We start from the raw sequence: 53,571 nt of genomic DNA on the forward strand, positions 1-53,571 counted from the left end.
CAGCCCTTAGCCGCGATAATTTGCGCCGCTATCGTCTCATCATCCGCAGGCGCAGACCGCAGTGCGTTGATGACTGTTAGCTTTAACTCATTGCGCCCGAATAGCTGCTTGTACTTCCCACGAGGCGCTATGCCCTTGGGGTCGTCCTCGTAGCCACACAGCACCAGTGCGCGGTCTATGGCGTCCAGATCGGCCTTGAGGTCATCAGCGGCCTTTAGGGCAACCTTGTGCTGGCCTGCTATTTCGCCACGTTTTTTGATCAGTCCGAATATCGTGTGTTCCATGCGAGGAATCTAGCTGATATTATTGAGTAAATCTTGGTGCGTTTGATACATAAGGCCGGACAAAGCAGCCGTTCGGGCCTTCTCGTCCAATGTCTTCTTGGAAAACCAAGGGGGTGTTTGGAGGTGCTGAGTTTAGCTGCACTCGAAGTACGATTTAATCCCATCCCAGTTTTGAGCAGCCAGATCGTCGGGGGATATCCAAACCTGAATGTGACCGCCGGAAAGTTCGAGCCCAATCACGCTATCATCCACAATTTGAAGGAGTAGATGGTCGGCTTCATGAAAAGCAGGACCGTCTTGAATCCAACTTGGGGGGCCAAACATCTGATGTGGTAAACGAGACGTTAGATGATCTTTATCCGTCGCCTGTTGGATCGGCTCGGGCAACAGTCGAAACACTTCATCAGGGCCACGAACCATTTCCTTGAGTGTTGCATCAGCCAACTTCGTTAAAAAACCGAAACTTCCAGGCATGCTATGATAGATGCGAGCCATTGCTGACTTTTGCCGTCCATCTTCAAACGGGGTGAATTGCTCTTTGAACAGAGCAAGATCAACGGGCGACATCACGTCCCACGGACTATGGGTCGACGCCCATATTGCCATGTCCGCCGCCAGCGTTTCCATGTTTTGCACCAGCTCGTCCCAATCATTGATATCGCCCAAGATCTGCGCGCGGTCGTCGGCAGTCAGGCTTGCGCCACGACGTGCCGCTTTGCTAAGCGAGTCTGCAAAAATCTGGGCGCTGTGCCAATAAGACGGATCTTGGCCGTTGGGAAGATCATCAACAAAGTTAAACGTGCTGACATTCTTACCAGTGCCCAGCGGTCTAATAGCTGAGAGTTCTTGTTTAAGGGTCTTACCATCGTTAGGGGCGATATAACTATCAAGTGTGAGTTGAACCAAATCAACAGTCCAGCGCGGTAGAACTGTGCGTGAGTCCGGGTCAGTCGTATGAATGCTTGGGCCACCAAAACTATGATTGCCGATCGGAATCAATGTCTCGGGTCGGGCTGTTTCACCGCGCGGTTCTTTTACATAAAGCACCTTCGTTTCGAATTTTCTCGAGTCTTCTCCCAGCGCCACAAAAACTGCGATACTGCCCAGCATTGGTAGGCCTCTTACATTCAGGAAAAGCCCTGCATCGCTTAGGTCAATTTGCATAACATGGTGCATTGCTTGCCCGGCCGCGTCATGGGGCCATTGCACATCGCCCAATGCTGGCAAGCCACCCATCCAACTGGTGCCGCCTTTTGTTACATCGCCATCACTGCGCGGCTGTTTATACATAAAGACCGCGTGTTCACGCATTGGAGGGTTATCGGGGTCTGCCTTTGGGAATTCAAAATCATAACTCTCGGAAGGGGCAACAGTCCTTTTGGCGGAACCGATTTTGCTTCCTGCTTGGGCGGCCATCGCGTTCACGCTTTTGCCTTTCCACCAGCAAAAGCCAACAAAAATGACACCAAACGCACCGACGGTGTTTTGAAACCCGATTGTGGATATCAGCGCAACAATAATGATCACGGCGGTCGCGCATATCAAAATGAACGGTAATTGCTTTGTCATGACTGGTTTGCCTCAAGTTGTTCCACCTTAGGGCTGTATGGCTACAAAATAGGGAAGAATTGTGGCTGTAATTTCATCCACTTCCCGAAAGCTGACTTTAGCTGCACAGCAGAAAATCGGTAAAGTGGGCTCGAAGATGACTTTCAAACTGAGGCACTATCGACGGCAACTGTGATAGGTGCGTCAGCCGGGAAAGAAGTGCTCAACGCTTGCGCACAAATTCGGTACGCAACACGAGGCCCTTGATGCTGCTGTGACGACAATCAATTTCGTCCACATTGTTTGTTAGGCGAATGGACTTGATCAGCGTCCCTTGTTTCAAGGTCTGCCCCGCACCTTTAACCTTGAGGTCTTTGATCAAGGTGACTTGGTCCCCGTCGCTCAGCAAGTTGCCTGCACTGTCGCGCACTTGGGGCTGTGCCAATGCGGCCATTTCTGATGCTGGACGCCATTCGCCGCTGGCTTCGTCATAGACATATGAGTCGTCATCGTCGGACATGGTGCGGCCTTTGGCTTGGGGGTAAGGTCGTGGGGATGTAGCTGACCTAGGATGCGGTCACAATGGGTGCGCGGGGGGCACGCGGGCGCTGGTGCTCTTGCAAATTCGAACGTACTTCGCGAATATTGGGTGAATCTGTTGAGAATTGCAGATAAGGGGCCGTCATGGACAATTGGGACGAAATCAAAACTGCTTATCAAGTGGCCCGAATGGGAACGGTGAGCGGCGCGGCCGAAGTACTGGGGGTCCACCATGCTACGGTGATCCGCCATATTGACGCGCTTGAGGGGCGTCTTGCGGTCAAGTTATTTCAACGCCACGCACGCGGATACACCGCGACCGAGGCCGGCGATGATCTGTTTCGGGTTGCTCAGGCTACCGACGACCAATTCAGCCAACTTGTCGGGCGCATCAAAGGCCGCGGCACAGAAGTGTCGGGTGATTTGGTTGTGACATCGCTGGTGAGTATGGCGCCGCGTTTGGCCCCCGTGTTGACGGCGTTTCAACAAGAACACCCTGACGTTGTGGTGCGGTACTTGACGGGTGACCGGCTTTTTCGACTTGAATATGGCGAGGCCCATGTGGCCATCCGGGCAGGCACTGTGCCGAACCAGCCCGACAATGTGGTGCAACCATTTGTGCGTTTGACGGTCGGGCTTTATGCCACCAAAGACTATATCAAAGAATACGGGCACCCCGATCTGTCAGGCGACACCAGCGGGCACCGTTTCGTTTGCCATGATGCCGCCGACAGCCGGGCCCCGTTCAACAAGTGGCTGCGCTCTCATGTGAGCGAAGACCAAATCACGTTCCGCTCGACCGATGTGCGTGCGTTAGAACAGGCGGTAACGGCTGGGGCCGGTGTTGGATTCCTGCCAGTGATCGAAGCACGCGCCAATCCAAACCTCGTCGAAATCATGGATCCAAGCGAAGACTGGTCCTCGCCTTTGTGGTTGGTGACGCATGTGGACCTGCACCGCACAAACAAGGTGCAAGCGTTTCTGAGTTTCCTCAAGGAACGGTCCAAGGACTGGAAAGTCCTGTGATGGTTCGGGCTGGCCAATGACTCCGCGACTGCGTGGCCACGCGGCGATGTTGACCTTTTCGGCGTTGGTGGCGGGGTCGTTCTCGTTGGGATCGTTGGCGGCGAATGAAATTTCGCCAACGGCCTTGAATGCGGCGCGCTTTGTCTTGGCGTCTTGCATCATCGGCGCGGCCGTTCTGGCGACGGGTGGGATGACACGGGCGGCCCTGCGTGCACCGTGGCGCTATCTTTTGCTTGGCGGATTGTTCGTCATCTATTTCGTGCTGATGTTTGAGGGGCTTAAAACAGCAGCGCCGGTCAGCATGGCGGCGGTGTTCACGCTGACCCCGTTAATGTCGGGCCTGTTTGGGTGGCTGCTGTTGCGTCAGATCACGACCCCACACATGGGACTGGCGTTGGCGATTGGCGGGGCAGGTGCCTTGTGGGTGATCTTTCGCGCAGATCTGTCCGCCTTGCTTGCCTTTCAGGTTGGGCATGGGGAGATCCTGTTTTTTGTTGGCTGTGCGGCACACGCATTCTACACACCCTTGGTGCGCAAACTGAACCGGGGCGAGCCTGCGGTGGTGTTCACCTTTGGGATGTTGGTGGCTGGTGCCGTTCTGCTGGTCATCTATGGATGGCGGGACATCGTCGCAACGGATTGGTCCGCATTGCCCCCCATTGTTTGGATCACGTTGGTCTATATTTCGGTGTTTGCGTCGTCGGCGACTTTTGTGCTTTTGCAGTTCGCCACCCTGCACCTGCCAAGCGCCAAGGTCATGGCCTATACCTACCTGACCCCAAGTTGGGTGATCGGATGGGAATTCGTGCTGGGCAACGGTGTGCCGCCTGCGCTGGTGTTTGTTGGAATTGCGATGACGGTGATCGCCCTGGCGATGCTGTTGCGCGATGACGATGTGGCCGCTTAAAGAAAGCCACCCTTTTGCAGCGCGCCGCGCAGCACGTCCATGTCGATGGGGGCAGGTGTGATCTTGGAAAGCGGCCGACGGCGTGCGTCGATTTTCAACGGTGTGACCCCGGCAAAGCCTTCCATCTGTCGCGCAAGATAGTCCAACATTTCGGGCCGGTTGCGGCGCAGATAAATTGCGGCCTGCGCGTCCCGTCGCATGGCAAGTGGCGCAAGGTGAAACGCAGTCCCGTCGGCCCCCACGATTTGACGCGCCGCACGCATCACACCAAGTTGGATATCAAGATGGAAGGCCTGAGGTTCGAAAATGAGGTAACCTGCCTGTTTCATCATCTCGATGATTTCATCTTCGCGGTCGACATGTTTGTCAGCCAAACGCAGCTCGCGGCGCGACAAATAAAGACGTTCCGCGCCATCGACGGAGATATCGGCAAGGCGGTTGCGCATATGATCGTGAAAGGCCTTTGTGCCGTTCAACCATGGCCCGTGCCCAAACCCCGGTGAGGGCAGGATAAGGCGGTCTACGCGCGTGGGTTCTTTGATGATATGAAAGGGCAAATCCCCGCAAAAACGGGCCGCCGCAGGTGCAAGGCGCGGCGGTAGGGGCGGACCCAAACTTAGCCCATGACGCGCGGGCATCAGCAAGCCGTCGGGAACAATGTCACTTGCGCTTAGTGCCCAGACACGTGCCAGGCTTTCCAGAATAAAGTGACCAAAGTGGTGATGCCCGAACCCGGCATAAAGATAGGTGCCGCGCAAGCGGGTGGTTGGTTCGGCATAGGCAGGGACGCCGCTGATCCGATCACGCGATAATCGCGCTTTAGAAAGGGGTAAAAAGTTTGCGCGCGCATCAAAGACGCCATGCGCAAGATCGGGCGTTCCGGTTTCCGGAACGATCACGGCACCTCGGACCACTCGGATGCGCGGTTCAGGCAATGTGTCGGTGAATTTCATCACCGCGCGGTTCCATCGGGCAGTTCGGCGGCCAAAAAACGTTCAAACGCATCCAGATTCACAGGTTCGAATTGCCCAAAACTCTGCATCCACACGCTTGTGGCACGCATCGCGTCGGGTTGCAGCTTGCACCATTTCACGCGCCCACGCTTTTCCTGACTGATCAAACCGGCACGAGTCAGGATTGTTAGGTGTTTTGAAATCGCAGCCAGCGACATTGCGAAAGGCTCGGCCACGTCGGTCACAGCCATATCATCCTCAAGCAACATCGACAGAATGGCCCGACGGGTCGGGTCTGCCAATGCAGAAAAGACGGTATCAATCGGATCAGCCATGCTTACCCATAAGCGGTGTATCGCGTGGTGAAAAGTGGTCAGAGATAGGGATGCTGCGTGCTTTGCGATGGCCAACGGTGCCGCAGCCGTTCCTGATCGCCGGGGCAAAGACCAATATCGCGCGCGATGTGCGGGGTTAAAGGCGGCAAGGCTGTTCCCTTGATCGTAGGTTTACGGCGAAAATATTGCGAAATTTTAGCACAGATATATCGTGCGCGCAAAAGCGCGTTATAGCGTGTTAGTTGCATGACTGCCTCGTAATTCGGGGGGTGTAAGTGCAATTTGCCTGACGTCTGGGAACACCACAAACAGAGTTCTTTGACATCTCTTGTGCGTAAATGGCACAAGTACCCCATGTCCCGCACGTTACCACCACTCAATGCCTTGCGCGCCTTTGAAGCCGCTGCACGCCACGAGAGCTTTAGCCGTGCCGCCGAAGAACTTGGGGTCAGCCATTCGGCAATCAGCCGCCATGTTCGCGGATTAGAGGCGCGGCTGGGTGTGCATCTGTTTCGCGATGCGTCTCGCGGGGTGGCCCTCACAGCCGAAGGCGGGCATTACCTTACGCGCATAACACCCGCTTTGGATGTGATTAGCGAGGCGACCGAGGGATTAACTGACGCACCCGCCGGGCGCGTGGTCGTGAACAGTGAGCCATTATTTGCCGCCAAGATCGTGATCCCGTTGTTGTCAAAGTTTCAGCGCGACCTTCCAGATATTGAATTGCGTCTTGTGGGTTCGAACGAGCTGGCCGACTTGGATCGCTTTGAAGCGGACCTTGCGATCCGTTACGCCAAAACCGGACACTTGGACGAACCGTCCGACTTGTTGAGCAACGCGGCAATATACCCTTTTGCCGCGCCGGGGTACCTCAAGGACGACACACTGCGCCCCGAAGATCTAACGCGCGTGCCTTTGTTTCGTGATCGGGGCAGCAATATCTGGGTCGACTGGGCGGCGCATGCTGGATTTGATGTCGACGTGCCTGACCCACCATGGCGCATGCGGGCGGCCCTTGCGCTCGAAGCCGCAGTGCACGGCGCGGGGGTGTATCTTGGCGCGGCTGACGGCACGCATTTGGATGAGACTGCCGGGCGCTTGGTTCGGGTGTCGCAAGTTGGGTTTCGACAGGGCTCGTTCCATTTGCTTGCCAGTGGGCAAGCTGGTCGACGCAAAGCGGTGCGTTCCGTGAGGGCGTGGTTACTTGAACATACACGAGCGCTGCGTACCCATGAAGATCAACCAAACGGTTGAATAAGCAAATGCGGTCAATCTGGCGCCGCCTTGGGTAATTTGTCGCATGACCCTATCTTCATAGTTCAAATAAATATGCATTAAAACAAAGTCTTATTTGGAAAATGAATGATCCCCAAGATGCGTTGACTCATGTGCCCACCCAACATATCCACCACGTAATCCAAAGGACGGGACAAAGGCACGTGACCGACCCTGATGACAAAGCCAAAATGGAGGCGCTGAATGCGCGTCTGGAAGCTGTCAAAGAGGTCCACGCTCCGAAACCCCGCACGCCGGATCATCATTCTCAGGCCCAGTTGGCGTGGCGTATGGTGATCGAATTGGTGGCCGGTCTAGGGATCGGGTTTGGCATGGGGTACGGGTTGGATGCTTTGTTTGGCACTTCTCCGTGGTTCATGATCGTATTTATATTTCTGGGCTTCGCCGCCGGTGTCAAAACAATGATGCGCAGCGCGACCGAAGTTCAAAGCAAGCAAGCGGCCGAATTGGCTGAACAGGATGACGCCCCACGGGGCTGAGCGACGGAGAGAGCCAAATGGCAGATGAAGCACACGGCGGCGGTCTTGAATTCCACCCGATGGATCAATTCATCGTTAAACCTTGGTTTGGCGAAGTCGGTGATCCGGTGCACTGGTACACAATCACAAACGTCACTGTGTGGCTGGCGATTGCTGTGTTGGCGGTTATGGGCCTGATGGTTCTGGCCACATCCAAACGCGCGGTTGTGCCCGGACGCGGTCAGTCGATCGCAGAACTGTTGTACGGTTTCGTCTACAAGATGGTCGAAGACGTGACAGGCAAGGACGGGATCAAGTACTTCCCCTACATCATGACACTGTTCATGTTCATCCTTTGCGCCAACTTCCTTGGCCTCATCCCAATGGCCTTCACCACCACATCCCACATCGCGGTCACAGCGATCCTTGGTTTTGGTGTGTTCTTTGCCGTCACGATCCTTGGCTTTGTCAAGAACGGCGCTTCTTTCCTTGGGTTGTTCTGGGTGTCCAGCGCGCCACTGCCGCTGCGCCCTGTTTTGGCGATCATCGAAATCATTTCGTACTTCGTGCGCCCTGTCAGCCACTCCATTCGTTTGGCGGGCAACATGATGGCGGGACACGCGGTTCTGAAAGTGTTCGCAGGCTTCGCCCAAGTCACAGCGATTGCCCCAGTGGCAATCCTTGGTGTCATGGCGATCTACGGTCTCGAAATTCTGGTGTCAGCCATTCAGGCTTATGTCTTTACCATTCTGACGTGTGTGTATCTCAAAGATGCATTGCACCCCGCTCACTAACTACGAAATCACGAACGACGGTGCGTGAAATCACGCACCCTACTTATTAACTTCCAATCGTAAGGAGAATACTCATGGAAGGTGAACTCGCACACATCGGCGCAGGCCTCGCAGCAATCGGTTCAGGTGCCGCCGCAATCGGTGTTGGCCACGTGGCTGGCAACTTCCTCGCTGGCGCACTGCGCAACCCATCGGCAGCTGCCGGTCAGACAGCGACATTGTTCATCGGCATCGCCTTTGCAGAAGCTCTGGGGATCTTCTCGTTCCTCGTCGCTCTGCTTTTGATGTTCGCTGTCTAAGTCACTCTGAGCAGCATTCCTTACGCGCGGGCGGTGTGACATGATCACACGGCCCGCAGTCAAGGCTCGCCACTTAGGCCCACGCGATGGGTCAACTCAGGGGAACGACCGACATGGCAACTGATACAAATGCAGCTGCAGAAGTTGCAACAGGCGCGGCGCCCGGTATGCCGCAGCTAGATTTGGGGACGTTCGACAACCAGGTGTTTTGGTTGGCGCTGGCCCTGATCGCCATCTTTTTTGTGCTGTCGCGTGTGGCTTTGCCGCGCATTGCAGCCATCCTTGCCGAACGGCAGGGGACTATCACAAATGACATCGCCGCAGCCGAGGACCTGAAATCCAAAGCCGAAGCCGCCGAAGCCGCCTATGAACAAGCGTTGGCGGATGCCCGCGCCGAAGCGCAGCGGATTGCAGGCGAAACCAAGGCCAAAATTCAGGCTGACCTTGATGTCGCCATTGCCAAGGCCGATGCAAGCATCGCTGCCAAAGCTGCCGAAAGCGAAAAGGCAATTGCCGATATTCGCGCCGGTGCCGTGGATGCCATCAAAGTCGTCGCCAAAGACACTGCGAAAGAAATCGTGGCTGTCATGGGCGGCAAAGCCGATGCCAAAGCGATCACCGCTGCGGTCACTGCACGGATGAAAGGATAAGCGCCATGCGTCTCAATACCCTCACATCCACTCTGACCTTTGGTCTGATTGCCAGCCCTGCGCTGGCCGCCGATGGCCCGTTCTTTAGCCTAGCGAACACGGACTTTATCGTCCTGATCGCATTTATCCTGTTCATTGCAGTGCTGTTCTACTTCAAAGTGCCCGGCATGATCTCGAAGATGCTGGATGAGCGTTCGACTGGCATTCAGTCAGAGCTGTCTGAAGCACGCGCTCTGCGCGAGGAAGCGCAAGCTTTGTTGGCTTCTTATGAACGCAAGCACAAAGAAGTGCAGGCACAGGCAGACAAGATCGTGGCGCAAGCCAAGGTCGATGCCGAAGCTGCAGCCGAACAGGCACGCGCGGATTTGGCAACGTCAATTGAACGGCGTCTGGCCACGGCAGAGGATCAGATTGAATCTGCCCAAGCCAGTGCCATCAAGGAAGTACGTGACACAGCCGCTTCTGTGGCTGTTGCCGCAGCCCGTGACGTGATCGCCAAACAGATGACGGCAGCGGATGCCAACAGTCTGGTTGACGACGCGATTGCGCAGGTTGACAGCAAGCTGCACTAAACCTCGCACTAGAAACGATTTAGTAATGCCCCGGCCATCGCGCCGGGGTTTTGCGTTTTAACCGGCTGTTTCGTGATCCAACCGTTGTTTGGCGATGTCCTCGTTTCGGTCTGCTTTCTGCTGATCCATCAATGCGCGTTCAACATAATCAAGATGCGCCTGTACGGCAGCGCGTGCGGCTTCGGGTTCACGGGCCTGCAAGGCGTCATTGATGTTGCGATGCTGGTCAAGCAAGGCCTGCCGAGTTGTGCGTTGTTTGAACATGACTTGGCGGTTGTAGAACACTCCATCGCGCAGCAACTGATACATAGATCGCATCATGTGCAACATGACGACGTTATGGCTGGCCTCGATTATGGCGAGGTGAAATTGCGCATCCAATTGCGCCTCTTCGTCGCTGTTGCGCTTTGGGTGCGCGGCCACCATCTTTTCGAACACGGCTTGCACAACTGACAAGTCAGTGTCGGATCCCAACCGGGCGGCGCGTTCTGCCGCCAATCCTTCCATGTCGCGGCGAAAGCTAAGGTAGTCAAAAACGGCTTCGTCATGGCGGGCAAACAGCCCGGTTAGCGCAGGCGCAAAGGCCGACCCCAACACATCCGCAACAAAAACGCCTGCACCGGGGCGCGCCGTTAAAAGGCCGGTTTCCTGAAGCGTGCCTATGGCATCCCGCAGAGACGGGCGTGACACGTTCATACGTTCAGCCAGTTCGCGCTCAGGTGGCAAGCGTTCGCCGGGGCGTAGAATACCGCGCAAGATCAACTGTTCGATTTGCCGGATGACCGCAAAGGACAGTTTTTCAGGTTGGACAGGACGAAAAGGCATGATGTCACCATGGTTGAATTGGTAATTTCATATGACCAATTGCGACAAGGCGCAATCGTTTCGCCACAGGATTGACCCGGCGTTCTAGCGTTAAGGTGTCATTAACTATGCTGCCAGTATGTGAGGCACATGCGTATTCTAATTGCCTTGCTTGCGATCTTTTTTCTGACCTCCTGCAATACGGCGGGTCCGCATTTCCGTGGGCTGCCTGCGACGACTGTCACGGTCGAGGGTTCTACCTTTGATGTCCGTGTTAACGGCGAGTTGGCCGAAGCATTGCGCACGAACATCGAATATGCACCGCGCCTTGGTCCAATTCGCGCGCGGGCCGGGGAAGCCATGGCGGTGGTCAGCGGATGTAAGGTCAAAGAGGTCCGCGGCGATGCAGCACTCGCCACCGGTATCCTTGATTGCGGCAAAGGTGGACCAGCGGTGGACAGGCTAAAGCTTCAGGGCGAATATGATTGTCTGACGATCGATTCCTATATCAGCCCCGCAACCAATGAATTGGTTTTGGACCTCGATTGCGAGCTGATCTAGCCGGAAGATCGCAATATCTTGTGGATAACCCGCCGAAAGACGCTGTTTCTAGGGGTGTGGCGTTGACAGGTGCCATGCCCTACGGCCAACTTGTTCGAGATAAGACTCGCTCAAGGCAGGCCGAATTTGCGCTTTTCCAAACTCAAACTGACGGGATTCAAATCCTTTGTTGATCCGACCGACTTGATTATCGCGGACGGTTTGACGGGTGTTGTCGGGCCAAATGGGTGCGGTAAGTCGAACCTTTTGGAAGCGTTGCGCTGGGTGATGGGGGAAAACCGCCCGACCGCCATGCGTGGCGGCGGGATGGAAGACGTCATTTTTGCGGGCGCTTCAACACGACCAGCGCGCAACTTTGCCGAAGTGTCTTTGCAAATCGACAATTCCGAACGGCTGGCCCCTGCGGGTTTTAACGACTCGGACATGCTGGAAATCGTGCGCCGCATCACGCGTGATGTGGGCAGTGCCTATAAGGCTGCGGGCAAAGATGTGCGCGCGCGCGATGTGCAAATGTTGTTTGCGGATGCCTCGACGGGGTCGCATTCTCCGGCGTTGGTGCGACAGGGGCAGATCGCGGAGTTGATCAACGCCAAACCAAAGAACCGTCGCCGCATTTTGGAAGAGGCCGCCGGGATTTCAGGGCTGTACCAACGCCGTCACGAGGCCGAATTAAAGCTGAACGGCGCAGAACAAAACCTGTCGCGTGTTGATGATGTGATCGAACAACTGGCAGCGCAGCTGTCGCAATTGGCACGACAGGCACGCCAAGCGACCCGCTACCGCGAGATAGGCAATGACTTGCGCATGTCGGAAGGGCAGTTGTTGTACCGTCGTTGGCGCGAAGCAGACATTGCGCGTGCCGGTGCAGATGATGAATTGCGCAGCCGGACAACAGCGACGGCGCAGGCCGAAGGCGCGGTACGCTTGGCGGCCAAGGCCCGTCAGGATGCAGAGGACGCCTTGCCGCCCATGCGTGAAGAGGATGCAATTGCGGCGGCTGTTGTGCAACGCCTCGCCGTGCAGCGTGATACGTTATCGGATCAAGAGACGCAGGCAGAACAACGCGTTGAAACGCTGACACAGCGCATTGCACAATTGGCCCGCGACATCGACCGCGAAGGCGGCTTGAACCGGGATGCCGGCGAAACGATCGAGCGTCTGGAATGGGAAGCAGGCGAGATCGCCAAAGCCAGCGAAGGCCATGACACGTTGCTTGCCGATGCCGCAGAGGCATCGCGTGAAGCGGGGCAGGTTTTGCAAACCCGCGAGACGGATCAAGGGGACAAAACCGAAGATGTCGCGCGTCTTGCTGCGCGTCATGGTTCGGCGCAGCGCTTGTTGGAAGACAGCCGCAAGGTCGAACTGAAGTCCGAAGCCGAGGCTGGCAAAGCCCGCGATGCTGTCGCCACCAGTCAGGCCGCATTGGACAAGGCCGGTGTAGATTTTGAGGCGGCGCAGATAGCGGCGACCACCGCTGAAGCCACCGCCTTACGTGCCGATGAAACGTTGATCGCCGCAGAGGATTCCCGCGCTCAAGCCCAATCGCTCGAGGCAGACGCGCGGGCTGAACGCTCTGAGGCAGAGGGCGAGATGAACGCCCTGCGCGCAGAGGCGGGCGCCTTGGCGAAACTGGTCGAACGCGATACGGCTGAGGGCGGCCAGATATTGGACCGATTGCAAGTCGAACAGGGCTTTGAAAAGGCGTTGGGCGCTGCGTTGGTCGACGATTTGCGCGCGCCCGAGGTCGATGCCGATGGCCCGTCAGGTTGGGCGGTGTTGCCGCCTTACAGCGATGTGCAACCTTTGCCTGACGGCATCACGCCATTGACGCAACACGTGTCGGTGCCGGATGTGCTGCATCGTCGTATGAGCCAGATTGGCTTGTGTGATTCCGATGATGCGCTGCGGTTGCAACCCTTGTTGAAACCCGGCCAACGGCTTGTATCGCCCGAGGGGGATTTGTGGCGTTGGGACGGCTTCCGCGCTTGGGCCGAAGATGCGCCAAGTGCGGCGGCGCTGCGTCTGCAACAGCTCAACCGCCTAGAGGAATTGAAACAATCCTTGGAACGGGCTTCGTCCCGTGCCGATGGTGCACGCCAAGCGCACGAGACGTTAACCAAACGCATGACGGAGCTGGCCGAGGCTGACAAACTGGCACGCAACGCACGCCGAGAAGCCGACCGCATGGTCGCCGATGCGGCGCGCGCGCTCAGCCGGGCAGAGGCCGATCGCAATTTGGCACAAGGGCGACTTGAATCGTTGGGCCTGGCTGTCACGCGCCACGAAGAGGACGCGATGGCCGCCCGTGCCCGCGTGAGCGAGGCCGAAACTGCATTGGCCAAGCTGCCTGATTTGGAAACGGCCCGCGCAGAAATCGAAGACCTACGCATGACGGTCGAAGCTGCGCGTATCACGATGATGTCCCGCCGCTCTGCACATGATGATTTACGCCGCACGGGCGAGGCACGGATCAAACGGGCGCAAGAAATCACCAAAGAGATCAGCGGCTGGAAGCATCGTCTTGAAACGGCGGAAAAGCGTATCGCCGAATTGAAAGACCGTAAATCGACGTCCGAAGTCGAGTTGAAAGAGGCCTCGGCCGCACCTGCTGAATTGGCCGCCAAACGCGACGCCTTGGGGCAGGAAATTTCGAACGCCGAGGCCCGCAAAGCCGAAGCCGCGAACACTCTGTCCGAAGGCGAGGCCCAGTTGCGCAATGTCACAGCGGCAGAGCGTGACATTGAACGGCTTGCATCTGAAGCGCGCGAGGCCCGCGCCCGCTCAGAAGCCCGTGCCGAAGCTGCCCGCGAAACCGTTGCATACGCAGCAGAACGCATCGCCGAAGATCAACAGATGACGCCGAACCAGTTGTTAACGACTTTGGACGTGAACCCGGATGATATGCCCGCCGCCGGTGCGCTTGAGGCCGATGTGAACCGTCTGAAACGTCAACGTGACGCGCTTGGCGCCGTTAACTTGCGCGCCGAGGAAGACGCCAAAGAAGTACAGGTCGAACATGATACGTTGGTCAATGAAAAAGCCGACCTCGAGGAAGCGATCAAGACCCTGCGCAGTGGCATTGCCAGCTTGAACCGCGAAGGGCGCGAGCGTCTGTTGACCGCATTTGAACAGGTCAATTCCAACTTCTCCCTTTTGTTTACGCACCTGTTTGGTGGCGGAGAGGCGAACCTTGTCATGGTCGAAAGCGATGATCCGCTGGAAGCCGGGCTTGAGATCATGTGCCAGCCTCCAGGCAAGAAATTATCCACGCTCAGCCTGCTTTCAGGGGGCGAACAGACGTTGACTGCGATGGCGTTGATCTTTGCAGTGTTCCTTGCCAACCCCGCACCGATTTGTGTGTTGGACGAAGTTGATGCGCCATTGGATGATGCCAACGTCACGCGGTTCTGTGATTTGCTGGACGAAATGTGCCGCCGCACCGATACGCGCTTTCTTATCATTACGCACCACGCGGTCACCATGGCCCGCATGGATCGCTTGTTTGGTGTTACGATGGCCGAACAGGGCGTGAGCCAGTTGGTTTCGGTGGATTTGAAGAATGCCGAAACCTTGGTTGCCTAAGCGTGTGAGGGCTAGCGGTGGCGTGAAACCGATCCGTATCTAAGTCAGATCACGCCTGCCCGGCCAATCCTTTACAACCGGTCCAATAACGCCCGTGTCGGCCAAGCATCCGCTGCCAAACCCAACCGTTTTTGCTCAGACTGAACCGCAGCGCGGGTTCCCGCCCCTAAAATCCCATCAATTTTTCCGACGTTATGCCCGCGCGCTTGTAGTTTAGTTTGCAGGCGCTTCATGTTGTCAGGCCCAAGCCCCGCATCAGGATTGCCTGCGTTGTAAACGGGCGCACCATTCAAACGGGTGGCGAAATATGCGGCTGTTAGGACGTAAGTAAAGGACTGGTTCCATTCAAAATAGACGTCGAAATTTGGATAAGCCAGAAACGCAGGCCCTTTGTGCCCTTGCGGTAAAATCAACGATGCCGGTAGGTTTGACAATGACCCGCTGCGCGGTCGGACGCCACGCGCTTGCCAATCCTGCGCAGACATTTTTGTCCCAAGCCCGCTCAACGACCAGTCCATGCCTGCCGGCACTGTGACCTCTTGGATCCATGGTTGGCCTGCGCGCCAGCCAAAGTGTTGCAGCATTTTACCACCAGACATAAGCGCGTCCGGGGCGGAGGTTTTTAGGTTTACCGCGCCGTCTCCATCCCCGTCGATGCCGTTTGTGATGATGTCTTGGGGCAGCATCTGCACCATGCCGATTTCGCCAGCCCATGCACCGGTGGTGCGGTTGGGGTCAAAGTTGCCTCGGGCAAACAGCTCCATTGCGGCGAACACTTGAGGGCGAAAAAGGTCAGGACGGCGGCAATCGTGGGCGAGCGTGGCTAGGGCATTGGCGGTGTTAAAGTCACCTTGGAACGCGCCATAATCCGTTTCGAAGGCCCAGAATGCCAACAAAACGTTGCGATCCACGCCATATCGGGATTCGACCTGATCAAAAATGGCGTCAAACCTGCGCCCATTGCTGCGCCCAGAATCGATGCGTCCTTGGGAAATCAAGCGGCGGGAAAAGTCGATAAAGGGGCGCTGAAACACGCCTTGTGCGCGGTCAGCGCGCAACACGGCATTGTCTTGGCGTACAGGGGCCAGAAAGGCATCGGCTGTGCCGGCCGGGATGCCACGCGCCACGGCTTCGGATTTCAGACCGGCCTTGAAACTGGAAAAAGACCCGCCACATTGCGCCTGAGCCAAGGCGGGCAGAGCGCATAGGGCAGCGGCCCCGATTAGATGTTTCAGAATGCCCATATCAATCCTCCCAGACCAAGGGCTGCGACGACCGTCAGCCCCCATGCTTTCCACACGATTGCAATCGCCGCGTCAATGTCGCGCGGAGTTAAGTCGCGCCGACCGTTGCCATTGACCCATGCCAAGTCTCTGACTTCCCCGTGATAACTGCGCGGGCCGGCCAATGCGATGCCCATGGTATAGGCCATCGCGGCTTCGGGCCAACCGGCATTGGGCGAGCGATGCAAGCCCGCGTCCGCGCGAATTGCCCGGTGGTGATGTGCTGCGCGCCCGACAAGGGCGATCAAAAGCGCGGTCAGGCGGGCAGGTATCCAATTCAAAAGGTCGTCCAGCCGTGCCGAGGCCCAGCCGAACTCTGCGTGTCGCGGCGTGAGGTAACCTATGGTGCTGTCGGCAGTGTTCATCATTTTGTAAACTGCGATCCCCGGCAAACCAGCCAACAGAAACCAGAAGGCGGGGGCGATCACGCCATCGCTGAAATTCTCTGACAAGCTTTCGATGGCCGAACGGGCAGTAGCGGACGGCGTGGAGTCTGACACATCGCGGCTGACGATCATGGCAACCGCGTCCCGGCCCGCTTGATCGGATTGGCGTAGCCCGATTGCAACATCCTGGACGTGATCGGCAAGGGAACGTTGGGCCAACAGGATCGCCGCCACCAACAAGGTGATGATCGGCCCCAACATTTGCAACGCCCACCCAGCCAATGCTGCTGTGCAGGCGAGTGCGGCGATAGCGAACACGCCTTTGATGCGGCGGTGTGCGCCGACGTTCAGGATGCGATCACATGTGGATACGGCTTTGCCCATCAAGACCGCCGGGTGCGGCAGCCGGGACCAAAGCCCGCGTGGTTCACCCATGACCGCGTCAAGGCAAAGGGCGATGGCAAGTATGATCGCAAACGTCACAACGCGGCCTCGACCTGTGCCCAGTCGTTTGGCGCGGGCAGGCCAAGTCTGATCCAATTGTCAGCGTATGGGAAAATGCGGCTCCAGACGTGACCTTGGGCCAATTTGTTTTGCCACCGTGCAGCATCATCGACTTGGTACAGGCGGAACAAGGATGTGCCGCCAAGCAACGTTGCCCCACGATTGCAGACCATGGCATCAAGCCGTTTGGCATCTTGATCCAACCGGGTACGCGCTTGTGCGGCCCAGTTGAGGTCGTTCAAGGCAGCTGCCCCTACTTCTAATGCAACGCCAGACACGGGCCACGGTCCCAACATTTCTTTCAAACGGGCGATCAAGTCGGGATCGCCAACGGCGAAACCCAGACGTAAGCCCGCAAGGCCCCAGAACTTGCCGAAACTTTTCAAAATAAGCGTGCCAGACCGGGTCGTGTGGTTGATCAGACTGTGATGCGGCGCCACATCGCAAAAACTTTCGTCGACTATACTAAGCGGTGCTGTGATATCAGAACTGTTCCACACGTGTCCGTCTGGGTTGTTGGGATGCACCAGAACCTGAGCCGTTGCAGTGGGGGTGTTACTGATGCTCCAGCCATGTGCTTGGAAGCTGGCAGCGTGTTCATTGTAAGTCGGCGTGGCAATCTGAACAGAGCCGAGCTGCGCAAGACGCGGAATTTGCGCAATCAAAGCCGATGCACCCGGCGCGGCAAGGACATCGGCCCCCTGTGGGACGTTCCAAAACCTGCGCGCTGCATCGATTAATGCGTTCGCCATGGCTTGGTCAGGCAAGGCCGTCCATGCATCGTTGGAAAGCGTCGGTACGGAGTAGGGGACAGGATTGATCCCTGTCGACAGATCAACCCAATCACTGCGTACACCACCATATTTGGAGACTGCCGCGTCCAAGCCGCCGCCGTGATCGCGTTGGGAAAGCAAATGCAAGTATCCTATCCGTGGTCGCTTCGTATGGGCGGCTTTACGCCCGTAAAAAGCGGATTGTCGCGCGATTGGCAAGCCGAACCGTTTTGATTAACTTATTTACCATGCCGTTAAGGTTTTGTTAACGGATTGAGCGACAAGTACCTATCAATAGTTGTGTATGTAACGGTTTTTTGGAGCGACAATGAACGTTTTGATTGTAGAAAGTCGCCCCGATTTGGCTTTGATTTGGACGCGCCACCTAGAGCGCCAAGGCTACGTTGTGGCCCAGGCCGAAGATCAGGAAAGCGCGGTGTTGTACTTGGCTGAAAACCAGACGGACATTATTGTTCTTGATCTCGTACTAAAACAGGGCAGCGCATTGGCTGTGGCTGATTTCGCAAGTTATCGGCACCCTGATGCTCGGGTGATTTTTGTCACTGACACGACGTTCTTCTCTGACGGATCAATATTCAACCACGCAAGCAATGCGTGCGCTTTCCTGCCCGCCGGAACCCCGCCCGAAGACCTTGCTGCCATGGTCGCGCACTATGGCGATCACTGATCGCGCATGTGCGGAGCCATGAAATCGATGGTTGGGTTGATCGGTACGATTCGGTGCGGATTGATGCTTTCGTGACTGTAGTGATAGTGGCGTACGATATGGTCCATGTTGACCGTCTCTGCGACGCCGGGCCATTGGTATAGTTCGCGTGTGTAAGCCCAAAGGTGAACGTAATCCATCAGCCGCTTACGATTGCATTTGAAGTGTAGGTGGTAAACCGCGTCAAACCTGACCAAAGTTGTGAACAGCCGCCAGTCTGCCTCGGTGAGCTGATCGCCCATCAGATACCGATGATCTGATAGGCGCGCATCCAACCAATCCATTGTGTCAAACAACGGATGCACGGCGGCGTCATAGGCCTTTTGCGTTGTCGCAAAACCCGATTTGTACACACCGTTATTGAAGGTGTCATAGATGCGGTCATTCACGGGTGCGATCGCATCGCGCAGGGCCTTGGGCCAATAGTCGTCCGTATTGCCCGTGACCCCGTCAAAGGCCGAATTGAACATGCGGATGATTTCGGAACTTTCATTGCTGACGATCGTGCCACGCGTTTTGTCCCATAGGATCGGAACAGTGACGCGCCCGGTAAACTTGGGGTCTGCACGGGTATAAATATCTCGGGCAAAGGGCAGGCCAAACAGTGAATCCCCAGTTGCGCCATAGGCATCCGTTTCGAATGTCCAACCTTCGGTTAACATGTCGGGATGGACTGCCGAGACGTCAATGTGATCCGTCAGACCTTTGAGCGTGCGAAAGATTAACGCGCGATGTGCCCATGGACAGGCATGAGAAATGTACAAGTGATATCGCCCACTTTCGGCCTTGAACCCGTCAGTCCCTGTGGGGCCGGCACTGCCATCCGCGGTGATCCAATTGCGAAACTGCGCTTCTTTGCGCTGAAACGAACCGCCTGTGGATTTTGTATCGTACCACTGGTCGCGCCACTCACCGTCGATCAAAAGGCCCATTTGAGATTCCTCCGTTTGCGTCAAGGAAGCAGTAGTTTGCGTTCAAGTTTGGGAAAAGCCAAGCAAGCGCGCACGTTCCCTGCGCGGTCGCACATAAGAAGAGGCATGTTAAAGCCGCATCATCGCTGGGCAGGATAGGTTTTCCGGAATTTACTGGCCAGAATTCACTGGAAAGTAACGAAAATAGCGTCATCCTAAGCCGTGGAGAAACAGGAGCGATTGCTATGACGACCTTCGTACCGAAAGAGGTGCAAGCCGGCCTTGATAAAGCGCGCAAAAAGGCGCTGAAAACCGCGTCTCGGTTGCGTTTGTCAGTGGATGGAAAAACCTATCCTGTCTTGCGCATGTGGAAAACGGGGTTTGCTGTTGATGTTAAAATCGCCCCAACTTTGCGTGGTTATGTCGATTTGTATGACGGGTCGATCCATTTGTCTCAGTGCTTGATCGTCGCCTCCGAAAAGGACGGCGACGAAGTGAAGTTCGAATTCAAGCGCCTGACAGCAGTGTCGACCGCCCCAGCAATTGATTTTGAACGGCGGATTGATAGTCCTGCCGCCTTGATCGCCGCACACTAATGGCTCCATCGCTTTGGACCGACGATGTTACTGTAGATCACCGAAAGCTGCGGCCAGACGTTCTGTCGCTTCGATTATCCGTGCGCGTGGTGTTGCAATGTTAAAGCGTAACCAACTGTCACCGCCCTTGCCGAATGTCGGGCCATGATTGACGGCGATGCAGGCGTCTTTTTCAACGCGCTGTGTGAACTCTTCGCGCGTCATGCCGGTGTCTTCAAAGTTGACCCAACTTAGGTAAGTCGCGTCCAGCGGCATGGATTTTAAACCGGGAATGGCGTTGATGGCCGTGTCAAAAAGTTGTCGGTTGCCATCTAGATAACCAACCAGTTCATCGACCCAAGTGGCCCCTTCGGGGGAATAGGCGGCTGTTGCCATAAACAAACCGAACGAATTTGGTGACAATCCCAATGCCATCATCCGCGCTGCAAACTTTGCGCGCAGGTCAGGGTCGGCAATGATAACGTTGCCCGCGTGTGATCCGGCGATGTTAAAGGTCTTGGTCGTCGCGGTCATCATCACAAGACGATCCTCGATCCCCTCGATTGCGGTCATTGGGATGTGGGTGTGTCCGGGCATGACAAGGTCATGATGGATTTCGTCGGACACAATGATCAACTCGTGGCGTTTGGCAAAGGCCGCGACGGCCTGCAATTCCGCACGTGACCAGACGCGCCCCCCCGGATTGTGCGGAGAGCAAAGGATCACCATCCGTTCAGACCCATCCATTTGGGCGTCGTAGGCGTCGAAATCCATTTCGTATCGCCCATTGTCTTGCGTCATTTCGCATTCCACCACGCGCCGCCCGTTTGCTTTGATGACCTTGGCAAAGGCGTGATACACAGGTGTGAACACAACCACGCCATCACCGGGTTTGGTAAACGTGTCGACACACAGCGCAGTCCCGTTGACCAATCCGTGCGTGGTAAAAATATGATCTGCTTCAAGCGACCAGCCGTGGCGCGTCTGCATCCACCACTGAATCGCGGCGCGATAGGCACTATCATCGCCAAAATAGCCCATAACGCCGTGATCAACCTGTGCCTGTACGGCATCAAGCACCACTTGCGGCGGTCGAAAATCCATGTCGGCAACCCACATCGCCAAACCCTTGTCTTGGGGCACGTCATAGAGTTTTTCCATCATGTCCCATTTCAAGCAGTGGGTGTCGCGGCGGTCGATGATGTCGTCAAAACTCATGGGGTCACTCCTTGGACGTATTTGTCGTCACGCTAGCAATGCCGCGCATAAGCGCAAGGGGACATTGCGGGTCTGGCTTTGTTGTCCTACATCGGAAACATGAAACGACCGATTATTTTACACCCCGACCCGCGCTTGAAAAAGCTATCCGAAGCTGTTGTGGATTTGTCCGACGACATGCGTCGCCTGGCTGACGATATGCTTGAAACGATGTATGCCGCACCCGGTATTGGGTTGGCTGCGCCGCAGGTGGGGTTGTTGCACCGCTTGATCGTGCTGGATTGCGTCAAAAAAGATGATGAAAAATCGCGCCCTTTGATCATGTTCAATCCTGAAATCGTGGCCTCGTCGGACGAGATCAATGTTTATGAGGAAGGGTGCCTGTCGATCCCAGAACAATTCGCTGACGTCACCCGCCCTGCCGAAGTGCAAGTGCGCTGGATGGACCGCGACGGAAATGAACAATCGGAGGGCATGGACGGCCTTTGGGCCACATGCGTTCAACACGAGATCGACCATCTCGATGGGAAACTGTTCATCGACTATCTAAAGCCTCTGAAACGTCAGATGATCACTCGCAAGATGGTCAAGATGAAGCGTGAAATCGCCCGCGAAAGTTCATGAGCACGCGCACGATCCTGACATGGCCGGATGCGCGGTTGAATTTGGTGTGTGAACCCGTGTCTGAGATCACCGACGATATTCAGGTGCTGGCCGCGGACATGTTGGAAACGATGTACGAGGCACCGGGTCGGGGGCTGGCCGCACCTCAGGTGGGGGCGATGCTGCGTATTTTTGTGATGGATGCTACGTGGAAAGAAGGCACAGCCGATCCGATGATTTGCATTAACCCAAAGATCACTTCGCGCAGTGATACGATATCAACCGGTCCCGAAGGCTGCCTTTCGATTCCTGGCGTCGAGGCTGAAGTCAGTCGCCCTGAAAGCGTTCACATGGTGTGGACCGACTTGTCTGGCACAATGCGCGAGGCTGATTTGACAGGCTTTTCTGCTTTGTGCGCCCAACACGAACTGGATCATTTGGATGGCATCGTGACCCTTGATCGGGTGGATGCGACGCAGCGCGCAGACATCCTTGCGACCTACAATGGGCAATCCTGATGGCCGTCCGTCCTATATTGCGTTGGCCCGACAAACGTTTGCGTTCGCCTGCGGCCCCTGTTGATGAGATCACCGATGATATCCGCGCCATTTGGGCTGATATGGTCGACACGATGGATGCGATGCCGGGGCAGGGCGTGGGCCTTGCCGCGCCGCAGATTGGCGTGATGCTGCGCCTTGCGGTTGTGGATATCACCCCGGACCGCACGCGCCGTATCTTACTGGCCAATCCCGAGGTTCTATCGCAAAACGCCGACACTGAAGCAGGCACCGAAGCAAGCCCCTGTCTGCCCGGTGTACATTCCGACATCACGCGGCCGACGGCCGTTGCTGTGCGGTTCTTGAACGACAAAGGTGTCATCGACCGGCGCGATTTCACGGACCTTGAAGCGCGTTCGGTCTTGCACCAAATCGACCATTTGGCAGGGCGGATGTATTTTGACAATTTGGGGCGGGTGAAGCGCGACATGCTGCTGCGCCGCGCCCGGAAGGTAACGTAAGATGCGCATCGTTTTTATGGGCACGCCCGACTTTTCGGTCTCGGCTTTGCATGCGCTGCACGCTGCGGGGCACGAAATTGTTTGTGCGTATTCCCAACCTCCCCGTCCGGCGGGACGGGGCAAAAAGGATCGACCCAGCCCGGTTCAAGCTTACGCTGAACGGCTTGGCATTCCGGTGCGCCACCCGGTTTCACTGCGCAACACCGAGGCGCAGGCAGAGTTCGCAGCGCTTGGCGCAGACATAGCCGTGGTTGTCGCCTATGGGTTGATCCTGCCGCAAGCGATATTGGATGCACCGAAGTTGGGGTGTCTCAATATCCACGCCAGTCTGTTGCCGCGTTGGCGGGGGGCCGCGCCGATCCATCGCGCAATCATGGCGGGGGACGCGGACACAGGTGTGTGCATCATGCAGATGGAGGCGGGGCTGGATACAGGCCCCGTTTTGTCGCGCGCTGCCACACCGATTGGGCAGGATGAGACAACCGATCAATTGCATGACCGTCTTGCCGCGATCGGCGCCGAATTGATTGTCGGCACGCTTGAGAAATTGCCAAGCTTGACGCCAAAGACCCAACCGCAAGAGGGTGTGACCTACGCCCACAAGATCGACAAAGCTGAGGCGGCGATTGATTGGACACGGCCCGCCATCGACATTGACCGCCAAATTCGCGGCTTGTCCCCCTTTCCGGGCGCATGGTTCGAAACGGATGGCGTGCGGGTCAAAGTGCTTGGATCGCAGCTTGCTGATGGTCAAGGGATGCCTGGCGAAGTGTTGGACGATGCGCTTACTGTGGCCTGCCAAAATGGCGCCGTCCGGCTGATGCGCTTGCAACGGGCAGGCAAAGGCGCGCAAGATGCGGATGTGTTTTTGCGCGGTAATCCAATGCCACGCGGTACCCAACTGTAAAGGATTACCCATGTTTCCCACGTTAATCGGCACTGTCGTCATCGCAGGAATCGTTGGCTATCTGGCCGAAAAGTCAGGGTTCACCCAAAATGGAATTTTGCCGTCGATTATCATCTGCATCGGCGGCGCGTTTTTGTTCTTTTTTGTGCGGCTCATGTTTGGGTTCGGTTTTGGCAGCTCTGGTTTGAATGCTATCGTGTCTTCAATCGGGGCGCTGATCATTGTTCCAACGCACTGGCGCAAACGATAAACGGCTCTGGGTTTCCCCAAAGCCGCGTACCGTGTGAAAAAAGGTCGGGGCTGCGTTTTAGAACAGCTTTTTGTATAGCTTTTTCTTGACCAAGCTATGTTTGGACACGTGCTTTTTCTTTTTGAACTTGCTGTGACCGTGGAACTTCTTTGAGTGGTGGAACTTTTTGTACTTGAAGGATTTGTGCTTCTTGAATTTGAAGTTGGCATTAATCACTTCGAAGTCGCCATCAACAACTTGCGCATTTTCTGCACCAGTGCTGATCCAAGCGGTGCTTGCGCTGGCTGGAACAATGCTGGTCAGTGTCACGGCGGCGGCCATAGCTGCGATCAAAAGCGGGGTTTTTGTTGCCTTGAAGTTCATCGTTTTTCTCCTGTGCAAAGTCGTTCGTCTTGGGATGAGGTTTTTAAAAGTGCGAAGCGGTGTGTCTTAAAACAGTCTGCTAAGCACTTTTTTCCTGCTGAAAGAATACTTGGGTTCGTATGTCTTCTTCTTGGCGAAGGACCGCTTGGGCGCGCCCTTCTGTTTGCCAAGCGTGTCGAAGGTGCCGGTGGCTGCGAAACCGCGGTCAACCAGTTGGACGTTTGTGGCGTTTGTGCCCGTTTCAAGCGTCGCTGCGTTGGCCTGTGTCAAAGAAGTCAATGTGACGGCTGCGGCGATGGCTGCGATCAGAAGCGGTGTTTTGCTGGCTTCGAATTTCATTTTCTTTCTCCTCTGCGTTGTTGTTCGTCTTGGGATAAAGATAGCAGAGAGAGGCTGTAACAATAAGGGACCGTTCGGTCACAAGAAGTCATGGAAATGAACGGTGTGCGTGATCGAAAACAGGGTCGTTTTATTTTATATTATTTAGTATCAATGTATTAGTATGGTAAAATTCTGTAACATTTGTAGTTTTCACAAGGGGAATCCACCCCTTGCAGCAGTGTTTCAGGCGTTGTGACCCCGCGTCATTTGCCTTTGAAGGGGGCCATTCCGGCCCGTGCCAATTCATCGGCGTGTTCATTTTCGGCGTGACCGGCATGCCCTTTGACCCATTTCCACGTCACCGTGTGGCGCGCCTGCGCCTCATCGAGTCGTTTCCACAGTTCGACATTGGCTACTGGCTTTTTGGCTGCGTTCTTCCAGCCATTGCGTTTCCAGCCATGTATCCAGCTGGTGATCCCGTTTTTGACGTAGTTGCTGTCTGTGACAACAGTGATGGTGCTGACGCGGTCAAGTGCCTCAAGGGCCGAGATGGCCGCCATCAATTCCATCTTGTTATTGGTGGTCAGCGCTTCGCCGCCCTTCAATTCACGTTGTTTGATGATTTTACCACCTTCGGATGCACGCAACAATGCGCCCCATCCGCCTGGGCCGGGATTGCCTGAACATGCGCCGTCTGTATATGCGAACAACTCAGCCACGGGCAGTGCCCTGCAAAACGATGAAGCGCGCCATTTCGCCACTCAGTCCTTTGTCTTCGCCTGTGTGCGTGTAATCCACCTCAAATCCCTTCTGGTTTAACAACGCCAACAGCGCCTCCTGCGTCATATAAGAATAAAGCCGCCCTATCCTGTCACGTTTTTCACCGGTGCCGACTTTGGTGCCAAAGTGCAAAAGCCCGCCGGGTTTCAAAGCCCGTGCAATGGCGGTGAAGTGGTCAGGCCAATCCGCCAGCGGTGTATGTAGCATCGAGAAGTTGCACCAAATGCCATCATAGGCCGCGATTTCGGTGAGGTCGCTGTAGACAGCTTGGCGCGCGGTGACGCCTTGGTACTGTTCGGCCATTGCGATCATTTCCAACACAGGGTCCCAAGCGTGCGCGTCCATACCTGCCGCGGCCATCGCCCCTGCTGCAAAGCCGGGACCAGAACCCAAATCAAGCACGCGCGCCCCAGCGGGTAGTTTGGAAATGAAGCGTAACAGGTGCGGGCTTGCGGTCTCTGCGTTTGTCAATTTGGCATAGTCTGCTGCTTTTGCTGCATAGACAGACAGGGTTTCAGCATCGCTCATATCATATCACCGTCAAGGTTAGGCAGGCCACAACGATGGCCGTAAGAAGGGTGCGCAGCGTCATCCACCACGCAGGGGTTAGGCCCCAGCGGCTAAAGGCGAAATCCAGTAGCAACACGCCGAGAAAGCCAAAGATCAAATTAACCCCGGCGCTTGATGGGCCACCGCCTGACATAAAGAATGCCCAAAGCGCGGGAAGGACAGCCAAGGTATAGCCTGCCGTGGCCTGTGCGCCAGTCGCCTTGGTGGCAAACCCCCACAGCACACCGGACATGAATGACAAAATGATCGACCCATAAAACAGCTGCACGTAAGGCCCGATAAAGCGCGGCCCCATATATTGCAGGCCAAGTGCGGCCAGATCGTCGATCCAAACCGTCGCGGCCCCCCAAAAAAAGGGGATCAGACCAAAAAGGCCAAGGATCAAGGGCGCGCGGGGGATTTTGTTCATGCTAAATTGTTCAGTACGGGTTGGCCAAAGTCTGCGATGTCGAAGGTTTCGGCTGGAAAGGTAAGGGCGGTTTTAGGCGGTTTCACGCAGCACACGCGGCACTTTGAATTCGACGTTTTCGATCGCGGTTTCAACCATCTCGATGGACATGTCAAAGCGCGCGCCGAATGCGTCGATCACTTCGTTGATCAATACTTCGGGCGCTGACGCACCAGCAGTGATCCCGACAGAGGTGATCCCTTCAAGGCTGCGCCAATCGATATCGGCGGCGCGTTGCACCAATTGCGAATAGCGACACCCTGCGCGCGCGCCCACTTCGACAAGGCGGCGTGAGTTCGAAGAGTTTGGCGCACCGACGACCAACATGGCGTCGCATTTGGGTGCCATGGCTTTCACCGCTTCTTGTCGGTTGGTCGTGGCATAGCAGATGTCTTCTTTGTGTGGGCCGACGATTGACGGAAAGCGCGCATTTAACGCCAACACAATGTCTGCGGTGTCATCGACCGAAAGCGTGGTCTGCGTGACAAAGGCAAGGCGGCCGGGATCGCGGACCTGAACACGGGCCACGTCTTCGACGGTTTCGACAAGCAGGACATCGCCCTCGGGCAGTTGACCCATCGTGCCAACGGTTTCGGGATGGCCTGCATGGCCAATCATAATCATCTGCAAACCAGCATCGGCGTGGCGTTGCGCTTCGATGTGGACTTTGGACACCAATGGGCACGTCGCATCGACAAAGACCATTTTGCGCGCTTGGGCTGCTTCGGGCACTGATTTCGGTACACCGTGGGCGGAAAAGATGACGGGGCGATCGTCGGGGCATTCGGATAATTCCTCGACAAAGATGGCGCCTTTGTCACGCAGCCCATCAACCACAAATTTGTTGTGGACGATTTCATGGCGCACATAGACGGGCGCACCCCATTTTTCGATGGCCATCTCGACGATTTTTATCGCGCGATCGACGCCCGCACAAAACCCGCGAGGGGCAGCCAGATAAAGGGTCAGGGGGGGATTGGGCATGTGGTGTCTCCGGGGCGTATCACGTGTCCCAGAGGTAAGGGGTTCGGCGGGCCGGGTCCAGCCCGCCGAGGATCGCTGTTCAGCCTTCGGCTTGCATGCGTTCAGTTTGTTCCGGCGTTAACTCGCGCGGCGGACGTCCGATTACGTCCTTTAACTCATCAAGTTCAATAAAGTTGTCGGCCTGACGGCGCAAATCGTCCGAAATCATAGGCGGTTGACTGCGGATGGTAGATACCACCGACACCCGAACACCCTGACGTTGCAGGCTTTCAAGCAACGGTCGGAAATCACCGTCACCGGAGAATAGCACGATGTGGTCAACCCGTGAGGCCAACTCCATCGCATCCACCGCCAGTTCGATGTCCATGTTGCCTTTGACTTTACGCCGACCCATGCTGTCGGTGTATTCCTTGGCCGGTTTCGTGACCATGGTGAAGCCATTGTAATTCAGCCAGTCCACAAGAGGGCGGATGGGCGAATATTCGTCGTTCTCAAGCAAAGCTGTATAGTAGAATGCTCGAAGTAATTTGCCACGCCGCATGAATTCTTGGCGTAGCAACTTGTAGTCGATGTCGAACCCAAGCGCCTTAGCGGCGGCATAAAGGTTTGATCCATCTATGAACAGCGCAAGCCGTTCGTCTTTATAAAACATAAAAGGTCCTTCCGAAAATTCGGTAACCGCCTTAGGTATTTGTTGAGTGAGTAAATCTCGGTCAAGGCGATGATCTGAAAATAGGCGATTTAAAATATGCCGCAAGACACAGATGCACTAAATTGGGGGGGAAAACCGCCCATAGGCACATCACAATTGCTAGTTGCCCTAGGGTCAAACATGATTTCAGAGGTTGGAACGCCAATTGAGGCACTTCAACAAGCTGTGATCGGGCTCGAGCGTGCGGGTGCAGTGATTCGCGCCCAAAGCCCATTTTACACCACGCCTGCCATGCCGGTCGGTATCGGTGCTGACTTTGTGAACGCTGCGCTGATGATTGAAGTAAGCTGGGCGCTGGGCGAAACGCTGATGCGTATGCACGAGATCGAAGCACAGATGGGGCGCCGCCGCGTTAGCCGGTGGGGAGAACGGGTTGTGGATATCGACCTGTTGGCTGCCGACGATAAAATTCTGCCGAATATGGCCACTTTGCGTACGTGGATGGACCTTGCGCCGGAAAAACAACGCGAGTCGACGCCTGAACAATTGATTCTCCCCCATCCACGCATGCACGAACGGGCCTTTGTTTTGGTGCCCTTGGCAGATGTCGCCCCTGACTGGGTGCATCCCGTGACCCGTCGCACTGTCGTTGAAATGCGCGATGGTTTGCCGCCCTCTGATCTTGAAGCGATTTCACCCCTACAATAGCGCCTTGTCATTCTGCGCAATCGCCCCTACATACACGCCTTCTAATTATGATTGCTGATCTGGAGCACACACATGGCCCGCGTGACTGTTGAAGACTGCGTTGACAAGGTTCCAAACCGTTTCGAATTGGTCATGTTGGCCGCGCACCGCGCCCGCGAAATCTCGGCCGGTTCGGCGGTGACTGTGGATCGTGACAACGACAAGAACCCTGTTGTTTCCTTGCGCGAAATCGCGGACGAAACGCAAAGCGCGGACGAACTGCGCGAGCGCCTGATCGAAAGCAACCAGAACCAGATCGAAGTTGACGAAGCCGAAGATGACGCCATGGCGCTTCTTATGGGTGCCGAGAATGACAAGCCCGAAGAAGACAGCATGTCCGAAGAAATGCTTTTGCGTCAACTTATGGCCGCTCAAGGCCAGGGTTAACCCTTTACTTCAGGTTCGGACCACATGATCTCTGACGACGATCTAATCGAACTGGTCCGCAACTATAATCCAAAAACGAACGAAGCGCTGATCCGCGCCGCCTATGAATTTGGCGGCCGGATGCACGACGGGCAGTTCCGGCACTCGGGCGAACCTTATTTCACCCACCCCGTTGCGGTTGCCGCAATTCTGACCGAGCAGCAGCTGGATGATGCAACCATCATCACCGCCCTGTTGCACGACACAATCGAAGACACCAAGGCCAACTATTCTATCGTCGCCGAAGAATTCGGCGAAGAAGTGGCCAAGTTGGTGGATGGCGTCACGAAGCTGACCAACCTGCAATTGTCGTCGGTCGAAACCAAACAAGCCGAAAACTTTCGCAAGCTGTTCATGGCGATGTCCAAGGACATGCGCGTTATCTTGGTCAAACTGAGTGATCGGTTGCACAATATGCGCACCATCCGGTCGATGCGCCCCGACAAGCAGGAGCAAAAGGCCCGCGAAACCATGGATATCTTTGCGCCGCTGGCCGGGCGCATGGGGATGCAATGGATGCGTGAAGAACTGGAAGACCTAGCTTTCAAGGTGCTAAACCCCGATGCGCGGTCTTCCATTATTCGCCGTTTCATTTCCATGCAGCGCGAAACTGGCGACGTGATCCAAAGCATTACGGGTGACATGCGGCTTGAGATGGAAAAGGTGGATATCGAGGCCGATGTGTTCGGCCGTGCGAAAAAACCTTATGCAATCTGGCGCAAGATGCAGGAAAAGGGCCAATCTTTTTCGCGCCTGTCTGACATTTATGGGTTCAGAATCATCACTCAGTCAGACGAAGATTGTTACCGCACTCTTGGCGCGATCCACCAACGCTGGCGCGCGGTGCCTGGGCGGTTCAAGGACTATATCAGCCAACCCAAAAGCAACGGGTACCGTTCGATCCACACCACTGTATCGGGCCGCGACGGCAAGCGCGTCGAGGTCCAAATCAGAACGCATCAGATGCACGATGTGGCCGAAACTGGTGTGGCGGCGCATTGGTCCTATCGCGATGGGGTGCGCAGCCAAAACCCGTTTGCGGTTGATCCGGCCAAGTGGATTGCACAACTGACGGAACAATTTGACGGCGAGGACGATCACGAAGATTTCCTCGAAGCCGTTAAACTTGAGATGTATTCCGATCAGGTTTTTTGTTTCACACCCAAAGGTGAGGTGGTCAAACTCCCGCGCGGGGCGACACCTATCGATTTTGCCTATGCCATCCACACTCGTATAGGCAACGCATGTGTTGGCGCTAAGGTCGATGGAATGCGCGTGCCTTTGTGGACGCGGGTCAGGAATGGTCAATCGGTTGAAATCATCACCGCCGAAGGACAGACCCCACAAACCACATGGTTGGAAATTGCGACCACCGGCAAGGCCAAGACGGCGATCCGGCGGTCCTTGCGCGAAGCAGACCGTGAACGTTTCATTACATTGGGGCGCGAATTGGCCCGATCTGCCTTTGCGCATGTGAACAAGAAGGCGACGGACAAAGCGCTAGAAACTGCGGCTAAACAATTACGCGTCGGCAGCGCCGACGAAGTACTGGCCCGGCTTGGGTCCGCCGAACTGACAGGGCGCGACGTGGTTCAGGCGATTTATCCCGACTTGCAGGCAAAGCCGGGCAAAGTTGTGGATGCGCGCCGTGCGGTTATTGGCTTGTTGCCGGGGCAAAAATTTCAACGCGCCACGTGTTGCGAACCGCTACCCGGTGAACGCATTGTTGGCATCACGTTCCGGGGCGAAGGTGTGGTTGTGCATGCCATCGATTGCGAACAATTGGCAGATTACGAAAGCCAACTCGACCGCTGGCTGGACCTGCGATGGCATGACGGCAGTCATGCCGCGGTTTACGGTGCGACTTTGGATGTCACGATCGGCAATGATGCAGGTGTGTTAGGGCGAATTTGCACATTGATTGGCGAAGGTAAGGCCAATATCTCTGACCTTGTGTTCAAAGATCGCAAACCAGATTTTTATCGTCTGCTGGTTTACGTAGAACTGCGAGACGCACAGCATCTTCATACGTTGATGAGTGCGCTTGCAGCAGAAAGTGATGTTGCGTCAGTCGCGCGCTATCGTCGGTCTGTGTCCGAAACGGACACGTCGGCGACAGCGTCTTAGACCGCATAAGGAAGGCAAAACATTGGTGTTCAAGCGCCGCGACCCAAAACCATTGTTACGTGCGGCGTTTGAGTTTCTCTGGCCGCGCGGAGGATGGGCGCGCGCGTTTCACTATATAAAACATAGGGTTCGCCGCCTGCCAGATACACCTGAAAAGATTGCGCGCGGCATTTGGGCGGGTGTTTTTACGACCTTCACCCCATTTTACGGCATCCATTTTGTATTTGCGGCGTTCTTTGCCACCATCATGCGCGGCAACATTTTGGCGGCACTTATGGCGACGTTCTTTGGCAATCCGCTGACATATGTGCCTATCGGTCTTGTGTCGCTCCAGACGGGTCACCGTTTGTTGGGGTCCGAAATGCAAGAGGGCACCGAACGTTCATTTGGCGGTAAATTTATCGATGCCAGCGGTGATCTTTGGCTCAACCTCAAGCATATGGTGTTGGGCGAGCCACAGGATTGGACCGGGCTAAGTGTCTTTTATCGCGAGATTTTCTTTCCCTACTTGATCGGCGGAGTCATTCCGGGCGTTATCGTCGCCACGATTTGCTATTACCTGTCGGTTCCACTGATCCGCGCCTATCAAAAACGGCGAAAGGGCGCGATCAAGGCCAAATTCGAAGCGATCAAGGCCAAGGCTGCGGCAAAAGCCATTGACCGAAAGAAGAAATCGGACTGACGCTGTTTGTTGCAGCTACTTTCGATCAAAGTCCCAGATGACCACGGGTTTCTTTGCCATGAGAGTAAACAATTTTCCTGAAACGCTATGACGCGCGCCTGATTGGTACAATTTAACTGGGTGTCCTGCATTTTCAGATGGGTCTGCGCGTACTAGGTTGATCCGCAACAAAGGAACGAAGGAATAAGCCATGATCGCACCTGTCGGCAACCTGCGCCTTGGCGTGAACATCGACCATGTGGCAACCGTGCGAAACGCACGCGGCGGCGAAACGCCGGACCCTTTGCGAGCGGCGCAAATTGCGCAGGCGGCGGGGGCGGATGGTATCACGGCGCACTTGCGCGAAGACCGCCGGCATATATCTGATGCAGACATCGAAGGGTTGATGGACGTTTTGACCGTCCCGCTTAATTTTGAAATGGCTGCGACGGATGAAATGCAAGCGATCGCACTGCGCCATCAACCGCACGCCGTCTGCATCGTCCCCGAAAAACGCGAAGAACGCACGACCGAAGGTGGTCTTGAGGTCGCCCGTGAGGAAAACCGACTGGCCCATTTCATTGCCCCGCTTAGGGATGCAGGGTGCCGTGTGTCGATCTTTATCGCCGCCGACATTCGGCAGATCGAGGCCGCGCATCGCATTGGCGCGCAGGTGATCGAGTTGCATTCTGGCGCGTATTGCGACGCCCATCACGAGGGGCGTTTTGACGACCGTGACCGTGAATTGACGGCCTTGCGAGAGATGGCGACATTCGCCCACGGCCTTGGCCTTGAAGTCCATGTGGGTCACGGGTTGACCTATGAAACCGTCGCCCCTGTTGCCGCTTTTCCTGAAGTTGTCGAATTGAACATTGGTCATTTCCTGATAGGCGAAGCGATCTTTTTGGGGTTAGAACCCGCGATCCGCGAAATGCGCCGCTTGATGGACGACGCACGGACGCCCCTTTTATGATTCGCCACTGTGTGATGCTGCGTCTTTTGCCGGATACGGATAGGGATGTTCTTGATCCGATCATGCGTGAGCTAGCTGCGTTGGTGGAAAAACTTGACGGGTGCGGTAACTTTTGTGCTGGTCCCAACCTAGACTTCGAAAACAAGTCGCCGGACGTCCCTTTTTGTTTTACCTTTGATGCGGCGGACACAGCTACTTTGTCTCGGTATGCCGCGCATCCCGAGCACGTGGCGCTTGGCGCGCGCTTGGTCGCGCTTTGTGAGGGAGGGCGCGCGGGCATCGTCGTCTATGACTTGGAGTGTGCGCTTTGAAGCGGTTTGTTTTACTGGTCGCTTTGTCGGTGGCACCGGGCGTTGCCATCGCTTGCCCAACGGCTGCGGATCTTGAGGATGGAATCGTCATCACCACAGGTGCAAAGGCAGCGCCCCAAACCCACATCGTGCGGCGTGTTTCGGGGGATCTTGTCTGGCATTCGCAATCGTCGGCGATTTTTCCAGACGCTTGGAGCAGCTATTCCCATGGTGGATTGTTCAGTTTGTTCACCCATCGCGCCAGCGGAACGGGTCAGAAAGTAACACGTTATGACGTGGCCCTGCCACCAATGGACGGTGTCGACCCTGGTACTGCTTTCACGGCACTTACCACTTGGGGTGATCCTGATGGCGAAAAACAATGGAGTGGGAATTTGACATATGAGGTGTCCGAAAACCCTGCAATATCAATTGGCGACTGCAAATACGACGCGATCCGATTGTCGATCAGAGGCGACATAACCTATCCTGATAAAGCGACAAAATTATATAGGCGGAACGAAATCTACATCCCGGAACTTGCGTTCAGGGTTGGTGTCACAGCCCCCAACAATATAGAAACGGTGGGGTGGTTTTCTGATGTGCTCAAGGACAGCGCGATGATCAAACAATCCAAAACTATGCCAGTTCTCGCCGAGGTCCTGAACACATACGGAGTGGGCGAGTGATGGAGCGCTTTTTGCTTTCTAACCTTTCGGAGCACCGGCTATGATTTTGGGAATTGGTACTGATCTTGCCAACATTGAACGTATAGCGGGCACTCTTGAACGCTTTGGTGATCGCTTTCGCAATCGCGTTTTCACCGACGTCGAACAATCCAAAGCCGAACGGCGTGCAGACACACCGGGAACCTACGCCAAACGTTGGGCTGCCAAAGAAGCGTGTTCAAAAGCGTTGGGCACTGGCTTGCGCATGGGGATTTCGTGGAAGGATATGGCCGTTAGTAACATGTCCACGGGTCAACCTGTCATGCATGTTACGGGTTGGGCAGCTGAACGGTTGGCCGGCATGACGCCCGAAGGTCATGAGGCCATTATCCATGTCACTCTGACGGACGACCATCCGTGGGCGCAGGCCTTTGTCGTGATCGAAGCGCGACCCATAATAGCGACAAATGCGCCGTAACCTCTGCCCCGCTTGCCTTGACAGTCCAGCAGTGCACCCGCATGAAGCCTTCAAATCGTGACACGAGCAGGAGCGCCCAATGGCCGCCAAAGATAAACCAGAAAACGGTGTGGTCGAGACCATCAAGACCATCGTCTATGCGCTTTTGATCGCAGGGGTGTTCCGGACTTTGTTCTTTCAACCGTTTTGGATCCCGTCAGGATCGATGAAGGAAACCTTGCTGATCGGGGATTTCTTGTTCGTGAACAAGATGGCCTATGGCTATTCTTACGCGTCGTGCCCATCGATCCCGGTCGTTGGTTTGGACGCGAAAAAGTTGTGTGGTTTTCTGGACGGTGACAACACGCGCATTTTGGCAGGCGAACCCGAACGTGGTGACGTTGTTGTTTTCCGTCATCCGGTGTCCGGCGCGGATTTCATCAAACGGGTGATTGGATTGCCCGGCGATACAGTGCAAGTCACGGATGGGGGTCTGATTTTGAATGGCACCCCCGTCCCGCAAGAACCTGCTGGAAAGTTTGTCGAGACCTTTGAGCCGCAGGGGCCACAAGGTTTGACACCTCGTTGCGAAAGCGGCGCTGTTGGACAGGGTGGCGAATGCACAAAATCCCGCTTTGTTGAGACCTTTCCCGGTGGTTCCACCCATGTGGTTCTGAACGTGGGCACGCAATCCTCTGACAACACGTCGGTGTTCCGTGTGCCGGAAGGCGAATACTTCTTTATGGGAGACAACCGCGATAATTCGTCTGACAGTCGTTTGGCGCAATTGGCTGGTGGCGTTGGGTTCGTGCCTTACGAAAACCTGATCGGTCGTGCGGATCGTATCGTGTTCTCTTCGGCCGGGCGCTCGATGCTGTTTTTCTGGACGTGGCGCGCGGATCGGTTCTTTAAGGGGATCAAGTAACCTTGACGCGCGAACGCCCTTTCTTGCTTGCAAGACGTGCAGGAACGTTTGACTGGATGGATCGGATTGCGGACGGTGTCGGGGTTGAACCCTTCGAAAACGCTGGTGCTGTTATGTACATGTCTAAGGTCAAAATGGCTGAACGGTCGCGCCGTTTTGCGAAGGTGTCGCTATGAAACTGGGCGCGGATCTTGCGGCCTTTGAGGTGCGTATCGGGCATAAATTCACCCAGCCCGAACTGTTGATCGAAGCGGTCACGCATGCCTCTATGTCGTCGGCCACACGCAGCGACAACCAACGGCTTGAGTTTCTTGGCGACCGCGTGCTTGGCCTTGTGATGGCCGAGGCACTTTTGGCTGCTGATGTTGATGCCCCCGAGGGCACGCTGGCGCCACGGTTCAATGCATTGGTGCGCAAGGAAACATGTGCAGATGTCGCGCGTGACATTGGGCTGGGGGATGTGCTGCGGCTGGGGCGGTCCGAAATGATGTCTGGCGGGCGGCGCAAGCTGGCGCTGCTGGGCGATGCGGTCGAAGCGGTGATCGCCGCTGTTTATCTGGACGCTGGTTTTGACGTAGCGCGCGCGCTGATCGTCCGCCTTTGGGGCACGCGCATTGGGCGGGTCGAAGAAGATGCGCGTGATGCCAAGACCGCTTTACAAGAATGGGCGCAGGCCCGCGGCCTTGCCCCACCTGCCTATATCGAAACGGCGCGCACCGGTCCTGACCACGCGCCCGAGTTCACAATCGAGGCCAAACTTGATACCGGAGAAGTGGCACGCGCCACGACCCGTTCGAAACGCGAGGCACAACAGGCCGCCGCCAAGGCGCTGCTGACCCAATTGGAGCAAGACACATGAACACCCGCGCCGGTTTCGTTGCACTGATCGGAGAGCCCAATGCGGGCAAATCCACTCTTTTGAACCGCATGGTCGGGGCCAAGGTCAGCATCGTCACGCATAAGGTCCAAACCACCCGCGCCCGCATCCGAGGTGTTGCGATGGAGGGTGAGTCTCAGATCGTTTTTGTCGATACGCCGGGCCTGTTCCAACCCCGTCGCCGGCTCGACCGCGCCATGGTCGCCGCCGCGTGGGGTGGGGCTGCGGATGCAGATGTGGTTGTGTTGATGATCGAAGCGCATCGGGGTCTGAGTGAGGGCGTGACGCGCATTCTTGAAGGGCTGGCCGACATTGGCAAAGGACGCACCATTGCGCTTGCGATCAACAAGATCGACCGAGTTGAAGCGCCGGTGTTGTTGGGATTGGCAGAAAAGCTGAACGCGGAATATGATTTTGCCGAGACGTTTATGATCTCTGCTGAGAAGGGGCACGGCGTTGATACTTTGAAAGAGTGGCTTGCAGAACAAGTGCCTGCAGGCCCGTGGTTGTATCCCGAAGATCAGATCGCTGATTTGCCGATGCGTATGATCGCCGCCGAAATGACCCGCGAAAAACTGACTTTGCGTTTGCATCAGGAGTTGCCTTACCAATTGACGGTAGAGACCGAGAATTGGGAAGAACGCAAAGATGGTTCGGCGCGCGTGGATCAAATCATCTATGTCAGCCGTGATGGGCACAAAGGCATTGTGCTGGGCAACAAAGGCGAGACGATCAAGTCCGTCAGCCAAGCCTCACGCGTTGAGTTGACCGAGTTTTTGGGTCGCAAGGTCCATCTGTTCTTGCAGGTTAAAGTGCGCGAGAAATGGCAAGAAGAGGCCGAACGTTATTCCGAGATGGGGCTGAACTTCAAAGATGGAAATGTTTGAGAATTTGGCTGATCGCCCCTACGGGGTGAGTATTTGTGGAACAATGAAGCTATGGCGCGTCTGACCTCAAGATTCTGGGTGGATGCGTATTTGGCGCGGCTGCGGTTTGCGGACATTCCTGGTTTTGTTGTGGCTCATGGCGATGACACAGGTGGCGCTGTTCTAATCAAGTTGAATACGTTGGATGGGCGTGCTGCCCTTTTTCAGCGTTCGTTTGATTTGATGGCTGATACGCGGGTTTGGGCGGAATTGGCTGGCGGGGATGAACCTGACGTTGATGCTGCGATCACCCGTCAACGCGGGTTTGATCCGGACATTTGGGTGATCGAGGTGGAAGACCGGCAGGGCCGTCATCTGCTGGATCAGGATGGTTTGGCCTGACATGGATTGGCGCGGCACTGGCATATTGCTCAGCGTGCGCCGCCACGGTGAATCAAGCGCCATTATTGATGTATTCACTGAAGATCGCGGCCGTCATGCAGGCATTGTGCGCGGTGGCACCAGCCGTAAGGTTGCGCCTATCCTGCAACCCGGTGCACAATTAGATGTCGCTTGGCGCGCCCGCCTTGAGGACCACATTGGTACATTTGCTGTGGAGCCTGTGCGCAGCCGAGCAGCCCTTGTGATGAACGACCGATTGGCTTTGGCGGGATTGAACGCAGTTACTGGGTTATTGAGTTTCTGTCTGCCCGATCGCGAGGCGCATGGCGCGCTTTATCGCCGTACCGAGCAGCTTTTGGACCTTTTGGGGCAGAACGAGATTTGGCCGCTCGCGTATCTTCGATGGGAGGTGGCCTTGCTTGAGGACATGGGGTTCGGGCTTGATCTGAGCGCCTGTGCCGTCACGGGAGGGGCCGAGGACCTTGCCTTTGTGTCACCTAAGTCGGGGCGCGCAGTGTCGAGGGCAGGGGCTGGGAAATGGGCAACGCGGTTGCTGCCATTGCCACCTGTCTTGCTTGGGCAGGGAGAGGCGCAAGACCCAGAGGTCGCGCGGGCGTTTGTGACGACGGGCTATTTTTTGAATAACCACCTTGCCCCTGATTTGGGGCATCGCCCCTTGCCAGATGCACGGATGCGTTTCGTTGACGCGTTCATTCGGACGCTGTGAATACCATTTCGCCGCCCTCGTCATTGGCCATGGCAAGCTGATCATTGTCGAAAATGGCGCGCGACATTGATGAAAGGGCTTCGAAGAATGCCGTTTCTTCGGCCAATTCGGGGCAGGCCGCCTTGGACGCCAGAATTGGTCCGGCTTCAAACCAAGGATAGGGGAGGCTGCTGGCGCTGGAAAAGCTGTTGCAGGGGGCTTGCCCTGAAAAATTCCCGCCTTCGGTAAACGTGATGTTTGCGCGCGCATTAAAAGGCGCTCCATTAAGCGAATTTAGCTGCCAAGTCACGTCCACAGGGCCGTAAGCTGCAACAGTCTCGTCCTGTTGGCAGCCAGACACGATGGCCAGCAAAGCAATGGTCGCGCGGATCATTTCAGTGCCATGACCAGATCAACAAGGGCTGCAAAGGCGACCAATGCGTCTCCGTCATCGTTGCGCATCTGCTTTAGGCCAACGAGGGTGCCGTAGGCCGCCAGTGCGAAATCTTCGTTGAGCACGCCGATGTCAATCATCAGGCCGGTTAGGTGTTTCAAACGAGCGGCATCTACAGTTGCGATGGCCTTTGCAACGGATGAGTCCGCTTGGGCCCAAGCACGCAAGGCTGGGCCAGCTGTGTCATTCTGCACGCTTTGGCCAAAGCGGATCATTTTGTCGGTGTCAGATCCATCCAGCATTGCATCATCGCCAAGTTGCGCCAAAGCGCGGTCTTGCCATTGTGCAAGCAGGGCGGCTTGAAACGCGGGCACGTCTTTGAAGTGCCAGTAAAACGACCCCTTAGACGTTTTGAGATGGCGCGAAAGAGGTTCTGCCCGCAAGGCCAGCGGCCCAGAGAGCGTAAGTTGCGCAAGACCGGCGTCAATCCACGCCGCTGGTGAAAGAGGTGCTTTAGCCATACGATTTGGATACGCACTAGTATGTTGTGGTGCAACACAAAGCATCATTGCCACAGGTTTTGGGCGCTTTGTCGCACAACTGCTACGTTTTTATGCCTATGTTGTGGGCGTCCGTGTGGAATGCTTGGGATGGGTTGCGGTATATTTGATGGGGGAGCCATGCTGAAGCGGCGATTTTCTTTGACGACAATAGACGTGCTTGCCTTGCTTGCCGGGCTTGTCGTGCTGGCTGGTCTGAATCTCTGGCAATTGGTTGGCTCGGATGGGCAAGGACCTGCGGCGGTAAGTGTGATCCGCCCCCCTCAAGCACAACGAATGTCAGATGAGATGCAGTTGCGGTATGATCGCTGGGCCAAAGGGACGCGCGGTGTGTCCGTTTTTGCGCGGGGCGAGACTGCCTTTGGTTGGACGAAAGATTTCTTGGATGAGGACACCGCAAAAGCCGACGCGATGGCGTGGTGCGCGAATGAGGGCCAAGATTGTCGCGTCGTTGAAGTCCGCAATGAACTGAGCGTCGTGCAAGGTTTGGATATGCCTGTGACGGAACGCATATCGGCCATGTTTGTTCGTTTTCAGATGACCCCCGGCCCGGTTGCTTTTGCGGTTTCAGGCAACGGTGCTCATGCGGCTCAAAAAGGCGAAACTGCGGAGCAAGCAAAGGTTAATGCGTTGGCCGCGTGCATGAAGGTGGCCGTGAAAGACCGCGAGGCATTTTTACCGCCGCTTTCGTGTCGTATCGTTGCACAGCGTTAGGGTGCCAATCCGGATCAAACGGCTTTTCCAACAACCTGCAACATCGATGCAACCATTGCGTGGTTCACCAATTGTTGGCGGTGAGCCGTGTCCAAGCCATTTTCTGATATCAGAAAATGCGGCGCTTAGCTGAGCAACCTGCGCGCAATCACTTGGGCCTGAATCTCGGCTGCACCTTCAAAGATATTGAGAATGCGGGCGTCGCACAGGACACGCGAAATCTTGTACTCGAGTGCAAACCCGTTCCCTCCATGAATTTGTAATCCATTGTCCGCCGCAGTCCATGCCACACGCGCGCCGAGCAATTTGGCCATCCCTGCTTCTACATCGCAGCGCCGTCCTTCGTCTTTTTCGAAAGCTGAAAAATAGGCGAGCTGACGTGCAATCATAATCTCGACTGCCATCATTGCCAGTTTGTTGGCGACGCGAGGGAATGCGATCAGTGCTTTTCCAAATTGTTTGCGATCTTGGGCGTATTGCATCGAAATATCGAGCGCTGACTGTGCCACGCCGATCGCGCGTGCAGCGGTCTGAATACGAGCAGATTCGAACGTCTCCATCAGTTGTTTGAAGCCCTTGCCTTCTTCGCCACCCAACAGGTTTTCACCTTTTACCGCGAAGCCGTCAAAAGCCAGTTCGTACTCCTTCATTCCGCGATATCCCAAGACCTCTATTTCGCCCCCTGTCATGCCGTCGGTAGGAAAGGGAATGGCGTCATCGCCCGGTGTCTTTTCGGCCAGAAACATCGACAGACCTTTATAATCCGTTGTGGACGGGTCTGTGCGGGCCAGCAATGTCATGACATGGGTTCGCGCGGCGTGGGTGATCCACGTCTTGTTCCCAGTAATCTGGTAATCTTCGCCCACTTTGACCGCCCGGGTGCGCAATGACCCAAGGTCTGACCCAGTGTTTGGTTCGGTGAATACAGCTGTTGGCAGCGTTTCGGCGCTGGCAATCCGCGGCAGCCATTTCGCTTTTTGTTCGTCTGTCCCTCCGGCAATGATGAGTTCGGCTGCGATTTCGCTGCGTGTGCCGAGCGAGCCGACTCCGATATATCCGCGCGACAACTCTTCGCTGACCACGCACATCGACGCTTTGGAAAGCCCAAAACCGCCGTATTCTTCGGGAATCGTCAACCCAAAGACGCCCATTTCAGCAAGGTCTTCGATGATCTGCATCGGGATAAGTTCGTCATTCAGGTGCCAATCGTGCGCGAAGGGTTCGACGTTTTCGATGGCATAGCGGCGAAATTGCTCACGGATCATTTCTAATTCGTCATCAAGACCCGAAGAACCAACTGTGATGTCAGCATTGCGTTCCTGCATCAATTCTACCAACCGCACCCGGGCGGCTTGGGTATTTCCACCTTGCGTCAAGGCGATGACGGCGGGTTCCATCATTCCGCGCATTTCATCTTGGGTCAGGCCCATGTCCTGTAGTCGCAGGATTTCGCCTTGGTTCATCTGGAGGCCACCGTAGATCTGCCAAAGGTATTCACCAAAAGCGATCTGTAGAATCAGCGCCTCAACCTCGCCAAATTTGGCCTGAGCGTTTAGTTCGCTGGCCCATTTGTGCATCTGCCTTAACGATTGCGCATAGGTCGCAAGCCAGGCCAAGCCGTGCGCTGCAGTTTGATGTTGTTCTACAAGGGCAGCTGACACACGCCCATCTACACTCAATTCTGAGCGCAGCTTTGTCCGTGCAATTTCCATGATTGTCTCAACTGGGGCATTCGCGGCACCCGTCAGTGTAAGCAAATCGTCCAGAAGAACTGGTTTCGCATTGCTTAGTCCCTGTCCATCATGTGCCATCGAACTTTCCCTTGCTTCGGTCTCGGCACCTGCCTAGCTATTCTGCAAGTGCAGCGCAATAAATATTCGTTTTGGTGTAATATATTGTTTTAATGTTTCGTGTATGATTTTGTCGTGTGATCTGAAAGCATACCGTGAACGGGAATGCTATGACTTGCAGTTCTTGCCGATATGGGTGGCTTACTTGCCCAAGCAAGTCGACTGGGCATTGTTTAATGCTGGATGTGTGCAATTGCCGAGACGGTTCATCGGCATTTGCGAACCACGATCAGCATAAAGACGATCGTGTTGAATCTGGGAAAAAGCAAAGAGACCTGTGCGGCACATGGCCTGCGCAGTAGCGCCATGAGGGCGTACTTTAGATCGATGCCGTCGCGCCCATGAGATCGGGCGCAAAGGTCTTATGAGCAGACCAAACAAAAGGCTACTGAATTAGCAACGCCAACTGTGCCTTTGATCGCCGGTTTTTAATTTGATCCGGCGATCAGTCTTGTCGATATAACATCGCCTTAGGAGGCGCGGCGTGCAACGGTCAGACCGGAAACATCTTCAATGAACGTTACGATCCGAGACTTGATTTTATCGTCTTCGATCGCGGCAAGCGCGTTGACGATGTCAAGGCCACTGTCGTTATGAACGGACACATCCGCCTCGTCGATGCCTTCAAAGAAATACGATGTGGGCACGTCTAAAATGCGTGACAGTTCAAACAGACGGCTGGCAGCAACACGGTTCGATCCAATTTCGTATTTTTGAATCTGTTGAAAAGACAGACTTAGTTTTTTGGCAACATCAGTTTGCGACATGCGGCGCAATGTTCTGATTTGCTTGAGCCGTTTTCCAACATGGACGTCTACGGGGTGCGACATGAACTCGATACCTCTGGTTGTTTCAACTTAAGTGATCGTCGATCCCAACCCACGGTTCAATTGGCTAGATGTGTTCGATTTGTACACGTAAATGTTGCATTGATGTATTATCATTTTACCTTCATAGTATTGCCAGTAATACATTAAGGCGCGCCGTGACAAATATATTGCCCAACCTTCCTGATGTGAATCAACCGCTATTGTTTGAAATGATGCGGTCTTTCACAACGTTGGCGCGCACCTTGAATCTATCGCATGCTGTGACTGAACTGAACAGTACACGCCAAACCGTTCGGCGCCATATTTCCCAACTCGAAGTCTTGCGAGGTAAGCCGTTATTTTACGTCAGCGATCGGCGATATGAGCTTACAGATGAAGGCCATGCCGCACTGCCTGAAGCGGAGGCATTGTTGACGCGTTCTCGTGCATGGTCTCGCGGGGAAATGGGGTCTTATGGCGCTTTGCAATACCTGCAAACTGGACGAGGGGATTGGGTATTCTACCAGCAGCAACAGGCTATGGGCAGTATTTGGAAGGATGAATCGGTTTTGCTGCGCGAAACCTATCGCGCATGGATGATGGCGTCGGGTGAAATTGAAAACCAGAATTTGGCACATGTGCGTGCCCATCTTTTGGTTTTTCGTCATGCGGAAAACGGTTGGATATGCGTCGAATTCGGAGAACGATCCGCATACGTGAAGTGGTTTGGCCACGACTATGCGCGATCAAGCGTTGGCAGACCAATCGCGCGTTTGCCTGCCGGTGAAGAGCTTGGTCAAATGTTGGACCAGTCCTTTGTCGATATTGAAACGGCACAAACAGCGCGATTGGACCATGTTTATACCCGCATGCCGCTGCCCCATGGTGAAAAACAGGTCACTATGGTCTATCAACGCCTTATGATGGCCGGATTTTTTCCGGACGGGTCTCCGGCGGTGATGACTTTGGTTGTGCCGACGTCGAATGTAAATATCGCTGGTTTGGATGCTGAAATGCGCAAGTCCATAACAGATATCATACCTTCCGACTTTGATCCGAAAGACGCGTTTTTCGAACAAGTTGCAAAACGTGGTCCACGCGAAGATTTGAACCTTTAACAAGGTTAAGCCGCATGGGTGTTGGCGACTGTTTGGGGCAACTTGCGGACCAGCGTTGTCGCGAAAGGCATTAATTTTAGCAGTTTGCATGTGTAGTGGGATGGTGCGCATGACAGGAATACTACTCATGCGAGAGTAATTTACGGGTAATTGCCATAAATTTATCTTAACTTTGCTTTAACAAGGCAAAGGAGATGATTCATGACAATGCAATTTTCCGCAAATGCGGCCCCGTTTATTGCGACCAGCCGCAATATCCTGTTCTCGCAAGGGATCGATATCACAATCGGTAGTGATTTTGATGAATACAGCGAGATCGTTGCCGAAGAACGGCCAATGCAGAAATTAGGTGATCCTTTTGACCCTACGCTGCACGGGCTGAACAAAAGTAACGCGTTTTGGATGATTGGCCGTAGCGAAGATGGCACCTTGATACACACTCAGGCAGCCAAACGCATTCGTTTGTCAGGACGCCCGTTGAGTAGCTATTTGATGCGCCAGTTTCGTGCTTTTCCACCCCCACTACCCGGTGTGGATTTGAATTTGTCGCGGTTTCGCGCAACGCCTGGAACGCACCGCATTGAGGGGACAGCGGCCTATCACGGTGAATTCTGGGTTGCGCCAGAACGTGGCAAGTACCGCGGTGTTGGCCTTGCGTCTGTTTTTGGGCGAACAGGGATGCTTGAGATGATGAACCGCTGGGATCCGGATTGGATCTATGGGTTTATTTTAAATGTCGTCGCATACAAAGGCTTTGGCGCGCGTATCGGGTATCTGCACCTTGAACCCAGTGTGTTGAAGTGGATCGTCGACGGGCGCGACGATCCGATTGATACATTTTTAGCCTATAACAGCCGCGAGGATCTGGAATACCTTTTGGATATTCCACTGAACGAAGCGACGTCAGAAGCCGCATAAGTCACGCGGGCACCGCCCATCATCCGATAGCGGCGGCCCTCACATCCTCATCGATATGCGGCAGGTATTGTTCGAAGTTGTCTGAGAACATATCGACCAATTTGTTTGCCTGCCGGTCATAGGCATCGCCATTGTCCCATGTTCGGCGCGGGTCCAGCAAAATATCGGCCACGCCCGGCACGGACACTGGAACGTCAAAGCCGAAATTGGCGTCCTTGCGGAATTCTCCCGCTGCCAAGGTTCCATCCATTGCTGCTGTTAATAACGCACGCGTGGCGCGAATTGGCATCCGGCTGCCAGTGCCATAAGCACCACCTGTCCACCCGGTGTTCACCAACCAGCAGGATGCGCCATGTTTGGCGATCTTGTTTTGTAGCAGCTTGCCATACTCTTCGGGGCGGCGCGGCATGAAGGGTGCGCCAAAGCAGGTGGAAAATGTCGGTTGCGGTTCGGTCACACCGCGCTCTGTTCCGGCAACCTTGGCCGTAAATCCGGACAAAAAGTGATACATCGCCTGCGCCGGTGTAAGCCGCGCAATGGGCGGAAGAACCCCAAAGGCGTCACAGGTCAGCATGATGATGTTCTTGGGGTGGCCGCCAAGCGCCGATGTGGACGCATTCGAAATGTAATGCAGCGGGTAGGCGCAGCGCATGTTTGCCGTCAAGCTGTCGTCTTCGAAATCCAGGTCTTTGGTGTCGGGATCAAACACCATGTTTTCGATAACCGTTCCGAATTTCTGTGTCGTGGCATAGATTTCCGGCTCTGCGTCGGCATTCAAGTTGATGGTTTTGGCATAGCAACCGCCTTCAAAGTTGAAGGTGCCTCGGTCGGACCAGCCATGTTCATCGTCGCCAATCAACGTGCGTCCGGGATCTGCGGACAGGGTCGTCTTTCCGGTTCCGGACAGGCCAAAGAAAACGGTCGTGTCGACGGGATTGCCATGGGCGTGGTTGGCCGAGCAGTGCATAGGCATGACGCCGCGCTCTGGCAACAAGTAGTTCAGCAGGGTGAATACAGATTTTTTATTTTCGCCTGCGTATTCTGTTCCGCCGATCAGGATCAGTTTGCGATCAAAGTTCATCGCGATCACGGTTTCGGAACGGCAGTCATGCCGGGCTGGATCAGCTTGAAAGGATGGGCAATTGATGACTGTGAAATCGGCCATGAAATCAGCGATATCGTCAGCATCGGGTCGGCGAAGCAAATGGCGGATGAACAAGCTATGCCAAGCCATCTCTGTCACCATGCGCACATTGATCGCATATGACGGGTCGGCGCCCCCCACCAAATCTTGCACGAAATAGTCGCGCCCCTTCATGTGGGTCAACATATCTTCATAAAGCGCATCAAACCCCGCAGGCGACATGGCGGCGTTGTTGTCCCACCAAATATGGTCGGCCACGCTTGGGGTATTTACGATATGTTTGTCTTTGGGCGATCGACCTGTGAACTTTCCTGTTGTCACAAGAAATGCGCCGCCTTTGCCCAATGTGCCTTCCTTGCGGGCTAAGGCACATTCAATCAGGGCGGGTTCAATCAAGTTGTAATAAACATTGCCGAGGCCCTCGATTCCTTGATCTTTCAGTCGGAACTGTGGGTTCACCCGTCCAATTGTCATTTGAATTCTCCTGATACCGCATTTTGGCGTTTCGTGTGTAAAGGTGCCCAGTGAACCGCCTCGAACAAGGCCTCACCGCACCGGTGCCGAGGACATAACATGCAGATTCATAAGGGGAATAGGCAGTTGGGCGACGTTAGCGCCACCATCGCAAACGATTGCGCAAACATTTGCGGGCAGGAGGGTGGTGCAATGAAAATGTGCGGCAATTTAGCCATTCCTAATCATTTTCTGGCGACAGTAAGGCGGCAATTCATGGGTGATTCGCACTTATCCATTGATTCGACGGGCCAAAAGCTGGACAATGATGGAAAATAAATAAAAACGAGCAGTATAAGGAAACAGGCAATGTCAAGGATTGCATTGGTGGATGACGACAGGAATATCCTGACGTCGGTATCTATGACGCTTGAAGCTGAAGGCTTTGAGGTGGAAACATATAACGATGGGCAGGCGGCGTTAGATGCGTTCAACAAGCGCCTTCCGGACATGGCTGTGCTGGACATCAAGATGCCACGCATGGACGGCATGGATTTGTTGCAGCGCTTGCGCCAGAAGACGACGATGCCGGTGATTTTCCTGACGTCTAAGGACGATGAAATCGACGAGGTTTTGGGCTTGCGCATGGGGGCCGACGACTACGTGAAAAAGCCGTTTTCTCAACGGCTTCTGGTTGAACGCATCCGCGCGCTGCTGCGCCGTCAGGATGCTGTGGCAACGGACGAGGTAGGTACCACCGAAGAAACCAAGGTGATGGATCGCGGCGATCTGCGTATGGATCCTTTGCGCCACGCCGTCGCCTGGAAGGGCAAAGATGTGTCGCTAACCGTGACGGAATTCCTGTTGTTGCAAGCGCTTGCGCAACGGCCCGGTTTCGTTAAGTCACGCGACCAACTGATGGACGTGGCCTATGACGACCAAGTTTATGTAGATGACCGTACAATCGACAGTCACATCAAACGTTTGCGCAAGAAGATGCGCACTGCGGATGATACGTTCTCTGCGATTGAGACGCTCTATGGTATCGGTTACCGTTACAACGAAGAATAAACGCGCCAGTTTTGGCACTGACCAAGGGGACCAACGTGCGGGACATGAGCACCCCACCATCGCATGACGGGGACGTCGTTCTTGGGGAAGACTGGGTTGCGCCAGAAACCGCAGCCTCGTCCGAACTGCAAGACGACCGTGCTCGGCGCGGTCTGTTTTCGTTGCGCACATCGCCTTTGGCGCGCAAAATCATTACGTTTAATCTGATCGCCCTTAACGTTCTCGTTGCGGGCATTTTGTATTTGAATTCCACACGTGACAGTCTGGCTGTGCAGCGTATCGCTGCTCTTGTGGCCGAGGCCGAACTGGTTGCAGACGTGATCGAAGCGAAGTTGCCATTGGGCGCTCCGGTTAATCTTGCGACGGGCGATGGCATCGATGTGGATGCAACCCTAGCGGAATTGGATTTGCGCCGTGGGCACGAGGTTTTCGTGTTTGATGTCACCGACAATCTGGTTGCGAATAGCGAGGGGACTCTTGCCCCGTTGCAGCCGGCTCCGTCCCCCGGTGAAGATCTGGCGCCGCTGACGGATGGGCTAAGCTGGCTATGGAACATCATATCCGGCCCATTTGCCGCCGAAAAAGAAGCGCCCCCCTCGATGGAGGAGCAGCTTAAGCCTTTGGTGGCTGGCTCTTTAAATGGTGAAACGCAGGTTAGCGAAGGATTGGACGGCGCAGGTGGCACTTTGTTCAGTGTCGTGACGCCTGTTCAGCAGGGTGGGACTGCCGTCGGCGTCGTCGCTTTGATGAGCGCATCAGGTGAAATTGATGCGACGGTCCGGAGCGAGCGCGAGCGGGTCCTGCAGATGTTTGTCATCGCGACGCTGGTGTCTATCGGTCTGAGCCTTGTGTTGGCTTCTACAATCGCCAACCCATTGGCTGATCTTGCCGCTGCGGCCGAATTGGGGCGTGATAAGAATGCCAAAAAGGTTAATCCGGGGCGCATCCGCATTCCCGATTTGACGGGGCGACCGGATGAAATCGGACGATTATCTGGCGCATTACGTGGGATGATCTCGGCACTTTATAATCGTATCGATGGCAACGAACAGTTTGCAGCCGATGTCGCGCATGAAATCAAAAACCCGCTGGCCTCGTTACGCTCGGCCGTTGGTACGTTGCACATGGTTAAACGAGATGACCAACGCAAAAAACTGCTGGATGTGATTGACCATGATGTGCGTCGCCTTGACCGTCTAGTGAGCGACATATCAAACGCGTCGCGGCTCGACAGCGAATTGGTCAAGGAAGAAGAAGAAGCGTTCAACTTGTTGCATATGTTGGGTAATCTTAGCCAATATTTGGGCGAAGATGCTAAAGGAAAAGGCATCGAATTCATATCGGACCTGCCCGAAACTTCGATCGAAGTTCAAGGCCTTGAGGCCCGGCTTGCGCAGGTCTTTGTGAACCTTATCACGAACGCTATTTCTTTCTGCGAAGATGGGGACGCTATCCGTATCTGGGCTCGTAAACGCGAAAACCGTGTGTTGGTCGTTATCGAAGATACCGGTCCTGGTATCCCAAATCAGGCGTTGACCAAGATTTTCAAACGCTTCTATTCACAACGCCCAGATGAGCATTTTGGAAATAACTCTGGTCTTGGTCTCGCGATTTCAAAGCAGATTGTCGAAGCGCATGGCGGTGTGATCTGGGCGGAAAATATCCGCCCGACAGATGCTGACATTACTTCTGAACCGCTGGGCGCACGTTTTGTCGTAGGTTTGCCGGTCTGACCTGAGATGAATGACCAAATGCACGTGCATGCAACGGCCGTCGCTTTGGATGATATGGGTGTTTTGATAACTGGGACCTCTGGGCGCGGAAAATCGTCGTTGGCTTTGCAGCTGATGGCTTTGGGCTGTCAACTGATTGCGGATGATCAAACGATACTCACCCGACGCGGGGACGTGCTTTGGGCGTCCGCACCTGAGACCATCAAAGGATTGATCGAAGCGCGTGGCGTGGGAATATTGAAGGCGAAAACCACCGAGGCAGAGATTGTTCTTGTCATCAATCTGGACCAAACAGAAACAGAACGACTGCCACAGTCGCGAAAATTGGAGTTTTTGGGTCTGTACCGTCAGTCCCTGAACAAAGTAGACAACCCGGCGTGGCCGGCAGCAATTCTTCAGTATTTGAAGGGTGCGAGACAGGAACCGACATGAGCGTAGCCGAACATACTCCCGACGCCTGCCGCTTTGTTTTGGTGACCGGTCCGTCCGGCGCGGGCAGGTCAAGCGCTATCCGAGCGTTAGAAGACCTGGGCTATGAAGCGATCGACAATATGCCATTGCGTCTGATCGGCGACTTGTTGAAAAATCCAATCCCGGACAAGCCTGTGGCGATGGGAATTGACCCCCGCAACCGGGATTTTTCTGTTGCGTCGGTCATGGATGCGCTTGGGCAAATCGGTTCTGTTCCTGGATTGATGGCGGAGCTGTTGTATCTGGATTGCCGCACTGATGTGCTATTGAACCGGTTTTCGGAAACCCGTCGTCGCCATCCATTGGCAGAGGCTGACCGAGTCGAGGCTGGCGTACAGCGCGAATTAGAACTGCTTAGCCCACTTCGGGCCTGCGCGGACATCCTAATCGACACCTCAAATTTGAACGTCCATCAACTGCGCGCTGAGGTGGAGCATTGGTTTTCCAAAGGTGATCACAGCCAATTGTCGGTGTCCGTGCAAAGCTTTAGTTACAAACGTGGATTGCCGCGTTCGGTTGACATGGTGTTTGATTGCCGCTTCCTGAAAAACCCGTATTGGGAACCCAAGTTGCGAAATCACACGGGCCAAGACGCAGCTGTGCGCGATCATATCCGCAGTGACCCGCGCGCCAGTGAATTTGAAACAAAACTGCTCGATATGATGCTGTGGCTGTTGCCAGCCTACCTCGCGGAAGGCAAATCGCACCTATCAGTGGCTTTGGGCTGTACGGGCGGGCAACATCGTTCCGTTGCAATGGCCGAAACCTTGGGTGCAGCCCTTGCAGAGCACGGCTGGCAGGTGTCTATTCGCCACCGAGAACTGGATCGCCAAAAACGCGAAGAGGTTTAAGTTTGATTGGCATTGTGATTGTTGCCCACGGAGGGCTTGCTGGGGAATACCTGCGTGCCATCGAGCATGTCGTAGGGCCGCAATCAGGCATGCGCGCCATTGCCATTGAATCGGATCACGATCGCACACGTAAAGAAGTTGAGATTTGCGAAGCCGCCGACGACGTCGATACAGGCGACGGCGTTGTTATGGTGACAGATTTGTTTGGCGGTTCACCTTCCAACTTAAGCTTAATGGCCTGCCGACCAAAGAACCGGCGCATACTCTATGGTGCAAACTTGCCCATGTTGTTGAAACTTGCAAAAAGCCGCCAACTGGACGTGACCGATGCAGTGCGTTTGGCTCTGGATGCGGGTAAGAAATACATAGACAGTCAAAACATAAGTGCAGACAAATAGTTATGGCTCAATTCACAGTCGAAATCATCAACATTAAGGGCTTGCACGCGCGTGCCTCGGCTAAGCTTGTCGAGGTTGTCGAGGCGTTTGACGCCCGGGCCGTCATCAACAGGGATGGCATGACTGCATCAGGCGACAGCATTATGGGGCTTTTGATGTTGGCAGCGTCGATTGGAAGTTTTATTGACATCGAAACTTCGGGTCCGGATGCAGATGCATTGGCCGAGGCGCTTACTGCTTTGGTGGCAGATAAGTTCGGGGAAGAGGCCTGAACCGTTACGGTGCGGCATGTTAACGTTAAAGAGGTGACACCCTTGGTCGACAGCACGAGAGACACGGCCAATGTGACTGAACCGGAAACGGTCAGTTTTGCCAAATATGATAGGCGGAGCTTGTCATATGCCTCGACTTTTAAAGATCCTTGGAAAGCCGTCTTTATCCGTGTGATGGAAGCCTTCACTGGCAAAATCACTATTTTGCGTTTGATCCGCAAGTTTGAACGCCGGGGCGCTCCGACTGGGCAAGCCTTTTGGCGGGCGGCACTGGACGTGATGGGGATCGAATTGACGACCCCACAAGATCAATTGGATCGTATCCCCAAAGAGGGTCCGGTGATCGTTGTTGCAAACCACCCGCATGGCATGGTGGATGGCATGATTTTTGCCGACCTTATTGGTCGCGTGCGACCTGACTATAGAATTTTGACGCGGTCCTTGCTGACCGCGATCGACGAAGTGGCTGGCGGATACATGATCCCTGTGCCTTTTCCGCATGACCAAGATGCGCAGCGTAAAGGCGTTGAAATGCGTGCCAACGCGATGGCGCATTTGAAAGCGGGCGGCGTGGTTGCGCTGTTTCCGTCAGGTGGTGTCGCGGCGTCTGAAACATGGTGGGGCGATGCCGTCGAAGGGGAATGGTCTGCGTTTACAGCGCAATTGATCCGCCGTTCTGGTGCAACTGTCGTGCCGATGAAGTTTCCCGGTCAAAACAGCCGAGCATATCAGATTGCAAATCGGATATCGCCTATGTTGCGTCAGGGGCTATTGCTGCACGAGATCGTGTTTTCGCTAAACAAACCTCAGGGGCCGATTGTGGGGCATCCTTTGCCGCAGGAAGATGTCGAGAAATGGAACGGCGATCCCAGAGGGTTCATGGCTTGGCTGCGCGAGCATACGCTTAAGTTGGATGGCTGACATCCGCCTCGGGCGGAAAATGTCATATTTTCGGGCCGTTTTCCGACACGGAAAACGCTCCGCCGCTATCGCGTCGGAACCGGGACTTCGCCCCGGTAGTCATAAAATCCGCGTTGAGTTTTACGCCCTAGCCACCCAGCTTCAACATATTTGGTTAGAAGCGGACAAGGCCGATATTTGGTGTCTGCCAACCCGTCATGCAAGACATTCATAATTGCCAGACATGTGTCTAAACCGATGAAGTCTGCCAACTCTAATGGCCCCATAGGGTGGTTGGCGCCTAGTTTCAGAGACGAATCGATTGAAGACACAGATCCCACGCCTTCGTAGAGGGTATAAACGGCCTCATTTATCATCGGCATCAGTATTCGATTGACGATAAAGGCAGGAAAATCTTCTGCAGTCGCCGCCGTCTTACCCAACTTATCGACAACCGCCTTGCAGGCTTCAAACGTTTCACTGTCCGTGGCGATCCCACGAATCAATTCGACCAATTGCATGACGGGAACAGGGTTCATGAAGTGAAAACCCATAAACTTCTCGGGGCGGTCCGTGCGGCTGGCCAGACGGGTAATCGAAATCGAAGAGGTATTCGAAGTCAGGATCGTTGATGGTTTGAGGTGTGGCAGTAACTCGTCGAAAATCGCTTGCTTCACGGTCTCGCGTTCTGTTGCGGCCTCGATGATCAGGTCATTCTGTCCCAAGTCGCCCAATGTCGTCGTTGTAGTTATGCGCGCCATTGCAGCTGCTTTAGTTGCGGCGCTGATCTTTTCTCGGCTGACCTGACGTTCAAGATTGCGATCAATTGTGTGTATAGCCGCATTCAGCGTGTCACTTGAGATGTCGTTTAGCATCACTTCATAGCCGGCAAGCGCCATAACATGTGCAATTCCATTGCCCATTTGCCCCGCGCCAACGATTCCAACGGATTGAATGTCCATAACGACCCCTATGAGAAACGCCGCATCATAAGGGCAGGGCGCATGCGGGGGCAAGTGTTGCCGTTGTCTCAAAATCGTCATGTTTGGTTAGGGAAATGGCAAACCTCTTGTGCGAAATTGCCTTTGGGTAATCTAAAGAGAGTGGGAATTATGAGTTATGACGCATTACGTCCGGGGGGACTCGATTATTTGCCATGTAGATATGGCAATTCGAAGGTTCTGTTTCGTGGCCCAAAGCGCGCGATAGACAAGCCGTTTGTTGCTTTTTTTGGCGGAACAACGACTTACGGAAAATTCATTCAATCGCCGTTCCCTGCCGTCGTCGAATCTGACCTGGGTATGACCTGTGTGAACTTCGGCAGCGTGAACGGTGGGGTCGATGTGTTCGCTACGGATGCATATTTGCGCGAAGTCACAACAATTGCGCGCGCCACTGTGATACAAATCACTAGCCCGCGTAATATGTCCAATCGCTTTTACCGGGTGCACCCGCGTCGCAATGATCGCTTTGTTGAGGCGTCGCCGCTGTTACGTGCCATCTATCGGGATGTGGATTTTGCAGAGTTTAACTTTACCAATCACATGCTGACGCGTCTTTTGACAGTTTCACCGGAACGTTTTCAACCGGTTGTCGACGAATTGCGCACTGCTTGGATTGCGCGGATGCGGCTGGTTCTTGGTCAAATTTCGGGCAAGTCAATCCTGCTGTGGGCCAGCGAATTTAGTCCAGAAAATGTTGGTAACGACGTCAACTCCGACCCGGCGTTTATCACCCGTGACATGTTGGATCAGGTCATCCCCTTGGCGACAGAGTATGTCGAAGTTGTCGCCCCGGATGCTGCACAGGATGCGAATACAGATGGCATGGTCTTGTCCGAGTTGGATATGCCGGCAGCACGCAAAATGTTAGGTCCGCAGGTCCATAGAGACATTGCAAAGAAACTGA

General features: G+C 55.0%; 67 protein-coding genes (1 of these 67 only partly in view). 43 read left to right on the plus strand and 24 right to left on the minus strand.

Features of this window, described 5'->3' with window-relative positions; translation table 11 throughout:
* The 3 genes from ABJF76_RS15930 to ABJF76_RS15940 all read right to left on the minus strand — a co-directional run.
* Positions 1-284: hypothetical protein (locus ABJF76_RS15930; RefSeq protein ID WP_413822614.1), on the minus strand; the 284-nt coding region annotated here is incomplete at its 3' end.
* 132 nt (positions 285-416) lie between these two features.
* Complete coding sequence (locus ABJF76_RS15935; protein WP_413820406.1) at positions 417-1,709, minus strand: DUF1963 domain-containing protein; 1,293 nt, start codon at positions 1,707-1,709, stop codon at positions 417-419.
* 346 nt (positions 1,710-2,055) lie between these two features.
* Positions 2,056-2,352 carry an alkylphosphonate utilization protein gene (locus ABJF76_RS15940; protein ID WP_413820407.1) on the minus strand — a complete coding sequence of 99 codons (297 nt, stop codon included), beginning with the start codon at positions 2,350-2,352 and terminating at the stop codon, positions 2,056-2,058.
* Positions 2,353-2,516: 164 nt separating this feature from the next.
* On the opposite strand from ABJF76_RS15940, the gene ABJF76_RS15945 reads away from it, so the two are divergent.
* Both ABJF76_RS15945 and ABJF76_RS15950 read left to right on the plus strand, forming a co-directional pair.
* A complete protein-coding gene (locus ABJF76_RS15945; RefSeq protein ID WP_413820408.1) occupies positions 2,517-3,398 on the plus strand; it encodes a LysR family transcriptional regulator in 882 nt (293 codons plus the stop codon).
* A 16-nt stretch (positions 3,399-3,414) separates the two neighbouring features.
* Complete coding sequence (locus ABJF76_RS15950; RefSeq protein WP_413820409.1) at positions 3,415-4,305, plus strand: DMT family transporter; 891 nt, start codon at positions 3,415-3,417, stop codon at positions 4,303-4,305.
* Here ABJF76_RS15950 and ABJF76_RS15955 read toward each other — a convergent pair.
* Both ABJF76_RS15955 and ABJF76_RS15960 read right to left on the minus strand, forming a co-directional pair.
* A complete protein-coding gene (locus ABJF76_RS15955; protein WP_413820490.1) occupies positions 4,302-5,258 on the minus strand; it encodes a glycosyltransferase 61 family protein in 957 nt (318 codons plus the stop codon). The genes ABJF76_RS15950 and ABJF76_RS15955 overlap by 4 nt on opposite strands.
* The gene (locus ABJF76_RS15960) at positions 5,258-5,593 is read right to left on the minus strand and encodes an ArsR/SmtB family transcription factor (RefSeq protein WP_413820410.1); all 336 of its coding nucleotides are present in this window, start codon (positions 5,591-5,593) and stop codon (positions 5,258-5,260) included. The genes ABJF76_RS15955 and ABJF76_RS15960 overlap by 1 nt, the downstream gene beginning before the upstream one ends.
* 354 nt (positions 5,594-5,947) lie before the next feature.
* Here ABJF76_RS15960 and ABJF76_RS15965 point away from each other — a divergent pair, with 354 nt between their 5' ends.
* The 6 genes from ABJF76_RS15965 to ABJF76_RS15990 all read left to right on the plus strand — a co-directional run bounded on the left by ABJF76_RS15965 (position 5,948) and on the right by ABJF76_RS15990 (position 9,662).
* Positions 5,948-6,847 (plus strand): LysR family transcriptional regulator, encoded by a 900-nt coding sequence (locus ABJF76_RS15965; protein ID WP_413820411.1) that lies wholly within the window; start codon positions 5,948-5,950, stop codon positions 6,845-6,847.
* Between the two features lie 185 nt (positions 6,848-7,032).
* The gene (locus ABJF76_RS15970) at positions 7,033-7,368 is read left to right on the plus strand and encodes an AtpZ/AtpI family protein (RefSeq protein WP_413820412.1); all 336 of its coding nucleotides are present in this window, start codon (positions 7,033-7,035) and stop codon (positions 7,366-7,368) included.
* A 17-nt stretch (positions 7,369-7,385) separates the two neighbouring features.
* Entirely contained in the window at positions 7,386-8,141 is a 756-nt protein-coding gene (locus tag ABJF76_RS15975) for a F0F1 ATP synthase subunit A (protein WP_413820413.1), read from the plus strand.
* Positions 8,142-8,215: 74 nt separating this feature from the next.
* A complete protein-coding gene (locus ABJF76_RS15980) occupies positions 8,216-8,440 on the plus strand; it encodes a F0F1 ATP synthase subunit C (RefSeq protein WP_015496525.1) in 225 nt (74 codons plus the stop codon).
* A gap of 113 nt (positions 8,441-8,553) precedes the next feature.
* Positions 8,554-9,090 (plus strand): F0F1 ATP synthase subunit B', encoded by a 537-nt coding sequence (locus ABJF76_RS15985; RefSeq protein WP_413820414.1) that lies wholly within the window; start codon positions 8,554-8,556, stop codon positions 9,088-9,090.
* Positions 9,091-9,095: 5 nt separating this feature from the next.
* Positions 9,096-9,662, plus strand: a complete 567-nt coding sequence (locus ABJF76_RS15990; RefSeq protein ID WP_413820415.1) for a F0F1 ATP synthase subunit B — start codon at positions 9,096-9,098, stop codon at positions 9,660-9,662.
* A gap of 57 nt (positions 9,663-9,719) precedes the next feature.
* Here ABJF76_RS15990 and ABJF76_RS15995 read toward each other — a convergent pair whose 3' ends face one another.
* Positions 9,720-10,487: a FadR/GntR family transcriptional regulator gene (locus ABJF76_RS15995; RefSeq protein WP_413820416.1), complete on the minus strand. Its 768-nt coding sequence runs from the start codon at positions 10,485-10,487 to the stop codon at positions 9,720-9,722.
* Between the two features lie 129 nt (positions 10,488-10,616).
* Between ABJF76_RS15995 and ABJF76_RS16000 the strand changes: the two genes are divergently transcribed.
* Entirely contained in the window at positions 10,617-11,027 is a 411-nt protein-coding gene (locus ABJF76_RS16000) for a hypothetical protein (protein WP_413820417.1), read from the plus strand.
* A gap of 126 nt (positions 11,028-11,153) precedes the next feature.
* Entirely contained in the window at positions 11,154-14,609 is a 3,456-nt protein-coding gene (gene smc / locus ABJF76_RS16005; RefSeq protein ID WP_413820418.1) for a chromosome segregation protein SMC, read from the plus strand.
* Positions 14,610-14,680: 71 nt separating this feature from the next.
* On the opposite strand, the gene ABJF76_RS16010 is transcribed toward smc, so the two are convergent.
* From ABJF76_RS16010 to ABJF76_RS16020, 3 genes are read right to left on the minus strand one after another with little or no spacing between them, the layout of a single operon-like run.
* Positions 14,681-15,853, minus strand: a complete 1,173-nt coding sequence (locus ABJF76_RS16010; RefSeq protein WP_413820419.1) for a lytic murein transglycosylase — start codon at positions 15,851-15,853, stop codon at positions 14,681-14,683.
* Entirely contained in the window at positions 15,841-16,761 is a 921-nt protein-coding gene (cbiB, locus tag ABJF76_RS16015) for an adenosylcobinamide-phosphate synthase CbiB (RefSeq protein ID WP_413820420.1), read from the minus strand. Before cbiB ends, ABJF76_RS16010 begins: the two co-directional genes overlap by 13 nt.
* A complete protein-coding gene (locus tag ABJF76_RS16020; protein ID WP_413820491.1) occupies positions 16,758-17,696 on the minus strand; it encodes a threonine-phosphate decarboxylase in 939 nt (312 codons plus the stop codon). Before ABJF76_RS16020 ends, cbiB begins: the two co-directional genes overlap by 4 nt.
* A gap of 187 nt (positions 17,697-17,883) precedes the next feature.
* Here ABJF76_RS16020 and ABJF76_RS16025 point away from each other — a divergent pair, with 187 nt between their 5' ends.
* Positions 17,884-18,243, plus strand: coding sequence for a response regulator transcription factor (locus ABJF76_RS16025; protein ID WP_413820421.1), 360 nt, complete (start codon positions 17,884-17,886; stop codon positions 18,241-18,243).
* Here the strand turns inward: ABJF76_RS16025 and ABJF76_RS16030 are convergent.
* A complete protein-coding gene (locus tag ABJF76_RS16030) occupies positions 18,237-19,214 on the minus strand; it encodes a glutathione S-transferase family protein (RefSeq protein ID WP_413820422.1) in 978 nt (325 codons plus the stop codon). The genes ABJF76_RS16025 and ABJF76_RS16030 overlap by 7 nt on opposite strands.
* Positions 19,215-19,438: 224 nt before the next feature.
* On the opposite strand from ABJF76_RS16030, the gene ABJF76_RS16035 reads away from it, so the two are divergent.
* On the plus strand, positions 19,439-19,789 hold the full coding sequence (locus ABJF76_RS16035; protein ID WP_413820423.1) for a hypothetical protein: 351 nt from the start codon (positions 19,439-19,441) through the stop codon (positions 19,787-19,789).
* 27 nt (positions 19,790-19,816) lie between these two features.
* On the opposite strand, the gene ABJF76_RS16040 is transcribed toward ABJF76_RS16035, so the two are convergent.
* Complete coding sequence (locus ABJF76_RS16040; protein ID WP_413820424.1) at positions 19,817-20,986, minus strand: MalY/PatB family protein; 1,170 nt, start codon at positions 20,984-20,986, stop codon at positions 19,817-19,819.
* Between the two features lie 99 nt (positions 20,987-21,085).
* Between ABJF76_RS16040 and def (ABJF76_RS16045) the strand changes: the two genes are divergently transcribed.
* From def (ABJF76_RS16045) to ABJF76_RS16065, 5 genes are read left to right on the plus strand one after another with little or no spacing between them, the layout of a single operon-like run.
* The gene (def, locus tag ABJF76_RS16045; RefSeq protein WP_413820425.1) at positions 21,086-21,610 is read left to right on the plus strand and encodes a peptide deformylase; all 525 of its coding nucleotides are present in this window, start codon (positions 21,086-21,088) and stop codon (positions 21,608-21,610) included.
* Entirely contained in the window at positions 21,607-22,107 is a 501-nt protein-coding gene (def, locus tag ABJF76_RS16050; protein ID WP_413820426.1) for a peptide deformylase, read from the plus strand. Before def (ABJF76_RS16045) ends, def (ABJF76_RS16050) begins: the two co-directional genes overlap by 4 nt.
* Positions 22,107-22,607 (plus strand): peptide deformylase, encoded by a 501-nt coding sequence (def, locus tag ABJF76_RS16055; RefSeq protein ID WP_413820427.1) that lies wholly within the window; start codon positions 22,107-22,109, stop codon positions 22,605-22,607. The genes def (ABJF76_RS16050) and def (ABJF76_RS16055) overlap by 1 nt, the downstream gene beginning before the upstream one ends.
* Before the next feature lies 1 nt (position 22,608).
* Positions 22,609-23,514 carry a methionyl-tRNA formyltransferase gene (gene fmt, locus ABJF76_RS16060; protein ID WP_413820428.1) on the plus strand — a complete coding sequence of 302 codons (906 nt, stop codon included), beginning with the start codon at positions 22,609-22,611 and terminating at the stop codon, positions 23,512-23,514.
* A gap of 10 nt (positions 23,515-23,524) precedes the next feature.
* The gene (locus ABJF76_RS16065; RefSeq protein WP_413820429.1) at positions 23,525-23,764 is read left to right on the plus strand and encodes a hypothetical protein; all 240 of its coding nucleotides are present in this window, start codon (positions 23,525-23,527) and stop codon (positions 23,762-23,764) included.
* A gap of 57 nt (positions 23,765-23,821) precedes the next feature.
* Here the strand turns inward: ABJF76_RS16065 and ABJF76_RS16070 are convergent, their stop codons facing one another.
* The 7 genes from ABJF76_RS16070 to ABJF76_RS16100 all read right to left on the minus strand — a co-directional run bounded on the left by ABJF76_RS16070 (position 23,822) and on the right by ABJF76_RS16100 (position 27,882).
* Positions 23,822-24,127: a hypothetical protein gene (locus tag ABJF76_RS16070; RefSeq protein ID WP_413820430.1), complete on the minus strand. Its 306-nt coding sequence runs from the start codon at positions 24,125-24,127 to the stop codon at positions 23,822-23,824.
* 66 nt (positions 24,128-24,193) lie between these two features.
* Positions 24,194-24,466, minus strand: a complete 273-nt coding sequence (locus ABJF76_RS16075) for a hypothetical protein (protein WP_413820431.1) — start codon at positions 24,464-24,466, stop codon at positions 24,194-24,196.
* A gap of 245 nt (positions 24,467-24,711) precedes the next feature.
* Positions 24,712-25,167 carry a ribonuclease HI gene (gene rnhA, locus ABJF76_RS16080; protein ID WP_413820432.1) on the minus strand — a complete coding sequence of 152 codons (456 nt, stop codon included), beginning with the start codon at positions 25,165-25,167 and terminating at the stop codon, positions 24,712-24,714.
* Positions 25,160-25,756, minus strand: a complete 597-nt coding sequence (locus ABJF76_RS16085) for a methyltransferase domain-containing protein (protein WP_413820433.1) — start codon at positions 25,754-25,756, stop codon at positions 25,160-25,162. Before ABJF76_RS16085 ends, rnhA begins: the two co-directional genes overlap by 8 nt.
* Before the next feature lies 1 nt (position 25,757).
* Entirely contained in the window at positions 25,758-26,207 is a 450-nt protein-coding gene (locus tag ABJF76_RS16090) for a DUF3429 domain-containing protein (protein WP_413820434.1), read from the minus strand.
* Positions 26,208-26,279: 72 nt separating this feature from the next.
* On the minus strand, positions 26,280-27,230 hold the full coding sequence (gene ispH, locus ABJF76_RS16095; protein WP_413820435.1) for a 4-hydroxy-3-methylbut-2-enyl diphosphate reductase: 951 nt from the start codon (positions 27,228-27,230) through the stop codon (positions 26,280-26,282).
* A 79-nt stretch (positions 27,231-27,309) separates the two neighbouring features.
* Positions 27,310-27,882 carry an NYN domain-containing protein gene (locus tag ABJF76_RS16100; RefSeq protein ID WP_413820436.1) on the minus strand — a complete coding sequence of 191 codons (573 nt, stop codon included), beginning with the start codon at positions 27,880-27,882 and terminating at the stop codon, positions 27,310-27,312.
* A 96-nt stretch (positions 27,883-27,978) separates the two neighbouring features.
* Between ABJF76_RS16100 and folK the strand changes: the two genes are divergently transcribed.
* From folK to recO, 14 genes are all read left to right on the plus strand, one after another.
* Positions 27,979-28,590: a 2-amino-4-hydroxy-6-hydroxymethyldihydropteridine diphosphokinase gene (folK, locus tag ABJF76_RS16105; protein WP_413820437.1), complete on the plus strand. Its 612-nt coding sequence runs from the start codon at positions 27,979-27,981 to the stop codon at positions 28,588-28,590.
* A 72-nt stretch (positions 28,591-28,662) separates the two neighbouring features.
* The gene (gene rpoZ / locus ABJF76_RS16110; protein WP_413820438.1) at positions 28,663-29,016 is read left to right on the plus strand and encodes a DNA-directed RNA polymerase subunit omega; all 354 of its coding nucleotides are present in this window, start codon (positions 28,663-28,665) and stop codon (positions 29,014-29,016) included.
* A gap of 24 nt (positions 29,017-29,040) precedes the next feature.
* On the plus strand, positions 29,041-31,182 hold the full coding sequence (locus ABJF76_RS16115) for a RelA/SpoT family protein (protein ID WP_413820439.1): 2,142 nt from the start codon (positions 29,041-29,043) through the stop codon (positions 31,180-31,182).
* Positions 31,183-31,204: 22 nt separating this feature from the next.
* On the plus strand, positions 31,205-31,864 hold the full coding sequence (locus ABJF76_RS16120) for a DUF2062 domain-containing protein (protein WP_413820440.1): 660 nt from the start codon (positions 31,205-31,207) through the stop codon (positions 31,862-31,864).
* Between the two features lie 190 nt (positions 31,865-32,054).
* Positions 32,055-32,816 (plus strand): pyridoxine 5'-phosphate synthase, encoded by a 762-nt coding sequence (locus ABJF76_RS16125; RefSeq protein WP_413820441.1) that lies wholly within the window; start codon positions 32,055-32,057, stop codon positions 32,814-32,816.
* Positions 32,813-33,127, plus strand: coding sequence for a Dabb family protein (locus ABJF76_RS16130; protein WP_413820442.1), 315 nt, complete (start codon positions 32,813-32,815; stop codon positions 33,125-33,127). The genes ABJF76_RS16125 and ABJF76_RS16130 overlap by 4 nt, the downstream gene beginning before the upstream one ends.
* Positions 33,124-33,795 (plus strand): hypothetical protein, encoded by a 672-nt coding sequence (locus ABJF76_RS16135; RefSeq protein ID WP_413820443.1) that lies wholly within the window; start codon positions 33,124-33,126, stop codon positions 33,793-33,795. The genes ABJF76_RS16130 and ABJF76_RS16135 overlap by 4 nt, the downstream gene beginning before the upstream one ends.
* A 40-nt stretch (positions 33,796-33,835) precedes the next feature.
* Positions 33,836-34,252 (plus strand): holo-ACP synthase, encoded by a 417-nt coding sequence (acpS, locus tag ABJF76_RS16140; RefSeq protein WP_413820444.1) that lies wholly within the window; start codon positions 33,836-33,838, stop codon positions 34,250-34,252.
* A gap of 79 nt (positions 34,253-34,331) precedes the next feature.
* Positions 34,332-35,156 (plus strand): signal peptidase I, encoded by an 825-nt coding sequence (gene lepB / locus ABJF76_RS16145; protein WP_413820445.1) that lies wholly within the window; start codon positions 34,332-34,334, stop codon positions 35,154-35,156.
* A 2-nt stretch (positions 35,157-35,158) separates the two neighbouring features.
* Entirely contained in the window at positions 35,159-35,332 is a 174-nt protein-coding gene (locus ABJF76_RS16150; protein ID WP_413820446.1) for a hypothetical protein, read from the plus strand.
* Positions 35,329-36,015, plus strand: a complete 687-nt coding sequence (gene rnc / locus ABJF76_RS16155; protein WP_413822615.1) for a ribonuclease III — start codon at positions 35,329-35,331, stop codon at positions 36,013-36,015. Before ABJF76_RS16150 ends, rnc begins: the two co-directional genes overlap by 4 nt.
* The gene (era, locus tag ABJF76_RS16160; protein WP_413820448.1) at positions 36,012-36,920 is read left to right on the plus strand and encodes a GTPase Era; all 909 of its coding nucleotides are present in this window, start codon (positions 36,012-36,014) and stop codon (positions 36,918-36,920) included. The genes rnc and era overlap by 4 nt, the downstream gene beginning before the upstream one ends.
* Before the next feature lie 51 nt (positions 36,921-36,971).
* Positions 36,972-37,301, plus strand: coding sequence for a DUF1491 family protein (locus tag ABJF76_RS16165; protein WP_413820492.1), 330 nt, complete (start codon positions 36,972-36,974; stop codon positions 37,299-37,301).
* A 1-nt stretch (position 37,302) separates the two neighbouring features.
* Entirely contained in the window at positions 37,303-38,028 is a 726-nt protein-coding gene (gene recO, locus ABJF76_RS16170; protein WP_413820449.1) for a DNA repair protein RecO, read from the plus strand.
* Here the strand turns inward: recO and ABJF76_RS16175 are convergent.
* Complete coding sequence (locus tag ABJF76_RS16175) at positions 38,012-38,401, minus strand: META domain-containing protein (protein ID WP_413820450.1); 390 nt, start codon at positions 38,399-38,401, stop codon at positions 38,012-38,014. The genes recO and ABJF76_RS16175 overlap by 17 nt on opposite strands.
* Complete coding sequence (locus tag ABJF76_RS16180) at positions 38,398-38,922, minus strand: TetR/AcrR family transcriptional regulator (protein ID WP_413820451.1); 525 nt, start codon at positions 38,920-38,922, stop codon at positions 38,398-38,400. Before ABJF76_RS16180 ends, ABJF76_RS16175 begins: the two co-directional genes overlap by 4 nt.
* A 159-nt stretch (positions 38,923-39,081) precedes the next feature.
* On the opposite strand from ABJF76_RS16180, the gene ABJF76_RS16185 reads away from it, so the two are divergent.
* Entirely contained in the window at positions 39,082-39,675 is a 594-nt protein-coding gene (locus tag ABJF76_RS16185; RefSeq protein WP_413820452.1) for a hypothetical protein, read from the plus strand.
* Positions 39,676-39,800: 125 nt separating this feature from the next.
* Here the strand turns inward: ABJF76_RS16185 and ABJF76_RS16190 are convergent, their stop codons facing one another.
* Together ABJF76_RS16190 and ABJF76_RS16195 are read right to left on the minus strand one after the other, a co-directional pair.
* A complete protein-coding gene (locus ABJF76_RS16190; RefSeq protein WP_413820453.1) occupies positions 39,801-41,486 on the minus strand; it encodes an acyl-CoA dehydrogenase family protein in 1,686 nt (561 codons plus the stop codon).
* 509 nt (positions 41,487-41,995) lie between these two features.
* Positions 41,996-42,355: a helix-turn-helix domain-containing protein gene (locus tag ABJF76_RS16195; protein ID WP_413820454.1), complete on the minus strand. Its 360-nt coding sequence runs from the start codon at positions 42,353-42,355 to the stop codon at positions 41,996-41,998.
* A gap of 155 nt (positions 42,356-42,510) precedes the next feature.
* Between ABJF76_RS16195 and ABJF76_RS16200 the strand changes: the two genes are divergently transcribed.
* Positions 42,511-43,452, plus strand: a complete 942-nt coding sequence (locus ABJF76_RS16200; protein ID WP_413820455.1) for a helix-turn-helix domain-containing protein — start codon at positions 42,511-42,513, stop codon at positions 43,450-43,452.
* 201 nt (positions 43,453-43,653) lie between these two features.
* Positions 43,654-44,370 carry a hypothetical protein gene (locus ABJF76_RS16205; RefSeq protein ID WP_413820456.1) on the plus strand — a complete coding sequence of 239 codons (717 nt, stop codon included), beginning with the start codon at positions 43,654-43,656 and terminating at the stop codon, positions 44,368-44,370.
* A 19-nt stretch (positions 44,371-44,389) separates the two neighbouring features.
* Here the strand turns inward: ABJF76_RS16205 and ABJF76_RS16210 are convergent, their stop codons facing one another.
* Complete coding sequence (locus tag ABJF76_RS16210; protein ID WP_413820457.1) at positions 44,390-45,988, minus strand: phosphoenolpyruvate carboxykinase; 1,599 nt, start codon at positions 45,986-45,988, stop codon at positions 44,390-44,392.
* 99 nt (positions 45,989-46,087) lie between these two features.
* Here ABJF76_RS16210 and ABJF76_RS16215 point away from each other — a divergent pair, with 99 nt between their 5' ends.
* Genes ABJF76_RS16215 through ABJF76_RS16250 form a run of 8 tightly spaced genes read left to right on the plus strand, consistent with a single transcriptional unit; the run spans position 46,088 to position 51,684 of the window.
* Positions 46,088-46,306: a hypothetical protein gene (locus tag ABJF76_RS16215; RefSeq protein ID WP_413820458.1), complete on the plus strand. Its 219-nt coding sequence runs from the start codon at positions 46,088-46,090 to the stop codon at positions 46,304-46,306.
* Positions 46,307-46,336: 30 nt separating this feature from the next.
* On the plus strand, positions 46,337-47,038 hold the full coding sequence (locus ABJF76_RS16220) for a response regulator transcription factor (protein WP_413820459.1): 702 nt from the start codon (positions 46,337-46,339) through the stop codon (positions 47,036-47,038).
* Positions 47,039-47,082: 44 nt separating this feature from the next.
* The gene (locus tag ABJF76_RS16225) at positions 47,083-48,771 is read left to right on the plus strand and encodes a sensor N-terminal transmembrane domain-containing protein (protein WP_413820460.1); all 1,689 of its coding nucleotides are present in this window, start codon (positions 47,083-47,085) and stop codon (positions 48,769-48,771) included.
* Positions 48,772-48,777: 6 nt separating this feature from the next.
* Positions 48,778-49,203 carry an HPr kinase/phosphorylase gene (locus tag ABJF76_RS16230; RefSeq protein WP_413820461.1) on the plus strand — a complete coding sequence of 142 codons (426 nt, stop codon included), beginning with the start codon at positions 48,778-48,780 and terminating at the stop codon, positions 49,201-49,203.
* Positions 49,200-50,093 (plus strand): RNase adapter RapZ, encoded by an 894-nt coding sequence (gene rapZ, locus ABJF76_RS16235; RefSeq protein WP_413820462.1) that lies wholly within the window; start codon positions 49,200-49,202, stop codon positions 50,091-50,093. Before ABJF76_RS16230 ends, rapZ begins: the two co-directional genes overlap by 4 nt.
* A gap of 2 nt (positions 50,094-50,095) precedes the next feature.
* Positions 50,096-50,491, plus strand: coding sequence for a PTS sugar transporter subunit IIA (locus ABJF76_RS16240; protein ID WP_413820463.1), 396 nt, complete (start codon positions 50,096-50,098; stop codon positions 50,489-50,491).
* Between the two features lie 2 nt (positions 50,492-50,493).
* The gene (locus ABJF76_RS16245; RefSeq protein ID WP_413820464.1) at positions 50,494-50,763 is read left to right on the plus strand and encodes an HPr family phosphocarrier protein; all 270 of its coding nucleotides are present in this window, start codon (positions 50,494-50,496) and stop codon (positions 50,761-50,763) included.
* 42 nt (positions 50,764-50,805) lie between these two features.
* Positions 50,806-51,684, plus strand: a complete 879-nt coding sequence (locus tag ABJF76_RS16250; protein WP_413820465.1) for a lysophospholipid acyltransferase family protein — start codon at positions 50,806-50,808, stop codon at positions 51,682-51,684.
* Positions 51,685-51,749: 65 nt separating this feature from the next.
* Here ABJF76_RS16250 and ABJF76_RS16255 read toward each other — a convergent pair whose 3' ends face one another.
* Complete coding sequence (locus ABJF76_RS16255) at positions 51,750-52,625, minus strand: 3-hydroxybutyryl-CoA dehydrogenase (protein ID WP_413820466.1); 876 nt, start codon at positions 52,623-52,625, stop codon at positions 51,750-51,752.
* A 150-nt stretch (positions 52,626-52,775) separates the two neighbouring features.
* Here ABJF76_RS16255 and ABJF76_RS16260 point away from each other — a divergent pair, with 150 nt between their 5' ends.
* Positions 52,776-53,571, plus strand: the 5' portion of a protein-coding gene (locus ABJF76_RS16260) for a DUF6473 family protein (RefSeq protein WP_413820467.1). The gene runs 26 nt beyond the window's last position; 796 of the gene's 822 nt are visible here — the first part of the coding sequence; it begins with the start codon at positions 52,776-52,778; its stop codon lies off the right edge, out of view.

Origin of the sequence: Tateyamaria sp., from assembly GCF_039940735.1 — a bacterium.
In the GTDB taxonomy this organism is placed as follows: domain Bacteria; phylum Pseudomonadota; class Alphaproteobacteria; order Rhodobacterales; family Rhodobacteraceae; genus Tateyamaria.

Coding starts and splice junctions, on each gene's coding strand:
- ABJF76_RS16035 (WP_413820423.1), top strand. CDS start 19,439: ATGACGACCTTCGTACCGAAAGAGGTGCAAGCCGGCCTTGATAAAGCG.
- ABJF76_RS16220 (WP_413820459.1), top strand. CDS start 46,337: ATGTCAAGGATTGCATTGGTGGATGACGACAGGAATATCCTGACGTCG.
- ABJF76_RS15955 (WP_413820490.1), bottom strand. CDS start 5,258: ATGAAATTCACCGACACATTGCCTGAACCGCGCATCCGAGTGGTCCGA.
- fmt (WP_413820428.1), top strand. CDS start 22,609: ATGCGCATCGTTTTTATGGGCACGCCCGACTTTTCGGTCTCGGCTTTG.
- ABJF76_RS16040 (WP_413820424.1), bottom strand. CDS start 20,986: ATGAGTTTTGACGACATCATCGACCGCCGCGACACCCACTGCTTGAAA.
- def (WP_413820426.1), top strand. CDS start 21,607: ATGAGCACGCGCACGATCCTGACATGGCCGGATGCGCGGTTGAATTTG.
- ABJF76_RS16215 (WP_413820458.1), top strand. CDS start 46,088: ATGCAGATTCATAAGGGGAATAGGCAGTTGGGCGACGTTAGCGCCACC.
- ABJF76_RS15990 (WP_413820415.1), top strand. CDS start 9,096: ATGCGTCTCAATACCCTCACATCCACTCTGACCTTTGGTCTGATTGCC.
- folK (WP_413820437.1), top strand. CDS start 27,979: ATGCCGCAAGACACAGATGCACTAAATTGGGGGGGAAAACCGCCCATA.
- ABJF76_RS16030 (WP_413820422.1), bottom strand. CDS start 19,214: ATGGGCCTTTTGATCGACGGTGAGTGGCGCGACCAGTGGTACGATACA.
- ABJF76_RS15980 (WP_015496525.1), top strand. CDS start 8,216: ATGGAAGGTGAACTCGCACACATCGGCGCAGGCCTCGCAGCAATCGGT.
- ABJF76_RS16100 (WP_413820436.1), bottom strand. CDS start 27,882: ATGTTTTATAAAGACGAACGGCTTGCGCTGTTCATAGATGGATCAAAC.
- def (WP_413820425.1), top strand. CDS start 21,086: ATGAAACGACCGATTATTTTACACCCCGACCCGCGCTTGAAAAAGCTA.
- ABJF76_RS16230 (WP_413820461.1), top strand. CDS start 48,778: ATGAATGACCAAATGCACGTGCATGCAACGGCCGTCGCTTTGGATGAT.
- ABJF76_RS15945 (WP_413820408.1), top strand. CDS start 2,517: ATGGACAATTGGGACGAAATCAAAACTGCTTATCAAGTGGCCCGAATG.
- ABJF76_RS16115 (WP_413820439.1), top strand. CDS start 29,041: ATGATCTCTGACGACGATCTAATCGAACTGGTCCGCAACTATAATCCA.
- ABJF76_RS16205 (WP_413820456.1), top strand. CDS start 43,654: ATGACAATGCAATTTTCCGCAAATGCGGCCCCGTTTATTGCGACCAGC.
- recO (WP_413820449.1), top strand. CDS start 37,303: ATGGATTGGCGCGGCACTGGCATATTGCTCAGCGTGCGCCGCCACGGT.
- def (WP_413820427.1), top strand. CDS start 22,107: ATGGCCGTCCGTCCTATATTGCGTTGGCCCGACAAACGTTTGCGTTCG.
- ABJF76_RS16065 (WP_413820429.1), top strand. CDS start 23,525: ATGTTTCCCACGTTAATCGGCACTGTCGTCATCGCAGGAATCGTTGGC.
- acpS (WP_413820444.1), top strand. CDS start 33,836: ATGATTTTGGGAATTGGTACTGATCTTGCCAACATTGAACGTATAGCG.
- rpoZ (WP_413820438.1), top strand. CDS start 28,663: ATGGCCCGCGTGACTGTTGAAGACTGCGTTGACAAGGTTCCAAACCGT.
- ispH (WP_413820435.1), bottom strand. CDS start 27,230: ATGCCCAATCCCCCCCTGACCCTTTATCTGGCTGCCCCTCGCGGGTTT.
- ABJF76_RS15950 (WP_413820409.1), top strand. CDS start 3,415: ATGACTCCGCGACTGCGTGGCCACGCGGCGATGTTGACCTTTTCGGCG.
- ABJF76_RS16125 (WP_413820441.1), top strand. CDS start 32,055: ATGATCGCACCTGTCGGCAACCTGCGCCTTGGCGTGAACATCGACCAT.
- ABJF76_RS16210 (WP_413820457.1), bottom strand. CDS start 45,988: ATGACAATTGGACGGGTGAACCCACAGTTCCGACTGAAAGATCAAGGA.
- ABJF76_RS16130 (WP_413820442.1), top strand. CDS start 32,813: ATGATTCGCCACTGTGTGATGCTGCGTCTTTTGCCGGATACGGATAGG.
- ABJF76_RS16185 (WP_413820452.1), top strand. CDS start 39,082: ATGCTGAAGCGGCGATTTTCTTTGACGACAATAGACGTGCTTGCCTTG.
- rnc (WP_413822615.1), top strand. CDS start 35,329: ATGAAACTGGGCGCGGATCTTGCGGCCTTTGAGGTGCGTATCGGGCAT.
- ABJF76_RS16180 (WP_413820451.1), bottom strand. CDS start 38,922: ATGGCTAAAGCACCTCTTTCACCAGCGGCGTGGATTGACGCCGGTCTT.
- ABJF76_RS16255 (WP_413820466.1), bottom strand. CDS start 52,625: ATGGACATTCAATCCGTTGGAATCGTTGGCGCGGGGCAAATGGGCAAT.
- ABJF76_RS16090 (WP_413820434.1), bottom strand. CDS start 26,207: ATGAACAAAATCCCCCGCGCGCCCTTGATCCTTGGCCTTTTTGGTCTG.
- ABJF76_RS16070 (WP_413820430.1), bottom strand. CDS start 24,127: ATGAACTTCAAGGCAACAAAAACCCCGCTTTTGATCGCAGCTATGGCC.
- ABJF76_RS15940 (WP_413820407.1), bottom strand. CDS start 2,352: ATGTCCGACGATGACGACTCATATGTCTATGACGAAGCCAGCGGCGAA.
- ABJF76_RS15995 (WP_413820416.1), bottom strand. CDS start 10,487: ATGCCTTTTCGTCCTGTCCAACCTGAAAAACTGTCCTTTGCGGTCATC.
- ABJF76_RS16025 (WP_413820421.1), top strand. CDS start 17,884: ATGAACGTTTTGATTGTAGAAAGTCGCCCCGATTTGGCTTTGATTTGG.
- ABJF76_RS15965 (WP_413820411.1), top strand. CDS start 5,948: ATGTCCCGCACGTTACCACCACTCAATGCCTTGCGCGCCTTTGAAGCC.
- ABJF76_RS15960 (WP_413820410.1), bottom strand. CDS start 5,593: ATGGCTGATCCGATTGATACCGTCTTTTCTGCATTGGCAGACCCGACC.
- ABJF76_RS15975 (WP_413820413.1), top strand. CDS start 7,386: ATGGCAGATGAAGCACACGGCGGCGGTCTTGAATTCCACCCGATGGAT.
- ABJF76_RS16165 (WP_413820492.1), top strand. CDS start 36,972: ATGGCGCGTCTGACCTCAAGATTCTGGGTGGATGCGTATTTGGCGCGG.
- lepB (WP_413820445.1), top strand. CDS start 34,332: ATGGCCGCCAAAGATAAACCAGAAAACGGTGTGGTCGAGACCATCAAG.
- ABJF76_RS16010 (WP_413820419.1), bottom strand. CDS start 15,853: ATGGGCATTCTGAAACATCTAATCGGGGCCGCTGCCCTATGCGCTCTG.
- ABJF76_RS16190 (WP_413820453.1), bottom strand. CDS start 41,486: ATGGCACATGATGGACAGGGACTAAGCAATGCGAAACCAGTTCTTCTG.
- ABJF76_RS15985 (WP_413820414.1), top strand. CDS start 8,554: ATGGCAACTGATACAAATGCAGCTGCAGAAGTTGCAACAGGCGCGGCG.
- rapZ (WP_413820462.1), top strand. CDS start 49,200: ATGAGCGTAGCCGAACATACTCCCGACGCCTGCCGCTTTGTTTTGGTG.
- ABJF76_RS16225 (WP_413820460.1), top strand. CDS start 47,083: ATGAGCACCCCACCATCGCATGACGGGGACGTCGTTCTTGGGGAAGAC.
- ABJF76_RS16085 (WP_413820433.1), bottom strand. CDS start 25,756: ATGAGCGATGCTGAAACCCTGTCTGTCTATGCAGCAAAAGCAGCAGAC.
- ABJF76_RS16245 (WP_413820464.1), top strand. CDS start 50,494: ATGGCTCAATTCACAGTCGAAATCATCAACATTAAGGGCTTGCACGCG.
- ABJF76_RS16075 (WP_413820431.1), bottom strand. CDS start 24,466: ATGAAATTCGAAGCCAGCAAAACACCGCTTCTGATCGCAGCCATCGCC.
- ABJF76_RS16195 (WP_413820454.1), bottom strand. CDS start 42,355: ATGTCGCACCCCGTAGACGTCCATGTTGGAAAACGGCTCAAGCAAATC.
- era (WP_413820448.1), top strand. CDS start 36,012: ATGAACACCCGCGCCGGTTTCGTTGCACTGATCGGAGAGCCCAATGCG.
- ABJF76_RS16000 (WP_413820417.1), top strand. CDS start 10,617: ATGCGTATTCTAATTGCCTTGCTTGCGATCTTTTTTCTGACCTCCTGC.
- ABJF76_RS16175 (WP_413820450.1), bottom strand. CDS start 38,401: ATGATCCGCGCGACCATTGCTTTGCTGGCCATCGTGTCTGGCTGCCAA.